This is a genomic window from Methylobacterium sp. 285MFTsu5.1 (assembly GCF_000383455.1).
Taxonomy (GTDB): Bacteria; Pseudomonadota; Alphaproteobacteria; order Rhizobiales; family Beijerinckiaceae; genus Methylobacterium.
This window is the reverse complement of record NZ_KB911286.1, coordinates 57455-111523: the sequence shown is the minus strand read 5'-3', so window position 1 is coordinate 111523 and position 54069 is coordinate 57455. Positions and strand designations below refer to the sequence as shown.

Genomic DNA, 54069 nt, shown 5'->3' with positions numbered 1-54069 from the left:
TCCCCCGGGCCGGCGCCGCCGGCCTCCGCCAGGAGCGTCGCCTCGGCGGCGCGTAGGGCCTCGTCCAGCGTGTCGAGGATCCGGACACGCGGGTCGGCGGTGAGGCCGTTGCGGGTGATCAGCAGGCGCGCGACCGGATCCACGTGGACCAGCAGCACCTCGAAGCGCCGCTGCTCGGCGAGCTGGCCGACCTTGCGGAACGCGATCAGCGCCGAGCTGTCGAGTCCCACGGTCTCGCGGAAATCCAGGATCAGCACGCGCAGATCCCCGGCCTCCGCGGCGGCCCGGCGGAAGATCGCCTGCGCGTTGAGGAAGAACAGGTAGCCCTGCAGGGTGTAGATCCGGGTCCGGTCGCCGGCCGCCTCGAGCCGCGCGGCGGCGTCGGGGCCGCGGATCACGCTGCTGCGCCGGTCCGCCCCGGAGAGCGACCGGCGGATCGCGCCGATCTGCCCGTACTGGACCCCGAAGATCAGGATCGCCAGCAGGACGCCGACGAGGAAGCCCGTGGTGGCCCCGAAATACGCGGTGGCGGTGCACACGACCAGCGCGATGGCGATCTCCCAGCCCGGCAGGGTCCGGCTGGCGACGCCGAGGTTGAACAGGAGCCCGATGCCGATGGCGATCAGGGCGCCGCCGGCCAGCGGGCGGGGCAGCAGCGCCAGGGGGCTCGCGCCGACGATGAGGAGCGCCGCCATGACCGCGAGGGTCAGCCACCAGCCGAGCCAGTGGCCGCCGCCGATGTTGTGCAGCAGCAGCGTCGAGGTCCGGCCGAAGCCCATCGCGGAGCTGCCGAACACGCTGCCGACCAAGTTGGTGGCGCCCGAGGCGACGAACATCCGGTCGATGTCGAGGTCGCGCCGGATCTCCAGCTCGACGCTCACCACGTAGAGGATCTGGATGATCACCGCCACGACGACCAGGGTGGCGATCTTGGGCCAGATCGGCAGGAGCAGGTGCGGATCGAAGGCCGTCAGGCTGCCGATGGCGGGCGGCCGCAGCAGCGTGCCCGTCGGCAGCGGCTCGATCAGCCATCCCGATGCCTGCCCGGCGGCGACGCTGGTGCCCGTCCAGGCCAGCCCGAGATGGACCACCGCGAGGCTCGACAGGATCACCGTCGGGTAGGTCCCCCAGTGTCGAACGATCCGGGGGAGGTAGAAGGCGCAGAACCCGATCACGAGGGTCAGGGCGATGCGCGCGAGCGCCCCGGCATCGATCCGGCCCGGATCGAGGTTCGCCGGATCGACGGCGTGGAGCAGGGCCGCGAGCGGGTCGTCGACATGGCCGCCGATCTGCATGCCGCTGCGCAGGAACAGCAGGCCGACGCCGCCGAGGAAGCCGGCGAGCACCGGGTAGGGCAGGAGCTGCACCAGCAGGGAGGCCCGCAGGGTGCCGAGCAACGCGAAGATCACGCCGGTGGCGAAGGTCGAGACGCCGCAGGCGACGAGCACGAGCTGGCCGACCGTCTCCGGATCGGTGACGCCCGCGGCCTCGAGCTGCCCGGCGACCGCCGCGGCGATCGCCGCCTGCACGATCGCGGCCGCGCCGATGAAGGACAGCGAGATCCGCGCGGTGCGGCGCAGCGCGATGAAGACGAGGCTGCCCAGCACGTAGGCCGCGAGCAGCGCCGACAGGCCGGCCGCGCGGCTCTCCACCAGCGGCCCCGAGAAGATGAGCTGGGAGTAGCTGATGAGGTCGAGGAGCAGCACCATCACGGTGACGGCCGCCGCCGCTCCGATGCGGGCCCCGCGCAGGATCGCCGCGCGGCCGCCGGCCGGGGATGCGGTCCCGGCGGACGTCAGGTCGGTTGTCGTCATCGGCACGGTACCCGCGTCTCGAAATCCCGATGGGCGCGGAGATCGCAGATCCCAGGGCAGATCCCGTGCGATCACGTGCACGGATCGTCGCCGAATCGCAGGACCTGACCTTGGCCACGCCAGTTCTCAACCGATGGCAGGTGCCGGCTTAAATTATCGTGCAGGCCGCTTCTGCGCGGCAGCATTGTGGGATCGCCGCGGTGGATCGCGCGGCGGATCGGCCGATCCGCCGCGCCGTCGGGGGCTCCCGGGTCGCGGCCGCCGCGACGGGCCTTCGGCCCTCAGCGCGCCTCGCTGACGCGCTTGGTCGCCCGCTGCTCCTTCTTGTAGGCGGTGATCGCCGCCGAGCAGTTCGGGGAGAGCTTCTTCAGGTTGGCCTTGAAGCAGGCCTCGACCTCCGGGCCACCCGGCGCGTAGGCGCTGCAGAAATCCATGTAGTCGCCGGTGCAGTACTGCTTGAGGGCTTCCCGGGCTGGGGATTGCTCCGCGAAGGCCGCGGCGGGGCCGAGGCACAGACCGATGGCCAGGAGGGCCGTCTTGGTCGAAGTCATCGAAATCCTACGCTCGTCCAGGCCGCGCGAGCGGGTCGCGCGGCGATGGGCGGTGCGGATGGGCGCCAAGGATGGCATGACCATGACGCCCGGGCTGCCCGAACGCAGATCAGCCATGCCCCGTGCCGGCGGGGCCGCCGGTCAGTGCGCGCTGACGCGGCGGGTCGGAACGAGGTCGTTGGCGATGATCTCGCCGAACGGGCCGTCGTTGCGGGCATTGCCGGCCGGCCGCCCAGTCGTGGCGCGCAGCGGCAGCTTCGGGAAGACCAGCTCGGCGAACCGGTAGGCCTCCTCCAGGTGCGGGTAGCCCGAGAGGATGAAGCGGTCGATCCCGAGATCGATGTACTCCTTCATCCGGTCGGCGACCTGGTCGGCCGAGCCGACCAGCGCCGTCCCGGCGCCGCCGCGGACGAGGCCGACGCCGGCCCAGAGGTTCGGCGCCACCACGAGCTTGTCGCGGCTGCCGCCGTGGAGCGCCATCATGCGGCTCTGGCCGACGGAATCCTGCCGCTTCAGGGTCTCCTGCGCCTTGGCGATGGTGGCGTCGTCGAGCTTCGAGATCAGCTGCTCGGCGGCCTCCCAGGCCGCGGCCTCGGTCTCGCGGGCGATGACGTGCAGGCGGATGCCGTACGAGAAGGTCTTGCCCTTCGCCTCGGCGGCCTCCCGGGCGGCGGCGATCTTCTCGGCGACCTGGGCCGGGGGTTCGCCCCAGGTCAGGTAGACGTCGCAATGCTCGGCCGCGACCGCCATGCCGGCCGCCGACGAGCCGCCGAAATAGAGCGGCGGATAGGGCTTCTGCACCGGCGGGAAGATCAGCCGGCCGTTCTCGGTGCGCAGGTGATCGCCCCGGAAGGTCACGGTCTCGCCCGCGAGCAGGCCGCGCCAGATCGTCAGGAACTCGTCGGTGACGGCGTAGCGTTCGTCGTGGGACAGGAACACGCCGTCGCCGGCGAGTTCCACCGGGTCGCCGCCGGTGACGACGTTGATCAGGAGGCGCCCGTCCGAGATCCGGTCGAGGGTCGCGGTCATGCGGGCCGCCGCGGAGGGCTCCATCAGGCCCGGCCGCACCGCCACGAGGAAGCGCAGCTGCTTGGTCAGCGGCGCCAGCGCCGAGGCGACGATCCAAGAATCCTCGCAGGAGCGTCCGGTGGGCAGCAGCACGCCGTAATAGCCGAGCTCGTCCGCCCCCTGCGCGATCTGCCGGAGATAGCTGAGCGAGACGTCCCGGGCCCCCTCCCGCGCGCCGAGATAGCGGCCGTCGCCGTGGGTCGGCAGGAACCAGAGGACGTCGGCGCGTCCGTCATTGGCTGCTGTCATCGGAATCTCCTGTGCGGCCCGGTGGCCGGATGCGGAAAAGCCGGACCCGACTGCGCGGATCCGGTGATCGTCGAGAGCTAGGGCGGGCCGCCGCTTCCGGGAAACGGCGGCCCGCGTTCAGGCGGTCGGCTGCGATCCGAGCAGGTGATCGAGGATGCGGCCCTCGAGGCGGGCGAGGTCCGGATCCCCGCGCCGGCGCGGCCGCGGCACGTCGACCCGCAGGTCGAGGGCGATCCGTCCGGCCTCGACCACGAGGATGCGGTCGGCCAGCGCCACGGCCTCGGTGACGTCGTGCGTGACGAGGAGCGCGGTGAACCCCTGCGCCCGCCAGATCCGCTCGATCAGGTCCTGCATGCCGATCCGGGTCAGGGCGTCGAGGGCGCCCAGCGGCTCGTCGAGGGCGAGCAGGCCCGGCCGGCTCACCAGCGCCCGGGCCAGGGCCACGCGCTGGCGCTGGCCGCCCGACAGGGTGGCGGGCCACTGCCCGGCCTTGTCGGCGAGGCCGACCTCGGCGAGCGCCGCCAGTGCCCGCTCCCGGCGCTCGGCCCGGGAGCCGTGCCCCGACAGGCCGACCGCGACGTTGTCGACGACCCGCGCCCAGGGCAGCAGCCGCGGCTCCTGGAACATGATCCGCTTCGGCGGCTCGGACCGGCGGGGGGAGCGCTCCGGCCCCTCCAGGTCGATCCGCCCGCCCGTGGGCGTGTCGAGCCCGAGGATGAGGCGCAGCAGGGTGCTCTTGCCGCAGCCGGAGCGGCCGACCACCGCGGTGAACCCGCCGGCCGGCAGGAACAGGTTCAGGCCCTCGATGACGGCGGTGCCGTCGAAGCTCTTGTCCAGGTCGCGGACGGTGACGGCGATCCCGCGGGCCGGCGGCGAGGGGGGCGAATCCGCGGGCAGATCCGCGGGCAGATCCGCTTGCCTGTGCCCCGGGGCGGGGCCGGGCGCCGGGCGCGGGTCCGTGCCCGGGTCGGGAAGCGCCTCGCGGCGGACGGCGTCGAGCAGCATCAGGCGCTCCTGTAGGCGGGATTCCAGGCGAGGCAGGCGCGCTCGAGCTGGCGGGTCAGGGCGTCGGCGAACTTGCCGAGGGCGGCGTAGATCAGGATCGCCAGCACGACGACGTCGACCAGCATGAACTCCCGGGCCTGCATGGCCATGTAGCCGAGCCCCGACGAAGCCGAGATCGTCTCGGCGACGATCAGCGTCAGCCACATGATGCCCAGCGCGTAGCGCAGGCCCACGAAGATCGACGGCAGGGCGCCGGGCAGCACCACGCGGGTGAACAGCTCGGTGCGGGACATGCCGTAGACCCGGCCCATCTCCACGAGGCCCGGATCCACCGAGCGGATGCCGTGCAGGGTGTTGGCGTAGATCGGGAAGAACACGCCGAGCGCCACGAGGAACAGCTTGGCCTCCTCGCCGATGCCGAACCACAGGATCACCAGCGGGATCAGCGACAGGTGGGGCACGTTGCGCACCATCTGCACCGAGGTGTCGGTGAGCCGCTCCGACAGGCGCGACAGGCCGTTGGCGAGGCCGAGCCCGAAGCCGATGCCGCCGCCGATCACGAAGCCCGCCAGCGCCCGCAGGGTGCTGACGCCGAGATTGGTCCAGAGCTCCCCGGTCCGCCCGGCCTCCCAGCCGGCCCGGACCACGTCGAGGGGCGCCGGCATGAAGCGGTTGGAGACGAGGCCGGCCGAGACCGCGGCCTGCCAGCCGAGCAGGATGGCGGCCGGCAGCAGCCAGGGCACCGCGGAGTCGCGCAGGCGATCGAGCTTCGAGGGGCGCATCAGCGGTTCTCCGTCCGCTTCTCGGACTTGAGGGCGTCCGCGGGCCCGGGCGGCGTCCAGACCGCGTCGGCGACCCGGACGGGCTTCGGCAGGAGCCCGAGACGGTGGAAGCTGTCGGCGACCTTCTGCTGGTCGGCGATCGCGGCCGCGTCGAGGGGCGCGACGCCGTAGGACAGGCGGCCGAGCGCCACGGCGAGGACCGGCGCGGGGATGCCCACCGAGGGCGCCAGTTCCGCCGCCACGGCGTCGGCATGGCCCTCGGCCCAGGCGTCGATCTCCCCGATCGCCTGCAGCACGGCCGAGACGATCGCGGGACTGGTGTCGGTGAAGCCGCGCCGGGACAGGTAGAACTGGCGGTTGGGGGCGAGCGCGTGCCCGTCGACCCCGCGCCCGTCGACCAGGACCCGGGCGCCCGTGGCGCGCTCGGCGGCGGCCTGGAACGGGTCCCAGATCACCCAGGCATCGACGGAGCCGCGCACGAAGGCGGCGTTGGCGTCGGCCGGCGCGAGGTAGGCGAGCGTCACCGCGTCGTAGGGGACGCCCGCCTGCTCCAGAGCGCGCACCAGCAGGTAGTGGACGTTCGATCCCTTGTTGAGGGCGACGGTCTTGCCGCGCAGGTCGGCGACGCTGCGGATCGGGCTGTCCTTGGGCACGAGGATCGCCTCGCCCCGCGGCGCCGGCGGCTCGGCGGCCACGTAGCGCAGCTCCGGGCTCGCCGCCTGGGCGAAGATCGGCGGCGCCTCGCCGGCCGAGCCGAAATCGATCGCCCCGGCATTCAGCGCCTCCAGGAGCGGCGGGCCGGACGGGAACTCGGACCACGCCACCGCGGTGCCGAGGGGCTGGAGGGCCTTCTCCAGGGTGCCGCGGGCCTTCAGCAGCACGAGGGACCCGTATTTCTGGTAGCCGATCCGGATGCTGCCGGCCGCGCGGGCGGGCCGCAGCAGCGCGGCCGCCGCGAGGCCGAGGCCGGCGGACAGGAGGAGGCGGCGATTCGGGGCGCCGGCGGATGACAGGGACAGCGCGCGGGGCGATCGGTCGGTCATGGCTCTCTGCGGTCGGTCTCAGCCGTTGCGGGCGGGGGGCGTCCAGACCGCGTCGGCGATGCGGATCGGCTTGGGGATCAGCTTCAGGGCGTGGAAGCGGTCGGCGACCCGCTGCTGCTCGGCGGCGACGCGGTCGGTCATCGGTCCGATCACGTAGTCGGTCCGGTCCACCGCCCGCCGCGTCGCGGCCAGCGGCACGCCGGTGCCCTGCGACAGGAGTTCCGCCACCGCGCCGCGATTCTGCGTGCACCAGGCCGCCACCTCGCCCAGGGCGTCGATCGCCGCGGTGAGGACCGGGGCCCGGCTCTCCGCGAAGGGCCGGCTCGCCAGGAAGAAGTTGTTCTGCGGGGTGACGTCGGTGGCGCGCACCAGCACGCGCACGCCCTCCCCCTGCTCGGCGATGGCGAAGTACGGGTCCCAGATCGTCCAGGCGTCGATGCTGCCCCGGGCGAAGGCGGCCGCGGCATCCGCGGGCGCCAGCGTCACCGGCTCGATGTCGGCGTAGCTCAGGCCGGCCTTCTCCAGCGCCGCGATGGTCAGGTTGTGGGAGCTCGACGCCTTGGCGAAGGCGACGCGCTTGCCCTTGAGCTCGGCGAGGCTGCGGATCTCCGAGCCCTTCGGCAGCAGGATCCCGGCGCCGGAGCCGCCGGCCTCCTGGGCGGCCGCGTAGACGAGGTTAGAGCGCGCGGCCTGGGCGAAGATCGGCGGGGCGTCGCCGGTCTGGCCGAGATCGATCCCGTCCAGCGACAGGGCCTCCAGAAGCGGCGGCCCGAAGGAGAACTCGACCCAGCGCACCGCGTATCCGAGGGGCTCCAGGCGCTTCTCGATGATCTTCTGCTGCTTGGCGACGACCAGGATGCCGTTCTTCTGGTAGCCGATCCGCAGCACGCCGGGCTCGGCCGCCCGGGCGCCCGGGACGAGAGCCGGCGCGAGGGCCGGTGCTAGGGGCAGGGCCGCGAGGGCGGCCAGCAGGGCGCGACGGTCGAGCATCGGCCGGCTCACTCGGCGGCGGCGAGGGTGAGTGGCGCCGCGGCCGCCCGGTGCACGAGCAGCGCGGCGAGCTGCCCGCCGGCCTCGCGGGCGCGGGCGCGCACCCCGGCCTCCGTCAGCGCGCCGTCGCTGAAATCGGGATCGGAGGCGTAGACCGCGGTCGGGATCTGGAGCGCCCCGAAGAAGCCGAAGAGCGGCCGGAACGCGTGCTCGACCACGAGGGCGTGGCGCGCGCCGCCGCCCGTGGCCACGATCGCCACGGGCTTCCCGGCGAGCGCCCCCGGATCGACCAGGTCGAACAGGTGCTTGAACAGGCCGGTATAGGCGCCCTTGTAGACCGGCGAGCCGACGATCAGCCCGTCCGCCTCCTCGATGGCCGCGAGCACGCCGCGCGCGGCCGGCGCGAGCTGGTCGCGGGTCCAGGCGGCGCCGAGGCCGGTCCCGGCATCGACGAAGTCGAGGATCTCCGCGTCGAGAGAGGCCTGGGCGCTGGCCTCGCGGAGCACGGCATCCACCAGCGTGCGGGTCTTCGAGGGCCGCTGCACGTTGGCGCTCAGCCCGACGAGTCTCGGTCGTGTCATTCCGGATGCCTTGCTGTGAGACGGGATGACGGACCGCACCGTCTCCGAAGAGCGGAGGTTGCGCGGCCGGACATCCGAACAGGCCGCTAGAATTGATGGCTGCGACTTCCGCCGTCAATGAAACGGCGTTCCCAATTGCCCGGTGAAGGAAAAACGTTCTCCCCGAAACCGGGCGTCCAATATGGAATTTCATCTCGATCGCCGCGCGGGATGGGCGCGAGATATTGCGTGTCGGCGGTTCATCGGCGCGAGAGACGGGGTTTTATTCTCTCAACGCGCCCGGCGGGAGAAGCGTGTTCTCGATACGTGGGCGGACTCGGAACCGAATCGCTAGGCCCGGGATCCGGGGCAGCGGGGGAGGCCGACGCGACCGGAACGCCACCCGCGCTGACACCCTCGCGGTCGCCAGCGTCGTCGTCGTCGACCCGCCCTGCGGCTCCGGATCGACAGGCGGTGCCTACTTGCGGACGAGGAGGTGCTGCACGGTGCCGTCGTCGCCGTACTTGGTCCACATCTGCGCGCAGGCCTCCTCCGGACGCTCCCGGAGCTGCGCCAGTTCCGCGTCGAGGTCGTGCTGCAGGGCGACCGAGCGCTTCTTCGTGAAGAAGTCCGCGTGGTTCAGATGGTTCTCGCGCGAGAACTGACGGAAACGCTCCGTGTCGATCCGGACGGCCGGACAGTTTCTCGCGGCCAGATCGGCCTCGATCCCCGGGCGGAGTGCCGGAACGTCCTTCTGCAAGGACGAGCGACGGGCTTCGGCCCAGGTACCGAACACGGCCCAGGCCAGTGCGGCCGCCACGAGAGGAGCAAATCTATTCATCGCAAGACGTATCGCTGTGCTGCGACATCCTAAATCTCGCACCTGCGATAAGTTCGATCAGAACCGCAGAAGGCAAGACACTTCTGTGTGAAAGCGCACACCCCGCGACCAGCGCGGCGCCGGGTCCGGAACCCTGACCGCCTCAGTACGCCGGGACGACGCGCGTCTCGGGCAGCGGCGCCCGCATGGTGAAGTGCAGCCCGGCCGGCTGGAAATCGAAGGCGATGTCCGCCTGGCACTGGACCTTCAGGACACGCTGCAGCAGCGTCGAGCCGAAGCCCTTCCGCGTCGGCACCGCCGTGGCCGGACCACCCCGCTCGGTCCAGTCGAGGTGGAGCATGCGAGCGGCCGGCGTCTGCTCGATATCCCACCGGATCGCGATCCGGCCCTCCGGGACCGACAGGGCACCGTGCTTGGCCGCGTTGGTCGTCAGCTCGTGGATGGCCATGCCGGTCGGGACCGCGAGGTCGCCCATCAGGTCGATCGCGGGGCCGTCCAGCTGGATGCGGGCGCCCTCGACGTCGTTGTAGGGCCCGAGCTCGTTCATCAGCATCTCGCGCAGGGGCGCCTGCTGCCAGTAATCCTCGGTCAGGAGATTGTGGGTCTTGGCCAGCGAGATCACCCGCGCAGAGAACGACGCGTAGAACGCGTCGACGCTGGTCGCTGACCGGGCCGAGGCCCCGAGCAGCGCCTGCACGGTGGCCAGCGTGTTCTTCACCCGGTGATGCAGCTCGCGGATCAGGAGCGCCTGCCGCTCGGTCGTGCGCTCGCGCTCCTCGAGATGGGCGCGCGCCTCGAGCTGCCGGCGCTTGGCGCGGTGGGCGGAGCGGGCCGCCATGACCAGCGTCGCCGGGTGGAACGGGCGTTCCAGCACGCTGACGTTGCCGAGCATATCGGTCAGCTGCGCGTTGGGCTCGGCGCCCCGCAGCCGCAGGAGGATGAACGGGAAATCGGACCAGGGCGGCTGCGCGGCGATCCAGTCCGCCAGGGCCTGGCGGTTCGAGGACAGCAGCGCTTCCTCGGTGAGGACCGCGCAGGCGGCCGCGTCGAGCCGGGAGACCACGTCCGCGAGGCTGGCGCACACCTGTGCCGCGATCCGCGCCTCGCCGAGGATCGCCGCGGCGACGGCGGCGTCGCGGCCACCCGGCGCGAAGATGAGAACCGGCAGTTCAGCCTCGGTCATCAGCCGCGCGGGTTGGCAGGAGCGACGACCGCTCACCCTCGAATGTCGGAACGCCGGTCATGATACCTCGGAACGCGCTGAGCGGTTCGCCAACGCGGATCCCGCCGGAGTCGATCCGCAATTCGCGGATCGTGTCCTCGTGGCTGCCGGTCCGCTTCTTCACGACCGAGATCGCGCGCCTCAGCCGCCCGTCGGCCTCGAAGGTGCGGAACAGCAGGATCGTGTCGCTGAGGTAGGTGAGGTCGACATTCGCGCCCATCGCCCCGATCATGCCGTGCTGGGCCAGGACGAGGAGCGAGAGCACGCCCTGTTGATTCAGGTAGGTGAGCAGCTCGTGCATCTGCAGGAGCAGGTAATTCTCCTCCGGCATGGCGTTGTGATAGCCGGTCAGGGAGTCGATCACGACCGTCGTCACACCCCGGTGCTCGACCGCGTTCTGGACGATGTCGGCGAGTTCGCCGGGCGAGACCTCGGCCGGGTCGATCTGCTCGACGATGAGCGATCCGGCGGCGATCGCGTCGTCGATCGGCATGGCGAGACCGCGGGCCCGGCGACTGAGGACGCCGGTGGTCTCGTCGAAGCTGAGGATCAGCGCGCGCTCGCCGCGGGCGATCGCCGCGGTGACGCAGGTGAGCGCCACCGTCGACTTGCCGACGCCGGACGGTCCGATCAGCATCGTGCTGGTGCCCCGGTCGAGGCCGCCGCCGAGCAGCTGGTCCAGTTCGGGGCTGCCCGTGCCGCACTGGTCGTCAGGGAAGGTGCCGAGATGCTCGGCCGCGACGAGGCGCGGGAACACCGTGAGCCCGCCGCGCCGGATGACGTAGTCGTGGAAACCGCCCCGGAACGGCGTGCCGCGCATCTTGATCACGCGCAGGCGCCGCCGCTCGCCGCCGTACAGGGGCGCGAGCTGCTCCAGCCGGATCACGGCGTGGCTGAGGCTGTGCAGGTTCAGGTCGTCCGTCTCGGCGGTGAGATCGTCGAGGAGCAGCGCCGTGGTGTTCTGGATGAGCAGGAAGCTGCGCAGGGCATGGACCTGCCTGCGGTAGCGCAGCGATCCCTGCGAGAGCAGCCGGATCTCCGAGAGGCTGTCGAACACCACGCGCTGCGGCTTGAGCCGCTCGATCTCGGCGATCGCCATCCGGACGGTCTCGCCGAGCTCGAGGTCGGACGAGTGGACGAGGCTCTGCTGCTGCCCGGGGTCGAGGCTGAGTTCCGGCGCGACGAGCTCGCAGATCTCGATGCCGTCGAGGGACCAGCCGTGGCGCTCCGCGACGTTCAGGAGCTCGCGCCGGCTCTCCGAGAGCGTGATGTACAGGCAGCGCTTGCCCCGGCGTACGCCGTCGAGGAGGAACTGCATCGCCAGCGTGGTCTTTCCGGAGCCGGGCCGCCCCTCGATGAGGTGCGAGCGCTGGGACGCGTAGCCGCCGGCCAGGATGTGGTTGAGGCCGGTCACCCCGGTGGAGACCGGCGCCGCGTCTTGATCGATCACTGCCATGTCGAGGTCTCTGCCGTCGTCCCACGGGCGGGCGGCCCGTCGACCGCGCGACGGAACGCGGAGCCCGGTCTCGTACACGAAGCCGCGCGCGGCGCGAAACGCCGCCGCGCGGCCGGCACGGCGCGCCTGCCCGACGGGCGCGCGGCGCGGACGTCGGCCTCGGCGAGACGATCCGGGACCCGGCGTGCGCGGGCTCTGCGGCCGCGGGACGGTCCCTCCCCCGGCCGGCTCGGAAGGCCCGGCGCCCGCAGGGAGCGGGCGCCGGGGCGGTCAGGGCGTCACTGGCTGCCCGGGCCCTTCGCGAGGCCGGCCAGGGTGAACAGGTCCACCGACAGCTTCGCGCCGATCACGAAGGCGTCCGGGATCGGCTTCGGGCGGAACGGGAAGCGGGTCTGGTCCGGGTCGATCACGTATTGCAGGTTCGGCATCAGCCGCACCGCCGGGGTGAGCTGGATCCCGTAACTCAGCTCGAGGATGGTCTGCAGGGACTCGACGGTCCGGGTGCCGAGCCCCAGCGACGCGCGCGCCGCCCGGATGTTGGCCGTGCCCAGCCGCGAGAGCTTCTCCATGGCGAAGACGAGGCCGAGGGTGTCGTAGGGCCGGCCCGGGAAGGTGCCGGTCAGCACGGCGCCGCCCTCCAGGAAGTAATCCTGGGTCTGCCGTCCGCCGATCCCGCCGATCGCGACGCCGAACACCGACAGGCCCTGGACGCCGTTCGGATCCGGCCGCCAGACCATCTGGTCGAAGCGGGCGTAGACCGCCGATCGCCCGAACCGGGTCAGCGGATCGAGGCCGCTGAAGACCTGCGCGGCGCCCCGCCGGTCGAGCACGGGATCCGTGTAGTCCGACCGGTCGAACACGGCGCCGATGCTGTAGTTGCGCGGCAGCGGGTCGTTGCCGAAATTGGTCGAGTAGCCGACCTCCACCGGCACCAGGACTCCGGTGGCGCCGTTGGTCGACCAGTCGACGCCGTTCCGGGTCGGCAGCTGGTCGCGCGGGTTCACCTCGTAGATGCCGGCGTGCAGGAATACCGTGTCGGTGACCCAGGCCTTGGCATGGCCGCCCCAGGTCGCGATCGGCCAGTAGGTGAAGTTCGTCAGCTTGAAGATGGACTTGGGCGCGCCGCAGGTCGCGTTGTTCTGGAAGTTGCAGTAGAGCGGCGAGGCCAGGAAGTTGGGGTTGGCAAGCAGGCGGCCGACCTCGATGTCGAGGCGGTTGTCGAGCAGCTTCTGCTGGTAGGACAGCAGCGTCAGGTGGGCGGTCTGGCCGCCGCCGTAGATCTCCTGCACGCTGCCGTTGAAGCCGATGTCATCCTGCGCCAGGCTCCGGCCGTGGCGCTGGGTGACGACGGTGTGGACCGAGCCGCCGTCGATGCCGGCGAGGCGGCCGAGATCGGCGTCGAGGCCGAACGCGATCTGGCCCGCATAGGCCGATCCCTGCCGGATGCCGCCGGACGGGTTGGCGGCGAACTCGCCCGTGTAGTTCAGGACCATGCTGATCCCGTTGCCGAGATCGAGGGTGCCCGGCGGCAGGCTGGGCGGCGTCGCGCTGCTGCCCTGCACGTCGAGGCTGGCGGCGGCGCTGCTGGCGCCCGAGAAGCTCCGCGCCTCCCGGATGACCCGCCGCCGGGCGCGGTTCGCCCGGTACCGGGCCTTCTGCGCCGGGCTCGCCTTCGGTCCCGGATTCACCGGGGCCGGTCCCCCGTCCGGGGCCGTCGCCTCGACCTGCGCGACCGCCGGGCCCGCGCCCGCCGTGATCGACGCGGCGCAGAACGCCAGCGCGGCCCATCGTCAATGCTTTGCCCGATGCTTGCCCCGATGCTTGCCCCGATGCTTTCCCATGTGTGACTCCCCCTTAACCGCGCGGCCTTGCCTGGCTCTGTCGCGTTCGTGTCCCGCTGGGGGCCTCCCGGTCAGTCCGTGAAGGCCTCCACCGCGCGGCGCTCGCCGCGCATGAAGGCGTCGGCGGCGTGGATCAGCGGATTCAGGTCGACGTCGCTGGTGCCGGAGCGGACCAGGGCGGCGAAGCGGTCGTAGAGGCCGCGGTACTCCGCCTCGGGCGGGAGCGGCCGGTCGCGGCCGGCGATCGACAGGGCCGCCCCGCCCCGCGACAGCACCAGGGGGCCGTCGTCGGTCTCGACCCGGATGTCCCAGGTCTGCGGCCCGGTCTGGCGCCAGTCGAACCGGGCGCGGATCGGGGTGCCGGCGGCGTCCGCGAAGTGCAGGTCGGCGTCGATCGGCGCCTGCCGGTTCTCCGGCACCGACAGGGTCGCGCCGGTGAGGTAGAACGGCGGCAGGATGTGGGTGGCGATCGACAGGGCGTTGATCCCCGGATCGAACACGCCCATCCCGCCCGCGTCCCAGATCCAGTCCTGGCCCGGGTGCCAGTGCCGGACATCCTCCAGCCAGTCGATCGCCACCGACCGGATCCTGCGGCCCGACAGCCACCGGCGGGCGGGCTCCACCCCCGGCGCGTAGCGGGAGTGCCAGCTCGCGAACAGGCTCACGCCCCGGTCCCGCGCGGCCGCGACCAGGAGTCCGACCTCGGCCAGCGTCGTGCCCGGGGGCTTCTCAAGGAAGACGTGGCGGCCGGCCGCGATCGCCGCCAGGGCCGCCGCGCACCGCGCCTGCGGCGGCTGGCACAGGGCGACGGCTTCGAGGTCGCCGTGCGCCGCCAGCATCGCCTCCAGGCTGCCGTAGCTCGGCACCCCGTCGAGGCCGCCGTGCCGGCTCGCCACCGCCACGAGCGCGTAGTCCGGCGAGGCGGCGATGGCCGGCAGGTGCTGGTCGCGGGCGATCTTGCCGACGCCCACGAGGCCGATGCGGATCGGGGCCGCCATGTCAGAGCACCCGCACGGACGGCGCGTCCGCCGGCGCGATCGCCAGCGGGTTGCGCAGGGGCAGCGTGAACGGCGCCGCCGCGATCTCGAACACGTCGCCCGGCCGGGTCGCGACGCCGTCGCTGAACGACAGGGTCGCGGTCCCGAAGAAGTGGACGTGCACGTCGCCGGGGCGCCGAAACGGCGCGTACTTGAAGTGGTGCAGCTCCAGGTTGGCGATGCTGTGGGACATGTTGGCCTCCCCGGACAGGAACGGCTTCTCCCAGAGCACGGCTCCGTCGCGCAGGATGCGGCTCGTGCCGCGCACGTCCGGCGGCAGGGCCCCGAGCCACAGCTCCGGGCCGATGGCGGCCGGGCGGAGCTTGGAATGGGCGAGCCACAGGTAGTTGCCGCGCTCGGTCACGTGGTCGGAGAACTCGTTCGCCAGGGCGAAGCCGAGGCGCACCGGCGTTCCGTCGGCGTCGATCAGGTAGATCCCGGCGATCTCCGGCTCCTCGCCGCCGTCGCGGGCGAAGGCCGGCGAGATCAGCGGCTCGCCGCAGGCGACGAGGCCGGAACCGTCGCCCTTGTAGAACCACTCGGGCTGCGCGCCGGTCTCGCCCGGCGCCGGCTTCCCGCCCTCGACGCCCATCCGGAACCTGCGCATCGAATCGGTCGGCGCCGGGTCGGTCGCGGCCGCGCGGTGCATCGCGTCGCGGCCCTCGGCGGAGCCGAGATGCGACAGGCCGGTGCCGCTCAGCAGGAGGTGGGCGGGATCGGCGTGGTCGACGGGTGGCAGTAGCCGGACCGCGTTAAGATCGACGGGCGCGCCGAGCCCCGCGCGCTCCGCCGTCGCCGCCAGATCGTCCCCCGCGGTGAGGGCCCTCCGCGCTAGGGCGAGCACGCTGTCGGCGCCGAGCACCCGCCGCGCCCGGCCGTCGGCGAGCAGCGCGACGCCCCGGCGCCCGTCGGCGGCGCAAAATTGTAGGAGTGATCGTCCCATCTGTGTCCTCCCGGGGACGCCCGCTTCGGGGCGTCCTGAACGCGCGGCCGTCGAGGGTCGCGCGGTGGCCCGTCAGCGGCCCGGTTGCGGGGCGCGAGCGCCGTCGATCCGGCGCGCCAGTTCCCGGTGGCGGGCCGGGCGCAGGAACCGCTCGGTCGTCAGCGGCCCGACCGCGCCGTTGCGGCCGCCCGAGGTCGCCGGGAACGGGCCACCCTGCACCATCGCTGGGGCGATCCCCGCGCCGACCCGGACGCTGCCGCGGACCGTGACGGATCCTGTCGATTAACTACTCATACAATTAGGCTAGAGCAGTTCGCCTTCGGCCGCAAGCGCGGCCGCGACTTCGGTGCGGCGGGCGTTCCTCTTTGCGCTCCTACAACTTCAGGATACGATCACGCCGTTCCTGCCCCGACCCGGTGGCCCGGACCGGAGGTGGACGCGGTGAGGCAGGAGCGGGGCTCGGAGAACGTGACGCTGCCCCTCGCCTCGGGGTCGCGCCGCATCCACGGCTCGGTCGCCCGCGATCTGGGCGCGGCGATCCTCGGCGGCCGCTACGCGCCCGGGGACGTGCTGCCCGGCGAGATCGAATTCTCTGAGAAATTGAACGTCTCGCGCACCGCTTATCGCGAGGCGATCCGCATCCTGAGCGCGAAGGGGCTCGTGGAGAGCCGCCCGCGCACCGGCACCCGCGTCAGCCAGCGCAGCCGCTGGAACCTGCTCGATCCCGACATCCTGGCCTGGGCCTTCGAGTCGGAGCCGAGCGAGTCCTTCATCCGCGACCTGTTCGAGCTGCGGATGATCGTGGAGCCGGCCGCGGCCGCGCTCGCGGCCGAGCGGCGCTCCGGCCTCGACATCGCCCGGATGGGCCACGCCCTGGAGGAGATGGGCCGCCACGGCCTCGCCACCGAGGCCGGGCGGGCGGCCGACCAGGCCTTCCACAACACGATCCTGGAAGCGGCCCGCAACGGCGCGCTGATCGCCCTGTCGAGCTCCATCGCCGCCGCGGTCACGTGGACGACGATCTTCAAGCACCGCTGCCAGGGCCTGCCCCGGGACCCGATGCCGGATCACCGCGCCCTCTACGACGCGATCGTGGCGGGCGACCCGGACGCCGCCCGCGCGACGATGACCGAGCTAGTCCGCCTCGCCCTCGCCGACACCGAGCTGGCGATGCGGCCCTGACGGTGCCGGCGGCGGGGCGCCGCCGGCGCGGGCATCGCCCGAGTGGCCCGAGTGGCCCGAGTGGCCCGAGTGGCCCGAGTGGCCCGAGTGGCCCGAGTGGCCCGAGTGGCCTCAGTGGTTGTCGCGCGGCACGCCCCGCGTCTGCGCGATGCGCTGGAACGCCTCGGCGCCCTCGAGGATGGCCCCGGTGTGCATCTGCCCCACCGCGGCGCGCTGCATCGCCTGCCAGGGGGTCTGCGAGGCCGGATAGGCGTAGCCGCCCGCCGCCTCCAGGGCCGCGCGCCGCCGCGCGATCTCGTCGGCGTCGACCAGCATGTCGGCGGTGCCGCGGCGCAGGTCGATCCGCACCCGGTCACCGGTGCGCAGGAGGGCGAGGCCGCCGCCGGCCGCTGCCTCGGGCGATGCGTTGAGGATCGACGGCGAGCCGGAGGTGCCGGACTGGCGCCCGTCGCCGAGGCAGGGCAGCGCGTGCACGCCGGCCCGGATCAGCTGCGCGGGCGGGCGCATGTTCACCACCTCGGCCGCCCCCGGGTAGCCCACGGGCCCGGCCCCACGCATGACCAGCAGGGTCTCCTCGGTGATGCCGAGGCTCGGGTCGTCGATCCGGGCGTGGTAATCCTCCGGCCCGTCGAACACCACGACGGGGCCCTCAAAGGCGTCCGGATCCTCCGGGTTCGACAGGTAGCGGCTGCGGAACTCCGCGCCGATGACGCTGGTCTTCATCACCGCGGCGTCGAACAGGTTGCCGCGCAGGACCAGGAAGCCCGCCGCCTCCTTGAGCGGCCGGTCGATCGGCCGGATCACGTCCTCGTCCTCGATCGCGGCGCCGCGGCAATTGTCGCCGAGGGTGCGCCCGTTCACGGTGAGGGCGCCCTCGCGGATCAGGCCGCGGCGCATGAGCTGCGCCACCACCGCGGGCAAGCTGCCGGCGCGGTAGTAATCCTCGCCGAGATAGGCGCCCGCCGGCTGCAGGTTGACGAGGAGCGGCACGTCGAGGCCGTGGGTCTGCCAGTCCGCGATGTCGAGCGCGACCCCCATGTGGCGGGCGATCGCCGCGAGGTGGATCGGCGCGTTGGTCGAGCCGCCGATCGCGGAATTGACCGCGATGGCGTTGAGGAAGGCGTCGCGGGTCAGGATGTCGGAGGGCTTCAGGTCCTCGGCCACCATGGCGACGACGCGCTTCCCGGTCAGGTAGGCGGCCTCCTGCCGGTCGCGGTAGGGCGCCGGGATCGCGGCCGAGCCGGGCAGCATCATGCCGAGCGCCTCGGCCAGCGTGTTCATCGTCGTGGCGGTGCCCATCGTGTTGCAGAAGCCCGTCGAGGGCGCCGACGAGGTCACCAGCTTGATGAAGCCGTCGTGGTCGATCTCGCCGGCCGCCAGCATCTCGCGGGCCTTCCAGACGATCGTGCCGGATCCGGTGCGCTGGCCCTTGAACCAGCCGTTGAGCATCGGACCCACCGACAGGGCAATGGCCGGGATGTTCACGGTGGCGGCCGCCATCAGGCAGGCTGGGGTGGTCTTGTCGCAGCCCGTGGTCAGCACGACCCCGTCGAGGGGGTAGCCGTAGAGCAGTTCCACGAGCCCGAGATAGGCGAGGTTGCGGTCGAGGCCGGCGGTCGGCCGCTTGCCGGTCTCCTGGATCGGGTGGACGGGAAACTCCAGGACGATCCCGCCCGCCTCGCGGATGCCCTCGCGGATCCGCTCCGCGAGGACGAGGTGGTGGCGATTGCACGGGGATAGGTCCGAGCCGGTCTGGGCGATGCCGATGATCGGCTTGCCCGAGCGCAGCTCCTCCAGGCTGAGGCCGAAGTTCAGGTAGCGTTCCAGGTAGAGCGCGGTCATGTCGATATTGTCGGGGTTGTCGAACCACGCGCGCGAGCGCAGGGGCCGTGCAATCGGTCGGTCGGTCATTTCTGGGTCCGGTGGGCGGGGCTGGTCGAGAAGCGGTAGGTGATCACGTTCCGGTAGGTCTTGCCGGGATCGAGCCGGGCCGAGCCGAAGGCCGGCTGGTTCGGCGTGTCGGGGAAGAGCTCCGGCTCCAGCGCCAGGGCGTCCGACTGGCGGTAGGCGAGGCCGGATTTACCGACCGCGGTCGCGTTGAGGAAGTTGCCGGCGTAGAACTGGAGGCCGGGCTGGTTGCTCGCCACGTCGAGGACGCGGCCCGAGTCCGGATCCTCGACCCGCGCCACGGGGTGCGGCTCGGCCGTGGGCGCGTCGGTCCCGACCCAGTTGTGGTCGTAGCCGCGCCCGCGCACGATCTGCGCGTCCCGCCCGTCGCGGATCCGCGCGCCGATCACCGCGGGCTCGCGGAAGTCGAAGGGCGTCCCGGCCACCGGCAGGTGTTCCCCGGTCGGGATCAGGGTGGGGTCGACCGGCGTGAAGCGCTCCGCCGGGATGGTCAGAATCTGGTCGAGGATCGAGCGGCCCGAGCCCTCGCCCGCGAGGTTGAAGAAGCTGTGGTTGGTCAGATTGACGATCGTCGGCTTGTCGGTCGTCGCCTCGTAGGTGACCGTGAGGGTGTTCGTGTCGTCCAGCGCGTAGGTGGCGGTCGCCGTCAGCGTGCCGGGATAGCCCTCCTCGCCGTCCGGGCTGACGTAGCGCAGGGTGACCGAGGGGGCCGCGCCGCCCTTGACCGCGATGATCGTCCAGAGCCGCTTGTCGAAGCCGGCCGCGCCGCCGTGCAGGGTGTTCGGGCCGTCGTTGGTGGCCAGCGTGTAGGTCCGGCCGTCGAGGGTGAAGCGCCCGGCGCGGATGCGGTTGGCGTAGCGCCCGACGCTCGCGCCGAAATAGTTGCCCTTGGCCAGATAGGAGGCGAGGTCGTTGTAGCCGAGCACGACGTCCGCGGCCTTGCCGGAGCGGTCCGGCACGTCGAGGCTCCGCAGGAGCGCCCCCCACGACAGGATCCGCGCCGTGACGCCCTTGCCGTTCGTCAGCGTCACCTCCTCCACCGTCCGGCCGTCCGGCAGCGTGCCGAACACCGCCCGGGTCGGCTCGGCCGCCCGGGCCGGTGCCGGCGTCAGGCCCGGCAGGGCCGCACAGGCGCACAGCGCCAGGGATCCCACTCCACGCATAGCGCTCTCCCCCTTCGTGATTCCGCCCGCCGCGTCGGTCGTGCGCCGGACCGCGACGGGACTCGCCGTTGACGTCCGCGAACCCGGTATATACTCAGACAAATAAAAGGAACAACACGGGACCCCGACAAGGCGGTCCGAGAGGCAGAGGACAACGCCGGATGGCAGGACCGATCGCGACCGCGGGGACCGCGGCGGCCCGGACGGGGGCGGAGGCCGCGCGCGACCGGGGCGGCTACCGCCCGGCCCTGTCGCTGCTGGCGAGCCTGTTCTTCATGTGGGGCTTCATCACGGTCATCAACAACACGCTGCTGCCGCACCTGCGCAGCGTGTTCGACCTCGACTACACGCAGACCACGCTGATCGAGTCCGTTTGGTTCATCGCCTACTTCGTCGCCTCGATCCCAGCGGCCAAGCTGATCGAGCGCGTCGGCTATCAGCGCGCCCTGGTGACGGGGCTCGGCATCATGGCGCTGGGCACGCTCGGGATGATCCTGGCCGCCCACCGGGTCTCCTACGCGATCACGCTCACGGCCCTGTTCGTGATCGCCAGCGGCATCACCCTCCTGCAGGTCGCCGCGAACCCCTACGTGGCAGTGGTCGGCCCGGCCGAGAGCGCCCCGACGCGGCTCAACCTCGTGCAGGCGTTCAACTCCCTCGGGACGACCCTGGCGCCGCTGTTCGGGGGCTACCTGATCCTCGGCCGCTCGGCCTCGGGCAACGCCGCCGCCGGGGCCACCCTGACCCCGGCCGAGCGCCTGGCCGACGCGCAGTCGGTGCAGCTGCCCTACCTGATCGTGGCGGTGGTGCTCGTCGTCCTCGCCGTGATCATCGCCCGCTTCCCGCTGCCCGCCATCAGCGGTTCCGGCGGCGCCACCGCCCGGGCCGCCAGGGCCGAGCGCGCCGGCCTGTCGCTCTGGCGCCACCGCAACCTCGTGCTCGGCGTGCCGGCGATCTTCATCTACCTGATCGCCGAGATCGGGGTGTCGAACCTGTTCATCAACTTCGTTTCGCAGCCCGAGATCGGCGACCTGACCCACGCCCAGGCCTCGCGCTACCTGTTCCTGCTCTGGGGCGGCATGATGGTCGGCCGCTTCGTCGGCAGCTACCTGATGCAGCGGCGCCCGGCCGAGACCGTGCTGGCTGGCGCGGCGATCGGCGCCTGCGCGGTGATGCTGGTGGCGACCTTCGCGACCAGCCACCTCGCCCTGTGGGCGCTGATCTCGGTCGGCCTGTTCCACGCGATCATGTTCCCGACGATCTTCACCCTGGGCATCCGCGGCCTCGGTCCGCTCACCGAGGAGGGCGCCGGGCTGCTGATCATGGCGATTGCGGGCGGGTCGCTGGTGGTGGTGCAGGGCTGGGCGGCGGACCGGTACGGGCTGCAGCATTCCTTCCTGATCACCGCCGCCTGCGAGCTCTACGTCCTGTTCTACGCGCTCTGGGGCTGCAGGACCGGCGCCGCAGCGCGGCCGGCCGGCGCCTGAGCGTCGGCCAGATCGGGGAGCCCGCCATGGACCCGCGGATCCGCATCCTCGACCGGCCCCGGCGCGACCGGATCGGCGAGGGCCCGGTCTGGGTTCCGGAGCGGGGCGTGCTGTTCTGGGTCGACATCGAGGCGCCGGCCCTGAACTGGCTCGACCTCGCCGACGGCGCCGTGGGCACGCGCCCGTTCCCGGAACCGCTCGGCTGGATCATCCCCCGCGCGGGCCGGCGCGACTTCGTCGTCGGGCTGAAGAGCGGCTTCGCGACCTACGACCTGGAGGCCGACCGCCTCGCGCCGATCGGCGACCCCGAGCCCGACGATCCCGACAACCGCCTGAACGACGCCAAGGTCGATCTCGCCGGCCGGATCTGGGCCGGGAGCATGCACCAGGCCGAGACCGCGGTGTCGGGCGCCCTGCACCGGCTCGACCCGGACCTGACGTGGCGGCGGATGGATACCAGCTACGGCGTCGCCAACGGGCCGACCTTCAGCCGCGATGGCCGGATCCTCTATCACAGCGACAGCGCCGCCCGGACGGTCTACGCCTTCGACCTCGCCGCCGACGGGGCGCTGACGGGCAAGCGGCCCTTCCTCCGCTTCCCCGACGATTGGGGCTGGCCCGACGGCATGACCACGGACGAAGAGGGCTGCCTGTGGATCGCCCACTGGGGCGGCGGCCGGCTCAGCCGCTTTGATCCCGCGGGGCGCCTGCTGCGCGCGATCCCCCTGCCCGCCCCCAACATCACGAGCTGCGCCTTCGCGGGTCCCGGCCTCGACCGGCTGTTCGTCACCTCGGCGGCGCGGGGGGCGGAGCACGTGCCGGAGGCCGGCGCGCTGTTCGAGCTCGACGTCGGCGTCGCCGGCCTGCCGCCCCGCGCCTTCGCGGGCTGACCGACCTGGCGCCGAGGACGTTGAGTCCCCTGCGCAGATCTTTCCTCCAGCGCGGCGGGTCCTCCGGCGTCCGAGCTGCCGCGGCGGGCGGTCGCGGGTCGGCAGTCGCGGGCAGGCGGTCGCGGGATCGTGCGTCGGCGTCCTCCGGATGGGGGATGCGGTCGCCCTGTGGCGGGTCTACGGTCGGGCCTTCTCCGAGACGAGATCGCCTTCAAGCCCGCCCGGCCAAGCCGCGGCGGGCTTCTTGTCGGGCGCTACCGCCGGATCGGCAGCCGGTGGCGGGCGTGCCCGGCGGCGTCGCGCACGACCAAGCTCCAGGACCGGTCGGGATCGGCGGCGCAGACCTCGTCGGCCATCTCGGCGATGACGCTGCGCGCCTCGGCCATGGCCTCGGCCAGGCTGCTGACCTCCACGCCGTCGTCGTCCCGGATCGTCTCCTCGCCGCTCTCGAGGTCGAAGTAGAAGCGCTCGGACACCGACCTCCCCCCTGCTGCAGCCCCGCGGCGATCGTCCGGATATCTCTACGTAGTGCGATACACGACTGGGAAAGGTCTTCGGTCGGATAAACCTTAATGCATCTAAAACATGGAGTTTGCTCGGATCTGCGCCGTCCGCCCGAGATTCCGCTCACGTTATCAAGTACAAGAAACCCCAGCGTCCCCCCGCCGTCGTCCGACGGCCCGGAGCGGCGGCGCGCCTGAGCCGGGGCCCCGTGACATGTCGACCTCCGCCAACCCGCCCGACCCGTGCGCCGAGACGGCCGCGCTCCGCAAGGACAAGCTGCGCGCGCACATCAGGAGCGTGCTGTCGACGATCCGGTCCCATCATACGGGCCGCGGGGCGCCATCGATCCGGGCCACGGGCTACGTCCTTGGAGGGTGGTTCTGCGGCTCGGCCGCGGCAACGATCCCGCTTTTTACGTAGCAACGGTCCGTCCAAGGGATGTGTTTCTCGAGGCGCCGCGATCCGGCGCTTCGAACGGCGTCCCATGGCAGAGAACACCCAGCTTCGATCCCATATCCGCGGCGTGCTGCTCAGATTGGTGCGGCGCCTGCGCGATCGGGCCGGCTGACGGGGTCCTGTTCGAGGCCGGTGGGACAATTGCGAGACAACTGCGAGACAACCGCGAGGAGGCCGGTGCGCCGCGCGGCGCACCGACCCCGCCGTCCGGCCGCTCACCCCGGCTGAGCGCCCATCATCGCCTGCATCCGATCGAGCCGGGCGATGTGCAGGTTGATCAGCGGCAGGGCGCCGCGGGCGATCGCGCGCAGGCCGGGATCCTCGCCCGACTGGGCGTAGGCGCCGTGGATGCCCAGCGCCTCCTGATGGCCCTCGAGCGAGGCGTTCACGAAGGTGGCGTCGTATTGCGGCCCCGGCGGCATGGCGCTGAGCTGCGCCATGATCTGCGCCTTCTGCGCGTCGGTGGTCATGCCCTGGGCCGGAGCCGGTCCGCCGAGCACGCCGCCGACGACACCGCCGGCGACGCTGCCCGCCGCATTCACGGCCGTGCCGGCCACCGCCACCGGCGCCGCGACGAGGCCGCCGATCAGGCCACCCGGGCCCGCCGCAACCGGGCCCGGGATCGGGGCGCCGCCCGTGTAGGCGCTGATCTTGCGGGCGAGGTTCACCTGTTCGACCACCTCCGCGCGGGCGAACTTCTTGACGGCGGGATTGGTGGTCTTCGCGTGGGCGTCGCGGGCCGTGTTCTCCAGGAACAGGCCGCCGCCGGTGGCCATCTGGAGATAGGCGCCGGTCGGAATCGCGCCGGCCGGCGTGACCTGCGCGAGGGCTGTGCGGGTGACCGCCAGGGCCGCGGTGGCGCCCAGCATCGTGGTGAGGAGAGCGCGTCTGTGCATGCGACGGTGCATCATGGGAGTGGCATCCGGATTGGGTGAGGCACCCGACGCCCCGATCATCGCTTGAGGTGCTGCCCGGCGAACCGCACAGGGGGGACAAGGTTCCTGCCCGGCGGGCCGTCCGAACGGCGGGATCGGGGCACCGAGAAACCGCAGGATGGATCGGATTTCGCGCGCGAATGACCGGTCCTGCGCAGCCTTTGCGCGGGAATACGCCGTCTTCGCCGCCCGGCCCGCGGCTTTATCTCCGATCGATACAGATCTAGATTGGCGCACCGAACGAGGCGGCGCCGCGCGGGGGGCGCGGCCATCCGGACCGGCTCTCGAGGTGACGATGGGCCAGACGACGATCAAGGATGTCGCCCGACGGGCCGGCGTGAGCTTCCAGACGGTCTCGCTGGTCCTGAACCACCCGCAGAAGGTCGCCCGGACCACGCGCGAGACCATCGAGACGGCCATGCGCGACCTGGACTTCGTGCCCAGCCTCGCCGCCCGGTCCCTGCGCAAGAAGCCCAGTCGCAGCATCGCCTGCGTGTTCGCTCCGGCGCCGGAGCCCGCCGCCGACGGGGGCCGCCCGGGGGAGACGGCCGATCACGGCCACGTCCTCCGGACCTTCGGCACCGTCACCGACCGGCAGGGCTACACCCTGGTCCACCGCTGCCGCCGCGCCGACGACCCGGACGGCCCGGGCCGGATCGCCGGCCTCGTCAGCGAGGCCCGGGTCGACGGCCTCGTGGTCTTCGCCGAGGATCGGGACGACCCACTGATCGGCCTGCTCCAGGCCAAGCGATGCCCGTTCGTGGTGTTCGGTCTGGAGGTGCCCGGCACGCACTACGTCGCGCTGGCGGAGCGCGACGCGGTCCACGGGGCCGTCCGCCACCTGATCGCGGCGGGGAGCCGGTCGATCTGCCTGCTCGCGGGCGACGCGCGCCGGCCCGCCGCCGCCACCGAGCGGTTCCGCGGCTACCGGGACGCCCTCGCGGAGGCGGGGCTGCCCCTGCGCGACGCCCTCGTGGTCACCTGCGACGGGACCGCCGCGGGCGGCTACCGGGCCGCGCGGGCTCTCCTGGAGGCCGGACCCGGCGCCCGGCCGGACGCCGTCGTGGCCGCCAGCGACCGGGTGGCGTTCGGCGCGCTGCGGGCGCTGCACGAGGGCGGCGTGCGGGTCCCCGCGGAGATCCGCGTCGTCGGCTTCGACAATCTCAGCCAGGGGGCCTACGCGGTCCCGAGCCTGACCTCAGTCGATGTCCCGGTGCTCGACATGGTCCGGTCCGCCTTCGCGACGCTGGTCGAACTGATCGAGGGGACGCGGGCGCCGGACGACCTCGCCCAGACGCTGTTCCCCGCGCGCCTCGTCGTGCGCGAGTCGAGCGCGCCGGCGGCACCCTAGCGAGGCCAGCTCTCACTCCGCCGCGAGGACGCCCGCGCCGGATTCGCCGCGTCCGAACTGCGCCGCGTGCAGGCGGCTGTAGGGGCCCCCGGCGGCGAGCAGAGCCGCGTGCCGGCCCTCCTCGACGACCCCGCCCTCCCCCAGGACCACGATGCGGTCGGCGTCCCGGATGGTGGCGAGGCGGTGGGCGATCACCAGGGTCGTGCGCCCGCGGGCGAGCTCGGCGAGCGCCCGCTGGATCTCCCGCTCGGTCTCGGTGTCGAGCGCCGAGGTCGCCTCGTCGAGGATTAGGATCGGCGGGTTCTTGAGGAAGACCCGTGCGATGGCGATGCGCTGCTTCTGGCCGCCCGACAGGCGCACGCCGCGCTCGCCCACCACGGTGTCGAGGCCCTCCGGCAGGCTGTCGATCAGCCCGCCGAGACGGGCGCGCCGCGCGGCGGCGTCGATCTCGGCCTCGGCGGCGTCGAGGCGGCCGTAGGCGATGTTCTCCCGGATCGTGCCGGCGAACAGGAACACGTCCTGCTGAACGATGCCGATCTGGCGGCGCAGACTCGCCAGGGTAATGTCGCGGATGTCGATCCCGTCGACGGTGATGCGGCCCGCCTCGACCTCGTAGAAGCGCGGCAGCAGGGCGCAGAGAGTGGTCTTGCCGACCCCCGAAGGACCCACGAACGCCACCGTCTCGCCGGCCGCCACCGCGAGGTCGAGGCCGGCGAAGACCGGGCGGCCGGGCCCGTAGCCGAAGCCCACCCCTTCGAAACGGATGTCGCCGCGCAGGGCGCCGACCGCGCGCGCGCCGGGCCGGTCGGTGATGTCGGGCTCGGTGGCCAGCAGCTCCTGGTAGCGGCGGAAGCCCGCGACCCCCTTCGGATACGTCTCGACCACGGCGCCGATCTTCTCCAGCGGCCGGTAGAACACGCCCACCAGCAGCAGGAAGCCCACGAAGCCCCCGGGCGTCAGGTCGCCCCGAACCACGAAGGCGGCGCCGCCGAGCAGCACCGCGATCTGGACGAGGCGCAGGCCCAGGTAGTTGATCGACAGGCCGGCCGCCATCAGCCGGTAGGCCTCGAGCTTGGTGTCCCGGTAGCGGGCGTTGTCGAGGGCGAACAGGGCGCGCTCGTGGGGCTCGTTGGCGAAGGCCTGCACCACCCGCATCCCGCCGACATTCTCCTCGATCCGTGCGTTGAAGGCGCCGACCCGGCCGTACTGGGCCTGCCAGTTGCGGGTCATGCGGCCGCCGTAGCGGATCGACACGAAGGCGATTAGCGGCAGGATCGCCGCGGTGATCAGCGCCAGCGGCGCGTGGACGTAGAGCATCAGCGCGAAGGCGCCGAACAGCGTCATCACGGCGATGAACAGGTCCTCGGGCCCGTGATGGGCGACCTCGCCGATCTCCTCCAGGTCCTTGGTCACCCGGGCCACGAGGTGGCCGGTCTTCTGGCCGTCGTAGAAGCGGAAGGAGAGTTTCTGCAGGTGGTCGAAGGCCCGCGCCCGCATCGTGGTCTCGATGTTGATGCCGAGCACGTGGCCCCAGTAGGTGACGACCACCATCAGGCCGGCATTGGCGACGTAGACCAGCGCCAGCGCGGCCGCGGCGAGCAGGATCAGGCCCCAGTCCTGCCGGGGCAGCAGGCTGTCGATGAAGCCCTTCACGGCGATGGGAAAGCCGAGCTCCAGCAGGCCCGACAGCACCGCGCAGCCGAAATCGACCAGGAACAGCGTCCGGTACGGCCGGTAATAGGCGAGGAAGGCCTTCAGCATCGCGCGGCTCGGATCAACGTTGGGCGGCGCACTCGACGGGGCAGAGCGCGCCGCAGGACGGCACCCCCGGCAGGCGGTGGCGCAGGCAGCAGACGCGCCGCCGCCGGCAGCCCGAAGGTCCCGGGCAGAGCGCCTGCGCAAGAGGACTCTCGAGCGGGCTCCTAGCGCAGCCGGGGCCGGCGCGCCATCCGAGGCAGGCCGCGACGTCGTCACAGGCGGCGGCGCGGGCGGTAGGGCAGGTGGTGGTACAGGCGCTCGCGCAGGCGGTGTCGGCCCCCTCCCCGTCCCCAGCCAGCCCGGCGAGCGGGTCCCCGAGTTCCCGGGCGACGTAGTCGAGGATCACCGCGGCGTTGCCCCAGAGGACCCTGGGGGCGATCCCGCACCGGGCGTGGCAGAGTTCGACGAACGGGCGCAGATGCGCCTCCACCAGCCCGGTCAGGCCGGGCGCCGGGTAGGCCGCGCAGGCCGACCCGTCCGCGGGCAGGCGGAAGCGGCGCGGCCGGCCGGCCGCGTCGAGCTCGAGGCTGACCGCGTCGAAGGCGAGCGGCAGCGGCCGGCCGAGGCACACCAGGGCGGTCAGCGCCGGCGTCGCCAGGGCCGCGAGGTAGAACTGGCTCCAGTAGGAGACCCGGACCCGCGGGTCGGCGGTCCGGAACTCCGCGCCGAACCCGGCCCCGAAGGCGGCCAGCGTCGCGTCGAACACGGCCTCGTCGCGCAGGGCGCCGAGGGGAAGCGCCCCCGGGCCGCCGGGGCCCTCGGCGACCCCGTCCCGGTAGGCCGCGAGCGTGTCGGGAACCTGGGCGGCGACCTCGGCGATCATCGCGCCGCCCCGTCGTCGCGCAGGGTCCGGTCCACCGTGACGGCGAGCCACGCCACCGCGGCGGCGTAGAGCGGCAGGGTGGCGGCGAAGTAGCCCGGCCAGCCGATCCAGCCGGCGAGCGCCGGGGCCGCCACCCGCAGCGGCATCGCGGCGAAGAAGGCGGCGCCGAACAGGAGCGCGTAGTCGGTGGCGGGCTTCGGCCCCTGGGCCCAGCGGTAGATCATGTTGAAGACCGGCACGCCCAGGAACCCGCCCGCGACGAAGCCCAGCACAGCGGCGGCGATGCCGAGATCCGGCACCCGGCCTGCGCAGGCGACGACCATCAGGCCCCCGGAGGCCAGGACGCCGAGGGCCCCCACGGCGATCAGCCGGACCGTGCCGAACCGCGCGGCCAGCCATCCGGCCGCCAGCGCCATGACGAGGTTCACGGCCGGGAGCACGGCACCGGTGAGCGTGCCGACCTGCCCGAGCGGGACGCCGAGATCGAGGAGCACCAGGGTGTTGGGCCCGCCCACGAGGTAGGAGGCGGCGAAGTAGGCACCGAGCACCAGCACGCGACCGCCCAGGCGGCGCAGCCGCGCCAGGGAACCCGACCAGCGTTCCGGGCCCGCACCGGCCGCGGTGCCCGGACCGGCGCTCCGGGTCTCGCGCAGGCGCGACTCCCGGTAGCCCAGGATCGGCAGCAGGCAGAGGGCGTCGAGGGCAGCGCAGGCCAGGACCGCCCCGCGCCAGCCCAGGCTGTCGTAGGAGCCGACCAGCACGCCGACCCCCAGGATCCCGCCGAGGGAGGCGCCGCACAGCTTGGCCGAGGCCACGAAGGCGCGCCGCTCCGCCGGCACGGTCTCGACCACCAGGGCCTCGAGGGCGATGTCCATGGTCGCCACGCAGGCGCAGGCGGCGATCGCCAGGGCGAGCAGCGTCGGGAGCGGCCAAGCCTCGCCGAGGCTCAGGACGACCAGCAGGAGCACCGAGGCGGCCTGCGCGGCCGCGATCCAGCCGATCCGGTGGCCGAGGATCGGCAGGCGGAGCCGGTCGAGCAGGGGCGCCCACAGGAAGGTGAGCCCGACCGGCAGGTTGATGAGCTGCAGCAGCCCGACCTCGGCCAGCTCCACGCCCCGCGCCCGCAGGATCAGCGGCGCCCCGCCGGACAGGAAGCCGAGCGTCGCCCCGAAGGTCACGTACAGGCAGAAGAACGGCGCCAGCGGCCGCAGGGCCGCCAAGGTGTCGACGACCCGGGTGCCGATGGCGGGTCCGGCGGAACCGGTCATCGCCCCCCGCACGCCGTACCTCGACCGGTGCCGCGATCCGGGCCGGTCCGGAGACCGCAGTTTATAATCACACTAATCTATTGATTTACCTCGGTTTTCGCTGTTTAGAGAGGCCTGTGCCGGGGATCAAGCCGGCGGGTTTTCGCGGCGCACCGTCGCGCGCCGCCCCGCCGGATTCGGCGTTAACCTTTCGTCAACCATGCCCCCGACAGAGTCCCCGGCGGAGGGCTGAGCCATGACCCGACGCCGGGACTTCGACGCGCTGAGCGAGGCGCAGATCGCCGCGGACCGCACGCAGGGACGCTGGGTCGAGCCGAGGGCGGGCTTCCGGCCGGCCGGGCCGCGAGCCGTGTCCGATCTCCTCGACACGATCCAGCACGTGGCCGAGGCCGCGACCGGCGAGCGCAGCTTCCTGCACCTTCGGCCGGAGGCCGGTCGGCCCCGCGGGCGCTGAGACGAGCCGGCCCACGGTCCCGCCGCCCCGACCGCGCGGCGCACTGGCAAGGGCCGACCGGTTCTGCAACAACGCCGACATGAGACGGCGTCCGGCCCTCGAATCCGCCCCCGCGCGCGCCGATCGCATCCGCCCGATCCGGCGCCGCCCCATGGGCGTGGACGCGGCGGCCGGGCGGCTGGTCGGCCATGGCGGCCTGCCCGGCGGCCGCGACGGCCGGATCCGAGGGTCCAGGTCATCACCGGCTCCGCCGAGAACGCGACCTTCGCCGCCGGCGGCCTCGATTCGGGGATGCGGATGATCACCGAGCCGTGCTCCGTGGAGACCCTGGCCGCGCGGGCGCCCGCGCCGATCGCCGGTCGCGACTGACCGCCGATGCCGCCGCGCTCCCGTTTCCCCATCTCGCTCCCGCGCTCGCTCCCGCGCGCTCTGCCACTGTCGCTGACGACCCGCATCCTGCTGCTCGTCCTGCTCGCCCTCGCCCCGGCGCTGGCGATCCAGGGCTACAACGAGGTCGCCCTGCGGGCGAGTCGCGACGCGGCCGTGCGGGCCGATGCCCGCGCCACCGCGCGGGACGTCGCGGAGGATTTCGCCCAGATCTCCGAGCGGATGCAGCAGGCCCTCGACTTGATCTCCGAGGACGCCACCGTGCAGGTGCGGGAGCCGGCGGCCTGCACCGCCTACCTGCGGCGGGCGGCCGCGCGGCTGCCGCACGTGCTGCTGATCGCCCTCACCGATCCCGACGGGGCCGTGATCTGCGACAGCGCCGGCGCGCCCGCGGGCTCCTACTCGAGCCGCGGCCGGGCCTATCACCGCCGCGCCCTGGAGCGGGGCGGCTACGCGGTGGGCGGCTACGCGGTCGGCTTCCAGACGAGGCGGCCGTCGATCCACTTCGCCCGGGCCGTCCATGTCGGCGAGTCGGCGGGGGCCCCGGCGGGCGTCCTGCTCGCCGCCGTCGACCTCGACTGGCTCTCCGATCACTTGGAGCAGGCGCTCCATCAGCCGGAGACGGCGATCACCGTGACGGACCGGGACGGCCTGATCATCGCCCGCCGCCCGGACGAGGCGGCCTGGATCGGCAGGCCGATCCCGCCCGACCGGGCCGCCATGCTGGAAGCCCAGGGCAGCGACGTCCGCGTCGCCGCCGGCCTCGACGGCCGGACGCGGATCATCGCCACTGCGATGCCGGACGGCCCGCTGGCCGGGGTGCGCGTCGTCGTCGGGCGCGACTACGCCACTGCCTTCGCGGATATCGACGCCGCCACCCGCCGCGGGCTGGTCCTGATCGCCCTGGGGGCGGCGCTGGCGCTCGCCGCCGCCCTCGTGGCCGGGCGGGTGTTCATCCGCCGCCCGGTCGACCGGCTCCTGCGCGCCGCGGCGGCGTGGCAGGCCGGCGACCTCGCCGCCCGCACTGGCCTGCGCGGGGCCGCGGAGTTCGACCGGCTCGGCAGCAAGCTCGACGCCATGGCCGGCACCCTCCAGCGCAGCACCGCCGAGCTGCGCGCGGAGATCCAGCGCGGGCGCGCCCTGCAGGCGCAGCAGGGCACGATGCTGCACGAGCTGAACCACCGGGTGAAGAACACCCTGGCCACCGTCCAAGCCCTCGCCCGGCAGTCCCGCGGCTCCGCGGAGGTCCTGGAGGCGCGGATCCTGGCCTTGTCGAAGACCCACGACCTGCTGACCCGCGAGGACTGGAGCGGGGCCCCCCTGCGCGAGGTGCTGGAGAGCGAGCTCGGACCCTACCGGACCGGCGACGACCAGATCCGCCTGGACGGGCCGGACGTGTCGCTGAGCCCCCGCGAGGTGCTGGCCCTCGGCATGACGGTCCACGAGCTGACCACCAACGCGGCCAAGTACGGCGCCCTCTCGGTCCGCGAGGGCCGCGTCCGGGTGGCGTGGTCGCTCGCCGCCGGCGCGGCCGGGGAGCGGCGCCTGCGGCTCAGCTGGGAGGGGCGCGGCGGCCCGCCGGTGCGGGCGCCGACCCGGGTGGGCTTCGGGACGCGGCTGATCGCCGGCGGCGTGCGGCGGGAACTCGCCGGCACCGTCGACCTCGCCTTCGAGGCCGAGGGCCTGCGCTGCCGCCTCGACGTCCCGCTCGATCCGGGTCTCGGCACCATGCTGGCGCCGACGGGCTAGGTGCGGCCCGGCTCGGGTAGATTCAGTCTTTAGAGCAAAGCTTTGAGCAAGGATCCTGGCAGATCGGTCGAACGCGCCCGTCCGCACGCCGCACGTCGCGCGCGGTCGAGCCGCGCTCAGATCGCACGCGAGCATTCCTCTGAATCACATTGATAGCTTTGATTTTTCCGGTCCCGGTATCACGCGCCGGCGCGCGTCACCTCGCGGACGTCGCGCTTTACCTGCCGCCACGTCCGCCAGGGCTCGAGGTTCGAGAGCGCCATCCGGCGAGCGCCCATCCAGCCGAGGCCGAGCGCGATGACGAGGAACGGCGCGGCGACGATCAGCGCGGCCGGCGCCTCGGCACCGAACGGCACGGCCAGCAGCTTCACCACGGCGTCGAGGCCGAGGAAGAAGGTGACGATCAGCAGCACCGGGATCGTGCCGACGATGGCGATCAGCGACACGATCGCCCGGAAATTGCCGTCGACCTCCGTCCGCGCCAGCGTGAGCAGCGCCTCGACATGCGCCGTGCCCTCGCGCAGGGCCGCGATCAGCAGGGCGAGGGTTCCGTCCGGGGTCTGACGCATGGATACGAGAATCCTCGGGGCCGTCACCGGCCGGCTCTCGCCAACGGGGCCGCAGCCCGAAGCGTTCCGCGCCGGTGGCTCACAGCATCAGGAGCAGGGCGCCGAGGATCAGTACGGTCGCCAGGCCTGCCAGGAGGACGGCCCGGCCGGCATCGGCGCCGTCGTCCGGGATCGGCTCCGGGGCGTCCGGCGCGGCGGATGCGGGCGCCGCGAAGGCCGCGCCCTGCCCCGCCTCCGCGGCCCGGACCGGCGGCGTGCCGGGCTGCGGCGCCGGGAGGGCGACCGAGACCGGGATCGCCCGGTCCGTCGGGGGGCCGAAGGCCTCCGGCTCGACGCTCACGCCCGCCGCCTCCAGCTCCAGCATCACGAGGACCAGGGCGTCGACGTCCATCCGCTCGACGGGCAGCGCGGCGCGCAGATCGTCGGCGGTGAGGAGGCCCCGGGCGCGGCCGAGGGCGACCAGCCGGTCGAGCGTCGCGCGATCCAGAGCCTGCGTCATGTCCCGCCTCCGCGGCCGCGTCCCGACTGTCCATCGAGAACGCGCCGGGGTGGCGCCGGTTACCGGCGGCCGCAAGCGTTCCGGCGCTAGGCCCCGACGGCGGGAGCGGCCGCTGGGATCGCGCCGGGCTCCGGCCGCGCGCCGCCCGGTCCCGGCCGGAACCGGAGCATCGGCCGCTCGATCAGGTACCAGCTCAGAAGGCCGAGCGGGATGGCGGCCGCGAGGGCGAGGGCGGCGACCGCCCAGGGCGAGATGCCGGGGATCCGCGCGACCAGCAGGTTCTGCACCGGCCACGCGTAGAGGTAGAGCCCGTAGGACGGGTCGATCTGGGCGGTGGCGCGGCTGAGGGCGGTGGGGCGCACCGCGAAGGCGAACCAGAAGATCAGGTAGCCGCCGAGGATCGCGAAGGCCGGCTCGGCCAGCGGCCGGCTGAACATCAGCGGCAGGAGCAGAAGGGCGGCGCGGGCCGCGCCGCGCCGCGTGTAGGCGATCCGGTCGGCGAACAGCCGGAAGGCGCCGCCGCAGCAGAACACGAAGGTGAGGCGGATCATCTCCGACAGGGATCCGAGGGTGTCGCCCGGATGCCCGACGGGCAGGAAGAGCCAGCGCAGGGCGAGGAGGCTGCCGAGCCCCCCGAGCAGGCCGAGATAGCGCCCGCGGCGGCGCAGGGCGCGGGCGGTGCCGACGAGGCCGAGCAGCAGGTAGCAGCCGAACTCGCACGGAATGGTCCACATCGAGCCGTTGAGCAGCGGGTAGGGCAACTCGGCGAAGGCGCCCGGGACCACCGGCATCAGCAGCAGCGACAGCCGCAGCAGCGTCTCGAGTGGCGAGGCGGCCGCGAGGTTGCCGCCGCCGAGGGGCGCGACGACGGCGATGCAGAGCAGGGACGCGACCACGAAGGCCGGGTAGATCCGCAGCGCCCGCCGCGCGAGATAGTCGCCGAAGGAGCGCTTGGCGCGGTAGCTCGCGGTGATCAGGTAGCCGCTCACGAGGAAGAAGCCGTCGACGGCGATCTCCCCCAGGGACAGGGTTCCGAAGACCTGCGTCAGCAACTCCCGGGACCGGTTCCCGTCCACGAGTTCGGGGGCGTGCGCGAGGATCACGAGGCCCGCGAACAGGAGGCGCAGGGACCCGAAATTGTTCGCCCGCGGATCCCGGCCGCCCGTCGTCTCCGCCACCCCTGCCCGCTCCGCGACGCCTCTGCCCGCCGCCCAGGGGCCGGGAAACGGCGCGCGAAGGCAAGGACGCTGGGGCAACACGCGCCGGAGATCTGGCCGCGTCGCCCGCGTCCGCACGCGACGGTGCGGGCGCCGTTGCGCTCCCGGCGCGGTTGGGCTAGGGAATGGCCACGGCCAGCACCCGTAGCTCAGCTGGATAGAGCGTTGCCCTCCGAAGGCAAAGGTCACACGTTCGAATCGTGTCGGGTGCGCCAATCTTCTCAATGACCTAGGGGGCTAAGCCCTGCGGTTGAGAAATTGCCGCGGAAGCGCTGCGGAAGCATCGTGCGTTCTTCTGAGCCGGTGCTGTCCCAAATCGCGTTACCGCAAATGTGATCGCTAGGCGGCTGAACGGCCCTTAGCCTTCCTCGTCGGCCGAGACCGCTCTTTCGAGGCGGCGAGTATCCGAGCGACACCCTCCGCGGCTGCTCGATCCGAAAGCGTAGGCTGCCGCGACGCCTCGATCGCTCAAGCCGCACGCTCCTCTGGGCTCGGATCCTCAACCGATCATCTCGGGTTCTCAGGGGCCGAGGATGGCGTCCACGGTCGCCAGCGCACGCAGCTGGGCGAGATGCGTATCGGCGGCGGCAGGAGGCCCCGTCGGACGTAATCGTCCACGGTGCTCTCGCTCATCATGAGTTCGGCGGCGAGCGCGCGGCGCGAGGTAGGTGGCAGTCGGCATACGGCCGTTTTAGGGTAGATGCTCCGGCGGCAAGCCGTTGTCGCGGCCCGAGGCCGCGTGTGAGGCCGGAACGTCACCCGGTGGCGCTCCGCGGCGGCAGCTCCCGCTTCCGCACGATCCGAGCCCGATCCCGCAGGGTGACCTCGTTCGTCGGCCATTCCAGGCAGGCGGCCTCGAATGCGGCGATCGCCGCGGTCAGCGGGTAGATCGTGGCGAGGTGCAACTCGAGCTTGCCGCCGATCCGGTCCCAGATCTCGATCGTGTAGGGGGTGCCCGGCGGCACCGGCGGGATTTGCTTGAGCGCTGGCGGCAGCGTGATCGCCGCGAGGCACAGGTGCTCGTACTTACGCGCGGGCGGCGCCCCGGGCGCGCGCTGGTAGCGGCACGAGGCTGTCAGGTGCCGGAGCAGGTCGAGCGTCGAGGTGTCGGCCCCATAGCGGTCAATCAGGCTGGCGACGGTGTAGCGGCCCGAGCGCTTGCAGGCCGCGCAGTCGACGAAGACCCGACCGGGCCCCGCATCCCCCAGGCGCCCCATTCTGGTGGCCCTCCGCTCGCGAACGAATACGGAACAAGCCTGAGGCGGCGATGCGCTTCAACCGACGGCGGCCGCGGCGCGAGGAATCGTGGTGGAGCGGTGTGGACGACGTTCGGAAAGCAAAGACCGGTCAGGGGTTTCGGCTGACCCGTGCGGCGCCCGAGACCGGTGGGCTATTCTCGTGCAGCCAGCGATCGAGCGAAAGCCAGGAGGCGACGGCGAGCGGAAGATCGATTGCGGGGCTTGCTGACATACCGGCGGGTAACGGGGCGAGATAAGAGCAAGGCGCCCTATCGTACTATCAACAAGGGGCACGCACAGGAAAAGCGCCTGCTGGTGATCCCAGCGGGCGCCTGATGCATTGAGCAGTTAGTATCTGCGCACTAATTCGGCTTCACTCGCCTCTTAAGACGGTATTCATGAAAATTTAACCACGCCTCGATAGCTTCGAAATTTTCATGACTAAACTTTTCTGGGAAGCTGAGCGTGGCGACACCTTCAGGAATGTTGCAGGTATCAGCTCGAGAGCGTCAGAGGCTGTTCAAAAGCGGCGCACGAAATCTCCGAGCTCGAGGCTCATCCCAGCTTGGAAACCGATGTGCCAGGCCCGGACTTCAGCGGGCAGCATGCCGGCTTTCAGATGCTCCTGGGCCACGATGATGCCGACCTCCTCGACCCGGCGCACGAGGCCCTGAACGCTACCTGTCTGCGGGCTCAGCGTCTTGATCATCTCGCTCGCTGCGAGCCGGCCAGCTTTTTCGCCTCGGGTGGTGGGAGCGAGCGGCTCGCTATGCGGCGGCATGGGATACGATTGCCTCACCTGCGGGAGCCGATACGCAACGCGGCCCGGCGACAGAATGGTCGGCCTTGGTTTCTGTGTCGTGCGGATGCCGGCGGGCGAGCCGTCCCGCGCCAGGATTCCAGGCACGAAAAAGCCCGCGCCGGCGGACCGGGCGGGCTTCTTAGGCTCGGCACCGACAAGGGAGTAATCCCGCCAAACCTGAAACTGAGAGTGGGTTAGGAGCAGGGAAAGACAAGCCCCCCAACGGTAGTGACGCTGGAAGCGAGGACCCGACGCCCGCCCAGGCAAATCGAACTACCCATCTTTGAAAGCGTTCACGCCCCGCAACAACGGAGAGCACGACATGAAGGTGATCTCAGCGACCGTCCTTGGCCTGGCGCTAGTCAGCGGAACCGCTCCGGCCTTCGCACAGCCATACGGCGGGCGCGACTACGGCTACGATCGCGGCGACTACGGACCCCGCGACCGAGGCTACGGAGATCGGGGCTACGGCGATCGTGACCGCCGCGACTACGATCGGGACTATGACCGAGGCTCGCGGGGCGGGCGTGGCGACTACGCGTTCAACGAGGAGGAGTATCTGCGCTGCAATCCGGATGTGCGCCGGGCGGTCATAGGCCGGGCGATCAAGTCCGGTCTGGAACACTACCGCAAGGTCGGGATGGCCGAGGGCCGGAAGTTGACCTGCAATTAGAGCGCATCTGAAGAGCAGAGCAGAGTGCGAAATAGCCCCGCGCGGCGGTGCCGGCGGGGCCGAAGGTGGTGAGTCTCGGTAACGGGATAGCAGCGTAGCGGGCGCCGTGACATCACCCGTTCGGGGGAGGCTACCGACACGAAAAAGCCGCCGCGGCCGGAGCCGGGCGGTTCGAGGTCATCGCATCGGGGATGCTGGGTAGACCCGCGCGCGGGCTGGCGGCTTCCCACCGCTCTCGCGCTAGGCAGATTCACTCCGCGGCGACAGCAGCCTTCTTCGCCTTGCGAGCGCGGACAGGCTTCTCGGCCGGCGCGACCGCAGGCTCGGCCGCCTTCTTCCGTCCCCGGGCCTTGGGCGCCTCCGCAACTTTCTCGTCGGTGGCGGCAGCCTTCGGGGCTGCGTTTCTGCGCAGGTTTCCGAGGCCGGTGTTCTTCGCCAGGGCCGAGCGCATCTCGGAGTAGCTCGGGGCGGTCATGGGGTAGTCGACCGGCAGGCCCCACTTCGCCCGATATTCGTTCGGGGTAAGGCCCACTCCTTTGAGGTGCCGCTTCAGAGTCTTGTACGACTTGCCATCCTCGAAGCTGATCAGCGCGTCGTTGCTGATCGACTTCCGGATCTGGCTCGGAGTGGCGCGGTCGACCTTAGCCTCGGCCGGAGCGGCGGGGTTGTTCAAGCCGTTGAGCGCGCCGTGGATCGCGGACAGAAGCGCCGGCATTTCGGACGTAGGCACAGAGTTTTTCGAGACGTAAGCGGACACGATATCGGCCGTGAGCTCGATTAGGTTGCTCTGATCCAGAGCCGATGTTGATGTAATGTCGTCCATTGAAGCCTCCTGCGTATGTGGCTGAGACTCACGCAGCAACAACGACGCCTAGTCAAGGCGTATCTATGCTGGGACGGCGGAGAACGTTGGATATATGGCGGCTTCCAGGATAGTTGCTGAACATGTCTGCGAGAGATCGAGGCCCTCAGGTCCAGTGGCTCATGTCTTCCTTGGCGCCAGGCTCAGTCACCCCCAAGTCGGCACCCAGGCCGCCACGGGCCTTGATCCTCATGGAAGTGGCTCGCAGGCCCGCCTGCCGCAGCCCCGTCACCTCGATCTGAGCGTGGAAGCCGGACTGGCCAAAGCGCTCGATGTGCCGGCCCAACTCGGCCACGTGCTCACGGAGTTCGGACATTCCGCGGCCGCCACCGCCACCGATCCCACCAGCTGACGCCGCCGGGACGATTGACCGGATCGACCCGTCCGGCATCTTCATCGTGCCGTCGCCGAGATCGAGGCCTTCCTTGCCGTCCAGGCCTTTGACCAGCTTCGGCTCGAGCGCCGTCGCGTCCTTGGCCACACCGGCGCCCAATCGCCACGCGCCAGGGCACAACGCAGCGCCGGATTGAATGGAGCCCAATCCTGGGGCCACCCCTGCTCCGAAGGAGCGCCAGCGCGACGCGCGTCTGCTCCTCCATGCGAGCCGGCTTCGAGCGGATCTGGAAGCGAATTTCGTCACCCATGTCTCAGAGCCTCGTCCTCAGGGCTTCAGCGGCGGTGGCGAGCAGGTCGGCCTCGCTGTCGCGGCGGCCAGTCTCGGCGACGTCGCCCAAGCGATCGATGCAGCGGTCCATGAGGGCCGTGCACAGGCCGAGCTGCCAGTGAGCGAGCCGACCGGATGCGTTGGGCGTCTCGGTACCGTCGGGACCGTTCGTGATGCTGCAGGGTCGGCATGTCATTGCTGCGGCGCCCGAGTTCCCGGCCACCATCTGATCGCTCAGGCTTGGCCGGTCTCACTCATCGCTCCCGCAACCTGCATGGAGCCCCGCCGCGTGGCGCGCTCCTCCGCCGGATCCTCGCCCTTCGCCACTTGGCCCAGCAGCCCCTTCGCCTCACGGCGGGCTTCGTCAGCCGTCAGGGCGCCGTGCAGCCCTATCGTGAAGCGCCTCGACCGCCCGCTGGCGCGGTACTACGCGAGGTAGCTGCGCCGGCCGGATGCGAAGATGCGCACCCCGAAGCCCGGGAGCTCATCGCACCAGAAGAAGTAGTCCCAGCCTTGCGACTCGGCCGCCTCGACCACGCGCTTGCTGAGCTTGGGCATGCCCTCCCCTCCGGTTCTGCCGAAGCACTGCGGAAGCACGCGGAAGCAAACCGAGCCCATCCGGCGGAGACGAGAGAAATGCCCGGCGCGCCAATTTCACAAGGGGCAGCAGCGGTTTGGCAATAACGAGTAAACTCTAGCAATCACGGGAAAACATGTTAGGCTAATCCTCCGAAGGCAAAGGTCACACGTTCGAATCGTGTCGGGTGCGCCAATATTATCAATGGCTTAGCAGGCGTCAGCGCTGATCTTGGAATGGTCGGTATCACCAAGGTGTCACCGCTGCGATCCCAAAGCGCGTCACTTCTCTGCTCGCTTCTGCTCCTCTCGCCGGTATGACGATAGCTAGCCCCGTGCAGGATGCCTCCGTGAAAGCGGAACTCGCTCCGACCGGTATGCTCCGAGTCGGTCTCGTTGAGGCGCCGTCCGCTGGCCTAATCTTCGTCAGCCGTGTCGCCGACGGAGCGCTCGACGGCGTGACAGCCGATCTGAGCGCGGATCTCGCCCGGCAGGTCGGCCTGCCGCTGGCCGTCACGCTGTTCCCGAACTCGGGCGCCGCGGCCGCCGCCCTCGAGGCCGCGGCGATCGATGTCAGCTTCATGCCGGTCGACGTGGCCCGGCGGCAGGTGATCGATTTCGGGCCGGGCTACTACGACCTGGAGAGCACCTATCTGGTCAGCGTCGGGTCGGGCATCACCGACGTGGCGCAGGTGGATCGGCCGGGTCTCCGGGTCGTGGCGATCGACGGCACGACGACGTTCCGCGCCTCCGCCCGCACGCTGACCCGGACGCAACCCCTCCCCGTCCCGTCCGTGGCCGAGGCGGTCGCGCGCATGCGCGCCGGGCAGGCGGACGCCATTGCCCTCTCGCGCGACACGCTGCGGCCGGTGGTCCTGCAGGTTCCAGGTTCCCGGATCGTCGCGGGCGGCTTCCAGCAGACGCAGGTCGCCGTCGCCGTGCCTAAGGGGCGCCCCGCCGCCCTCGCCTGCGTTACGGCGTGGCTGGACGAGGCGAAGCGCACCGGTATCGTCCGGCGGATCTTCGACGCCCGCGGCTTCCGCGACGACGCGGTCGCGCATTAACTGGTGCTCCGGTCGCGTCGCGTGTGGTAGCGCGACGTTCGAGAGGGAGCGAATTGAGGATTGCCGTATGGCAGACAACCACAGCAAAGAGCGTATTCAGGCTGAGGCAGCTTTTGCGAAGATGCAGGACCGGTTTGGCAGCAAGGCCTTTGATGAGCCGGCAGTCAGTGCGGCGGACCAGAACACCGCACGCCTGAAGGCCGCGCGCCTTGAACGGGACGCCGCCAAAGCTGAGGCAAAAAAGCCGTGATGCACGACGCCATAGGCGAATCCCTTACCGAGCACCTGAAGGCGAAGGGCTACCTGAAGTGAGCGACACTGACGCCCAGCCCGATGGGATCCAAGAAATCCTTCGGCTCGCGACGGCGCTGGCAGAGCAGTTCCTGCAGTCTGAGGCGGAGGAGTCCGCCCGTCCGGAGAGGCTCAAGGCCCTCATCAGCGCCGCCCAATTTCTCCACGACCATGATGTGGCTTGGCCGACCGCCTTGCGTGAGGCCGTGGGCAAGGCCGTAGAGCGAATGGAAGCGGTCAGTGGACGATGAGGACCGAGAATTCGAGCACTCTCCGCTGTCGGGCTCTTTCAGTCGCGATGGTGCGATCGTCGACGTCGAGATCTACCGCTACGCCGACACGCAGGACCCCTGGCAGTTAGTGGTGATCGATCTGTCGTCTGGCGGCTGCACCGCTTGGCAGGAGACCTTCACGACGGATCGTGAGGCTTACGAGGCCTTCACCGCGACGGTCGAAGCGGACGGCATGGCATCTTTCGCGGGCGTCGTGCCGACCGTGCGGCACTGACCCCATCCCTGCTTCGTGGCAGCGGCCGGAGTTGCGCATGCTAAGCCGCAACGGCTATCCGGGCCTAGGGGGCTGTAGCTCAATGGTTAGAGCCGACCCCTCATAACGGTCTGGTTGCAGGTTCGAGTCCTGCCGGGCCCACCACGTCAGAGCAGCTGGCGTGACCTTCATTAAGGAGATCGGCGAGGGGCCCGGATTGCGGCTCCGGAAGGCGACATCCACCGCAACCGAGAGCCTTTCGGCTACTGACGTAGGCGAAACGCGCCCTAGGTTTTTCGCCTGTAGGTTGAGAGGAGCGTCGATGTCCGAGAATCCCAGCCACGTTCAAGGCTATCGGGAGACGAAGGCGGCGAAGGCTGCAGAGAGGCACAACCAAGCCAACGAGGTCTGGGCGGAGGTTGAGGCAGAGCGACAAGCGTTCGACGAGCGGACGGCAAAGCTGCGAGCGATGCGGCTCGCCCCAGAGAACGCCGAATCTTGATGTCGAAGGGCCACCTGAGATGAGGCGCCTACTCCTCGCCGGCCTCTTCGCAGCCGTCACCGGAGCGAGCGGTGCATATGCGCAGGCGACGCTGCGCGTTATCGACACCGCGCCGAACGACGTGCTGAACGTCCGCGAGTTTCCAACCTCGGACGCGCGGATCGTAGGCGTGATTCCACCCGACGGGCGCGGCATCGTCCCGACTGGCGAGCGCAATGGCAACTGGGTGTTCGTCCGTTACCGGAGGGTCGAGGGCTGGGTTTCGCGGCGGTTCGTGTATCTCGGGGCGCCGCCGGTCCGGCGAGGCGGGAGCCTGGATCCGGACGTCAGCGAATAGCAACGCGGGGCTTCCGAGTACCTGAGCTCATTCCAGCCGCTCTCGGCCGGCTGTTCACGCCCATAGCGCAGCACGCGACCCGTCAGCAACGGGCAGAGCAGGTCCAACAGGAGCTCGACGCCGAGTAGGCGAGTTTGAGGAGCTGACGGCCTCGCGGTCAGCGAGCTACACCGGAACGTCACCCGGTGGCGCTCCGCGATAGAGGCCTTAATTTAGTTTACACGTCATTAAGCATGTCGACCGATGGTGCCGTGACGTCGGAAGGACTTGCGATGAGCCGGGGCGAGCCCCTGCGGGAGCCGAAGGCTTTGGTGGGACCCATTCTCAATATGGCCACCGCCCATCATGCCGCCGGGCGCCTGCACGAAGCCGATCAGCATTACAGGCGATGCCTTGATCTCGATCCGGGACACGCAGCGGCGCATTACAATCTTGGCCTCATCGCCACGCTCTTGAGCGATCATGCCCGTGCGGTCCTTCATCACACCGCGGCGCTTCGCTCGGCACCTGAGCAGGCCTCTCGCTGGGTGGCACTAATCGGGGCGCTCCTCGCCTGCGACCGGGTGACAGACGCCCGTAGCATCCTCGATCACTTTCTGGTGCACGGCTTCTCACCCCAGATCGTGTCCGAGCACTGCCAGCCGCTGGTTAAGGTGCTCGACGCGAACGCTCGCCTCGCCTTCGCCGCTGGGCGGCTCGAGGACGCCGAGTGCCTCCTCGAACTCTTAATCTCTATCGACAAAGATAATGGTGACGCGGTGCATCTTGCCGGGCTCACCGCCTTGCGCACCGGGCGTGCACAGCACGCCATCGATTTGATCACCATCGCGATCTACCGCGACAGCGGCAACGCCACGTACTTCGCCGATCTCGGTCTCGCCTTCCAGGCAATCGGCAACCTGGTCGCTGCTGGCTCGGCCTTCGAGAAGGCGCTCGAACTCGACCCTGCCTTGGATGACACCCGCGCCAATCTCGCCATCGTGTATCAGGACACTGAACGCCAGCAGGACGCCGCTGACTGTTGGCGCGATCTGATCGCTCGGGTTCCCGGCTCGGCCGAGTTTCACAACAATCTCGGCGCGGTGCTACACCGCCTTGGGCGCACCGAAGAGGCGATCGCCAATTTGGAGAAGGCGCTAGAAATCAATCCCGCCGCCGCTTTCGCGCTTTGCAACCTTGCACATGCGCAGCTCTTTGCCGAGCATAGTTCGGTGGAAAGCTTCTCGGAGAAGGCTAAGACCTACGGCCGCTGCCATGCTGACGCACTGCTGCGCATCCGGCCCTTCGCCAATGATCGCAATCTGGATCGGCGCCTGCGCATTGGCTTCGTCTCGGCGGATTTTCGCGATCACCCGGTGGTGCGGTTCCTCGAACCCTTCCTCCACTATGCCGATCGGGAACGCTTTGACCTCCTCGCTTATAGCAACACCAGTCGCGAAGACGCGGTGACGGAGACGCTGAAGGCCCGTTTCGACTCTTGGCGCCGAATCGATGTTCTCGACGACGAGGCCGTGGCGAACCTCATCGAGGCCGATCGCACCGACATTCTCATAGACCTAGCCGGCCATAGCGGCGGCAACCGCTTAATGGTTTTCGCGCGCAAGCCTGCGCCAGTTCAGGTGACTTGGATCGGACTGCCAGTCACCACGGGGCTGGCCGCCATAGACTACCGCCTTACCGACGCTGTCTATGATCCGATCGGCGAGACCGAGCACCTGCATTCCGAGGTTCTCTGGCGGATGCCTGGCACTGGCACCTGCTACCGGCCGTTCCTACCGGCGCCGGATGTCGCCGAGACAGCGCCCGTCACAAGAAACCGGCACGTCACCTTCGGCTGCTTCAACCGCTTCGAGAAGATGACCGACGCCGCAATCAAGGCCTGGGCCGCGATCCTAGCAGCGGTGCCCAACGCCCGGCTGAAGCTGATCGTAACCGATATCGACGATCCAAGGACGCGCGGGCCAGTGGAAGCACGTCTCGCGACCTGCGGCCTGCCACTCGACCGCGTCGACTTCGCGCCCCGCAATGCTGCCAATCGCTATGCGATGCACGGCAGTGTCGACATCGCGCTGGATGCGTTCCCCTTCAACGGCAACGTCACGACATTCGACACTCTTTACATGGGCGTCCCTGTAGTGACGCTTGCCGGACCCCAGACAATCTCGCGGGTGGGCGCCGCCATTCTCGGGATCCTAGGGCTGCCGGATCTCATCGCCCGCGATGTCGACAGCTATGTCGCCATCGCCTGCCGTCTCGCCAGCGATCCGGACGAACTTCTCAAATTGCGCAGCGGCCTGCGCGAGCGCTTGGTCGCCAGCCCCCACATGGATCACGCCGGCCATGCCAGGGAGGTTGGTCTGGCCCTTAGCGAGATGTGGCGGCTTTGGTGCGCCGAGACAGCGCCCAGCGCGGTGGCCTCTCCCGCCTCACGATGACCCGCGCGCGGTCCCGAAGGGTGACCTCGTGCGTCGGCCATTCCAGGCAGGCTGCATCGAACGCCGCCTCGGCCATCGACAGCGGGTAGATCGTCGCGAGGTGCGGCTCGACATTGCCGCTGGTCTCTCGCCAGATCTCGACCGTGTAGGGCACACCCGGCGGCACGGGCGGGATCTGCTTGGCGGCCGGCGGCAGCGTGATCGCGGCCAGACACAGGTGCTCGTACTTCCGCGTAAGCGGCGCCCCGGGCGCGCGCTGATAGCGGCACGCGGCCGTCAGGTGCCGGAGCAGGTCGAGCGTCGAGATGTCGGCCCCGTAGCGACCGATCAGGCTGACCACGGTATAGCGGCCCGAGCGCTTGCAGGTGGCGCGGTCGACGTACACCCGACTAGGCCCTGCATCCCCCAGGTGCCCCATTCTGGTGGCCCCCCCCCCCCCCCCCCCGCTCGCGAACGAAAACGGAACAAGCTCAGGCGCCCGCGCGCTTCGACCAGCCGCCGAGCCGCGCGCGATCGTAGTGGAGCAGTGTGGACGACGTTCGGAAAGCCGAGACCCGTCAGGCGATTCGGCTGACCCAAGCCGCGAACTCCCAGACCGGCGGCCTCCCAGACTTGTGCGTCTCTGACTACAAAGAATCAGAGGAAGGATGAATCAGGCCGAACGCTTCAGCTCAGTTTGATCATCGTTCGTAACACTAGTAGCAGGTTGCTGTTGCGGTTTGAGGCTCTGCATAGGGGTGACAGAAGATGTGCGGCTGCTCGATGATGATGAGCGCCGCAGAGCGAACAACAAGGCAGCGCTTACAACACATGCTACGGCTGCCCCGACCGGTGCCACAAAGATCGAAATCGCTCCCAGCGACGGCCATATAGCCACAATCGAAAGTCCTGCGCCTACGAAGGCCGATAGAACGAGGAAGATGAGGTTCACAAGCGCACCTTTCCGCGATAGGCGGCCCGACGTGTCGCCCTCGGGTTCGAAGAACCGGGAGGTTGTATGACGATCTCAATGGCCGATATGCGGCAACTTCTGAGCGAAAACCGGTAACGGTCAGCCGGCGCGCCAAGCGTGCTCGCGGCGGCATCAGCTGGGGGAGTGACTCAGCGAAGGTACGACGGCGGCAGGCAATCTCAAAGCAGTAGAAGCGTCGGACGCGTAGGCGCAGCGTCATGGGCTGCCCGATGCTCGGCAGATCGGCCGGACGGCGTTCATAGCGGCTGTGAACGACAGAGCTGGTCGTATCACAGGTTGGACACTGCCCGTGCGCACGCCGCACTTGGGCGAAGACGACCGTCGGTCCGGATGACGCGCCCGATGGTACAGCCCGGCAGGGATGAGGACAGGATCAAACGCTTGGTGAACCAGCCCGTGCCATCCTCGTCACCGCGACCGTTCCAGGCAAAGTGCGGGAGAACCGCAAAGCCGAAGGAAGATCATACAGTACCGAGCCAACCATGCACTTCGAAATCCGCGTGGCCGGCCGCCACCTCTAGACTTGGGTGCTGCTCGACGCCTCCCACATGACGGTGAACGAATCGGACTGGACCTTCCCGTCCGAGGCACAGGCTTTAGCTGCCGCGCTGGCCTTCTCGAAGCAGATGACCCGGGCCTGGAAGACGCTGACCGCGCCGATGTCGGACGGCCTGCTATGATGTGCTGCCGCGGATCCGCGATAGCGCCGCTCAGCCTAATCCCGGCTGCGCGCCATTCCTCGGCGGCGATTAGAAGGTCGCGGTAGGCAACGGCCCGTGGTCTGACAGGCTTGATTTGATCTGGATAACAATTGAAGATATGGAAAACAATAATTAACAATCATTTAAAAGTTTTTGAGCTTGATATAGATAGACTTCATGACGGTGTGCAGCCGCTCCGTTGCTGGGCGTCGACTTAGCTACATCAGTCAAAATTTTCTTGAATTTAGATCGATTGAGTCCGCGCCAGGTAATGCTGGAGACCAGTGTCGATATGACGATTTCTAACGCATGTGACCGCTCTGTCTGGTTAGCCAATTGACGTTCAAGCAACTGTTCCCTCTGGCGCGCCGCAGCCAAAATAATTTCGATTTGATTCCAGGCGTCCATATCCCTCTCGCACGATCTAAGATCACGTAGGATCGGTGATGTTGCCGAACTTTGGCTTTTTCGGCGAGCCGTGACTTCAGCAAAAGCGAACATAGCAGAAACAAGGTCGGGATTGGCGGTCCAAAAATCTGAATTGATGTACGAGTACGCTCGCTCCCGTAGAGCAAACAATTTGCCGCCAGTGAAACCCTCGATTCGATCTCCCCACCGAGCTATTAAGGTGCTCTCTATGCTAAGAAATTCCTCTATATCATAACCTATAGTCATATTTTCCATGAATCTATATGCTCTTTCCGCCACTAACGTGCGTAAGAATTTAGATTCTTGTGCCTGGATTGCATCTATGCCAACGAAACCAAATGCATTCCACAGACGGATCATCTCACATTCGATGTATTCGAAAGATTTGTTGTTGTCTGTTAGCTCGCCAGGGGGACTCGTCAAGCCGAGTAAATCGGAGGCGAACTGTTGTGTCACATCAGGAATTTGATCGTACAAGAAAATCTTAATCGCGTTTCTTCCAAAAACAGATGCCCAGTTACTCAACAATAAATCTGGAACCAGTAGATGTAGCCTGCCAGGAAGCGCAATTGCATCTTGAATAAACCTAGTAAAATATTCGACCCCGCCATGTTTAATTAATTCTTGCCACCATGAAGGAAGAAGAGACAAGATATTCCTCTGGTAATAAACAATAGTAAATTCGGCAGATGGAAGAGCCGCGCGAATCTTTTGCAACGAGGCGACTGGAAGAAAGCAAAGCTCTTCACTCGAGAGAACACAGGTTTTCTCAAGGCCCGAAAGAATCTCCAGCAGGCCGCCAAGTTTGGAATGATAAGGGTCAGACGCTGTCCGAGCAAACTCGTGCTGCCCCGTCTGATTGGCATGAGCGAAGGGGTAAACAAAACTTGCGCCACTCTGCAAAGAGCGTGCGTAGAGCATGTTTTGGATCGATGTGGTTCCCGTTTTATGCGGGCCGATATGTATTATAAAATTTTGAGTCATAGTTAGATATTGCGCATTAGCTCCGGATTTTTAGGCAAAATTTGATCATAAAGTGGCTGTTCTGATACTGCGCTCAGCTGTAAGAGCATGTCGATTAATGGCCGTGCTGTATCGGCAATGGGCTGACCCACGGTTGCGAGCGTTAAGTCAGGCTTCGTCGGCTCTTCATAGGGCGCTGTGATGCCGGTAAAATTCGGGATTGTGCCGGCGCGCGCTCGAAAATATAATCCTTTTGGATCTCGTTCCTCACAAATTGGTAGAGGCGTATCTATAAAAACTTCAATAAATGCGACGTCTCCAGCGATAGCCCTTGCGGCCTTCCGTTCCGCTGAGAAGGGGGATATAAGCGAGACAATTGTTACAAGACCAGCATCAGCTACCAGTTTTGCTGTTTCGGCCACACGGCGGACGTTCTCAGCTCTGTCGCGGTCGGTAAATCCCAAGTCACTATTCAATCCATGACGTAGATTATCGCCGTCCAGCACCATTGTTGCGCGTCCTGAAGCGGTCAGGGCTTGATCCACGACGTTTGCGATCGTTGATTTCCCTGCGCCTGAAAGGCCAGTAAGCCAAGCAATGACTGGTCGCTGACCAAGAGCCTTCCATCGTTGCTCCCGTGGCTGCAGGTGCTGCCAAGTCAGGTTCCGATCCGACGTTGGGCCTCGTGATCGGTTCATGCTTCGCTCCTAAGTTGTCCCCCAGGTATGGATACACAAAAACGTGATCGGTTGTGTTGCTACAACGTCACGTTGATGCGCTTCGTAGCGGCGGAGGGTAATTACCCAGGCCTTTGATGGCAGGGGTCAGGCGCCGACGGTTTTGAGGATGAAGCCGAATGGATTGGCACCGCTCAGGCGCGCGGTGTCGACAACGGTGCGGATGGCGGCCTCGCCCTCAGCTGGCCACATGTCGCGATAGCCGTTGGTCGCTTTCCGCTGGACGACAGCCGGACGCAGGAGCCGCTCGGAGCTGTTGTTAGTCGGCTCGACCTTTCCGGGATAGGCGAGGAAGACGAGGGGCTGATCGCGGGAGCGGCTGAGCTTGGCCTGCAACTCGCGGGTCAGGTCACGGACGCAACACGGGTGCAATGCGCTTCATATACGGCCTTCCGTCATTCGCATGAGGAAAGCGATAATCCTTAGCGCTAGAACGCGCTCGGATGTCTGGGTGGAGGCCTTCTCCGATGAGGCTTAATCTCGATTTTCCCGGTAGCTGGATCGTTAATCCCGGGTATGTGGCGCAGCGTATCGGCGTGAGCGCAACGACGCTGAAGCGTTCCGTCATCGAGGGAAACGCCAGGGTCTTGATCGTCCCCGGAAGCTGGGCGGACGCGAGGGGCGCGCGCGTCACTGTTCATCACTACGACGGTGGGTGGCAGGGCACGTTCGATCAGAGCGGACAGCTCGTGGCTGAGCATGTCTGGTAACTGCGGCCGCACCAACCGGAGGCACGGCGAGTTGTATCTCCTACTGGCAGGAGACGCCCATGAGCGCGCACACCTATCCGGACGTGAACACCAGTTCTGCAAGCGGAGCGGCTGCCAACAAGTTGACTCACCGACTTGGCGTAGACGTCAACAGCGGTGATCAGCTTCCCAGCCCATACCTCCTCGGCATCGCGCTTTCGGGTGCAGCCGTGGCGTGCCTGCTGATCCGGCTAGTGATCGGGTGAGCGGCACGACCTGCCCATGAGGCACACCCTCGGCCAGCAAGGCGACTGGGTCGTTGATCCGTGTGAGTTGGCCCCACGCCTCGGTGTGGATGCCGATTACCTGAAGCGCATGGAGCGGCAGGGACACGTCGATGCCCGGATCAAGATCGACGATGACAGCGGCACGGGCCAGACACGTGTGACCGTCCGCCTGCTGAACCGAGGCTGGAGAGGCACCTTCCATGGAGGCGGCGCCCTCATTTGCGAAGAGATGTGGTGAGGCCTTGCAGTTGCAGCCGGCCCTTCGGCACTGCATAGCTCGGCCATGACAGCTGACGTACCGCACCCCTACTCGGTGACCATCGAGCCCCTGAGAAAACCGGAGGGTCATTTCGGTTGGGCATTGCGCCGAAGTGGTAAACTAATCGAGCGCTCGGACAGGGCGTTCACCACCGAGGTTAAGGCTTTCGAGAACGCTTTGAGGGCGATTGAGATAGACACGAAGCCGAGCAGTGGCGGCCGCCGCTAGGTGAGCGGACGCGCCGGATATTCCGGACAAGCGTCTCGTTTGTCCGGCGTCCGGTCGCGGTACTCATCCTGGCAACTCAATCAGCCAGAGGTGGTTGACGCCGTTGAGAGCGACCGGGACAATCAGGCTGCGGCCGAGGCGTGCTTCGACGGCTCGCTTAAACACCTTGCTGGCGGCCTCCGTCCGCTTGGCCTCATCGTCGCCGTCGGCCAGGTAGATGACGAAGAATGCCGTCCTGGCGGCCTGCAGCGGGACGGCACGAACCTTGGAGCCCTCATTGCCGAACGGCCACGCGCAGATGCCATCGTCGGTGACGCTCGTCCGAAGTGCTTGTCGGAACACCTCTGACGATGTCGGCCAGCGCTCCTTGCTGGCCGCGACGGCTACCGCGGAGGTGCCGTCCGTCTGCCACTTCACGACACAGGTAGTGATCGGCTCGCGGTCGTAGATCTCGCCGACTGTGACGACCTCCAGATCAAAAGAGATCTCGTACCCGCAACGGGTGCCCCGCACCTTCCGGATTGCCACGCGCGTGTTGTTGATGGCGCCGCCCTTATAGCGATCGGCGAGTACGGCGAGAGCCTCATCAGCCAATCAATCGGTCGTCGCCCGTTTGTTGTGAGGAGAGAATTTTTAAGCCGCAGATTAGAAGCGGCGCAGGCCTTCCCGACTCAGACGGTGATGTCCACCACACGCTCCTGCGATGCGAGAAGTTTCGGGTCATTCTTTTGCCTTTGGATGCCTGCGTCGTCCGGCGGGGGCGCCGGCATTGAGACGGTATGCAGCCCCGCTTTGTGCTCGATCGCAGCTTCCGCCCTTGCCGACTGGATCATCTCTGTCGCCTTCACCAGTCCGATGGCATTTATAGTGGTGGTGATTGTCATGGCTCTGATCTCCTTATTGGGGATCAAAGCACGTATTTGGTATTTGAATTACTTTTCTAATGTGTTCAATTTGCCGTTCTATCAGCGGTCCATTCTAGGCAGCCCTCATCCTTCTGTCTTGTCGGGCTAGTCCTGCTTGGCACCTCCGTTGATGCCTGTGCTATGCTCACCGCTGACGGAGCCGCTGCCGTGCCCCTGCGGGTTGAGGCGAGGGCGATCCGACGTGAGATCTTCGGGCTTCGTCCCTTTGGTTTGGTCGGATATGAGGTTCCTTCTTACCGACGAACCTAAGACACGAGAAGAGTTCGCTCGTACCAGTGTGCGGGCTATGCGCCATCGGGCACGGCCAACTGCGCTGGAGCGTTCCAGATGTCTGGATGCAAGTTTTCCGAGGACGCGCGGGTTCGCCTCTCCTCAGCGGTCCGGCCGACTACGTCCGACCGCTTCCGCCAATGCAGGGAAGCCGCCGATGAGTTCGGCACCGCTGATCCAGTAGCAATGCCCGAACATGATGTTCAGCCAAGATGTAAAGCGAGCCCGTCTCGTCCAATGAATCCGCGCAGCAGCTTCGGGATCAATCTCCAGCCGGTAGTAGCTGCTCATCCAGAATTGCAGAGGCTTGATGGCGCGGATCGTCTTCCACGGGATCCAATCCGTCGAGAGGCGTCGGTCATAAATCCCTTGAGGACCAATGGAGACGACCACGTCGGGCTGGAACAGCTTCAGGCCCCACACAAGTGCGCCAAGGCCGAAGATCACTACGCCAACGCGCATCTCATAATCCCGGAAGCTTCCAGGAATTATGGTATCAGTGCCGACATTAGGCTGAATCAGAGCCAGCCAAAGGGCCACTGCGACGAACATACACGATCCCATAAAGCGCGTAAAAATGCGCGAATTGGATCGGTAGAGATCGATTGTGCTCATTGGAATACTCCCTCACTTGAGTATTCGGCCTACGCCTCGCTACGGGCTTCCGAGGTGCGGCGGAGCACCGATGCGACCGCTGCAAGCGGTGCCAGTCACTCCGTCCACCAACTCAGTTGCGCAGGCTTGCATTGTGGAGGTTGACGATGACCTCAGATCCCGGCCGCACCGCCTACTACGCGCGCTTCGCATACGCCCGGCCACGCGAGTTCGACTCGTGGGACAGCCTGACACCGGAGGTGCGTGCCATCTGGGCACAGGTGGAGGTCGCGGTCCTCACCGGCGCTAGCTCTGGCATTCACCCCGGCCAAGCTCGGGAGGTCGCCGACGATCCGGATCGGCCCTCCACCATCTCAACGGCGGCCATAGTCCCGTCCGTGGTGGCTGGTGAGACCTTCGTGGTTATCCAAGACGAGCACGTGCAACTGCTTCAGCGCATTGACCGCGGCCCGTTCTTCGTGCCGCTCCTCGAGCTCGCATACGTGAAGCTCATCCCATGGAACGGTGACACGCTCATCCCGCGTCTGGTGAGCTGCGGCTGGGCTGAGATGGCGCCGCGCGAGTCGCGCGCAGTCCGAATCACCGACGCTGGCCGGCAGGCATTGGCCGATCTCGACGAAGCTAGGCTGAAGGAGCAGGGAGGGGGCAGTGCCGCGTGAGCAGTTGGCCAGCGCCGCCGACTTGGTGCGCGTATTCGGCTTCACCGAACGGCACTGAATCCGCCAGGCTGCGGCCGGGCGAAACGCTGATGCTCGACAGCCGTTCGGCGCGCAGTCATCGTAGGTGTTCGACCAACGTGCCGTGCGTCAGTGGTGGGATGCTTCGACGAGGACGGTGCCGGAATGACCGACACCTACCTCCGCGGTAAGACGTGGTGGGTCCAAGTCCACGCTAGGACACGGGAAACGAGCGCGACCACGCCGAGATCGTTGCCCCAGGAATTCGCCTTGGCTGCGCCTGAATGGGGCGCCGAATGAGGCTTAGAGGTTCACCTTTCTGCCCACCTGAGATCCGGGGGACCTCCACCGAGGCTGCGTGAAAGGGCCCCGACTTGGCTCAGGCCAGCGTCGGAACCGGGCCGGTGAAGCCCGTGGCCGGCTTGTCGGCGTCGAAGTGATTGGCCAGCGCCACCACGAAGGCGAAGTTGGCGATGGCGGCGAAGGGGAGAAGGGCAACAGCGGTGAGGAGGGTCATCGGCGGCGTCCTTTTGTGCGGTGCGTGAGAAGGTATATCGCACTGCACGCGACTTCTTGGTATGCCACATGCCTCACGCCAGATATGCGGCGCATGCATGAAGGTGTCGGGAATAAGATCGACCCTTGCAACGATCGGGCTGTAGATCCTCGGCCCGCAGGCGAGCGGAGTGCGGGTCGTCGACGTGCGCGCCGCCGCCTGTTCGAGATGCCGAGTTCTCATCCTCTGCATCGAACCCCAACGCGCGGCAGTTGAGCCGCCGCACAATCGCAGCTGAGACATTCGGGCATTTCAACTGCGCTCTCGGAGAGCCGAATGTGCCGGATGGCCGACGAATGGCCACGTTGCGGCCGCAACGCCTCGGACACGTCGCGCTGTTCGGCGGATTGACTCTGGAGAGACGGGGCGCGGGCCGATCCAGTCCGGCACGCGGACTGCTCGCCGCAAGCCGAAAGGGAGGCCGTGTGGACGGATCCGGGGAAGTGGAAAAGCGCGACCTCAAAGCCCCTGGTGATCGCGCTCGTCGTCGTGGAACGCGTCTCCGCGGGTCCATCGCGGGCAACTGGATCTGGCAGGCCGGCAGCCGGCCGCATACTGCCCCGCAGCAGAGCGACGGATCGGCGACGGCTCTCCCGACGTGAGCGGGTGATCCGGGCCGCAGGTCCGGCGGACACTGTCGTCTTGGTCGAGGCGGAATCTTGGGCGGGTAGAGCGCCAGTATCGAGGCAGCGCTTAAAGAAAAGCTCCAGCGATGCGGGCAATCGAGACGGTCCGTGACACCCGGCCTTCAGCCGGGATCAGGTATTCGAGCGGTGCCGACGGAGATCGGCTCAGCCAAGACCTGGAGATCGGTTGATGCTCAAGTCCCTCGCCGCCGCGGCACTGCTCGCCGTCGGCATCGCCGCGCCGGCCTCGGCGCTGCCCGTCGCGGGTTCTCCGCTCCCCGCCGCGCAGGACGGGCTGATCCAGCACGTCTACGGCGGCTGCGGGCCCTATGGCCATCGCGGCCCTTATGGCGGGTGCCGCGCCGGCGGCCAGTGGGGCGGCTATGTCGGTCGGGCCTGTCCGCGCGGCTTCCACCTCGGTCGCGGCGGGCGGCGCTGCTGGCCGAACCGGTACTGGTAGCGGCGCTCCCGCTGTTCGGGGCGATCGGCTGACCGCCGTGGCGCACCGTGACGGAACGCAGGAACACCCTGGGAGCGTGCGCTCCCAGGGTGTTGCCGACCTCGCGGCCAGTTTGATCGGGCTGGGGATGCGAAGGCCAACCGGAAGGCTGCTCTTCGGCGGCGGAGGGCGATGAGGCGGACCTGCCCCCCTCGCCCGCCGCCGCGTCTCCCGGCACGGAGGCCGGGAGCGGCGCGACCCGATCTCAGTAGGAGCCGAACTTGTAGTTCAGGCCGGCGCGGACGACGGCGAACTCGGTCTTGGCGGCGGCGCCGTTGAGGTAGGCGGTGCCGTTCGGGGGCAGGAGGTTGCCGTAGAACACGCCGCCGGCCGAGTTCTTCTGGCGGTCGAGGCTGACGTACAGGCCTTCGACCTTCAGCGTGACGGCCGAGGAGCGGAAGAAGTTCAGGAACGAGTCGGTGGGCAGGGCGTACTCGACGCCGCCGCCGGCGGCCCAGCCGGTGCGGAAGCTGTCGCGGAAGCGGTTGCCGGAGAAGTTCTGGTCGTCCTGGCCCGAGCCGTAGGCGAAGCCGCCGGTGCCGTACACGAGGGTGCGGTCGAAGGCGTAGCCGAGGCGGCCGCGCACGGTGCCGAAGTAGTCCAGGCCGTTGCCGCTGGTGGCGACGAAGGCGGGCGGGTTGGAGAAGGCGACGCCGGGGAAGCCCAGGAAGCTGTAGTTCTGGGTGGCGTTGGCGCGGCGGG

At 69.2% G+C, this 54069-nt stretch carries 56 protein-coding genes, 2 tRNA genes and 4 pseudogenes (1 of these 62 running past the window's edge); 22 read left to right on the top strand and 40 right to left on the bottom strand.

Annotated elements, in window-relative coordinates; genetic code table 11:
- The 15 genes from H288_RS0122230 to H288_RS35170 form a co-directional block, all read right to left on the bottom strand.
- A protein-coding gene (locus tag H288_RS0122230; RefSeq protein ID WP_020094785.1) for a cyclic nucleotide-binding domain-containing protein crosses the window boundary here: on the bottom strand, positions 1–1814 show its 5' portion. 442 nt of this gene lie to the left of the window's left edge; 1814 of the gene's 2256 nt are visible here — the first part of the coding sequence; its start codon is at positions 1812–1814; the stop codon falls past the left edge of the window.
- 281 nt (positions 1815–2095) lie between these two features.
- The gene (locus H288_RS0122225; protein WP_012318328.1) at positions 2096–2365 is read right to left on the bottom strand and encodes a hypothetical protein; all 270 of its coding nucleotides are present in this window, start codon (positions 2363–2365) and stop codon (positions 2096–2098) included.
- Between the two features lie 141 nt (positions 2366–2506).
- Positions 2507–3682, bottom strand: coding sequence for an FMNH2-dependent alkanesulfonate monooxygenase (gene ssuD / locus H288_RS0122220; protein ID WP_020094784.1), 1176 nt, complete (start codon positions 3680–3682; stop codon positions 2507–2509).
- Between the two features lie 117 nt (positions 3683–3799).
- Complete coding sequence (locus H288_RS0122215) at positions 3800–4687, bottom strand: ATP-binding cassette domain-containing protein (RefSeq protein ID WP_020094783.1); 888 nt, start codon at positions 4685–4687, stop codon at positions 3800–3802.
- Positions 4687–5469, bottom strand: a complete 783-nt coding sequence (gene ssuC / locus H288_RS0122210; protein ID WP_020094782.1) for an aliphatic sulfonate ABC transporter permease SsuC — start codon at positions 5467–5469, stop codon at positions 4687–4689. Before ssuC ends, H288_RS0122215 begins: the two co-directional genes overlap by 1 nt.
- Positions 5469–6512 carry a sulfonate ABC transporter substrate-binding protein gene (locus H288_RS0122205; RefSeq protein ID WP_020094781.1) on the bottom strand — a complete coding sequence of 348 codons (1044 nt, stop codon included), beginning with the start codon at positions 6510–6512 and terminating at the stop codon, positions 5469–5471. The genes ssuC and H288_RS0122205 overlap by 1 nt, the downstream gene beginning before the upstream one ends.
- Before the next feature lie 18 nt (positions 6513–6530).
- A complete protein-coding gene (locus H288_RS0122200; protein ID WP_020094780.1) occupies positions 6531–7502 on the bottom strand; it encodes an aliphatic sulfonate ABC transporter substrate-binding protein in 972 nt (323 codons plus the stop codon).
- A gap of 8 nt (positions 7503–7510) precedes the next feature.
- A complete protein-coding gene (msuE, locus tag H288_RS0122195; RefSeq protein ID WP_026605196.1) occupies positions 7511–8083 on the bottom strand; it encodes an FMN reductase in 573 nt (190 codons plus the stop codon).
- A gap of 457 nt (positions 8084–8540) precedes the next feature.
- Positions 8541–8903 carry a hypothetical protein gene (locus H288_RS0122190; protein WP_043712951.1) on the bottom strand — a complete coding sequence of 121 codons (363 nt, stop codon included), beginning with the start codon at positions 8901–8903 and terminating at the stop codon, positions 8541–8543.
- A 142-nt stretch (positions 8904–9045) separates the two neighbouring features.
- Positions 9046–10086, bottom strand: a complete 1041-nt coding sequence (locus H288_RS0122185) for a sensor histidine kinase (RefSeq protein ID WP_020094777.1) — start codon at positions 10084–10086, stop codon at positions 9046–9048.
- Positions 10073–11581 (bottom strand): ATPase domain-containing protein, encoded by a 1509-nt coding sequence (locus tag H288_RS0122180; protein ID WP_020094776.1) that lies wholly within the window; start codon positions 11579–11581, stop codon positions 10073–10075. Before H288_RS0122180 ends, H288_RS0122185 begins: the two co-directional genes overlap by 14 nt.
- A 278-nt stretch (positions 11582–11859) precedes the next feature.
- Entirely contained in the window at positions 11860–13359 is a 1500-nt protein-coding gene (locus H288_RS0122175) for a carbohydrate porin (RefSeq protein WP_026605195.1), read from the bottom strand.
- Positions 13360–13493: 134 nt separating this feature from the next.
- Positions 13494–14420, bottom strand: coding sequence for a Gfo/Idh/MocA family oxidoreductase (locus tag H288_RS0122170; protein WP_020094774.1), 927 nt, complete (start codon positions 14418–14420; stop codon positions 13494–13496).
- Between the two features lies 1 nt (position 14421).
- Entirely contained in the window at positions 14422–15402 is a 981-nt protein-coding gene (gene araD1 / locus H288_RS0122165; RefSeq protein ID WP_020094773.1) for an AraD1 family protein, read from the bottom strand.
- Between the two features lie 72 nt (positions 15403–15474).
- Positions 15475–15624 (bottom strand): hypothetical protein, encoded by a 150-nt coding sequence (locus tag H288_RS35170; protein WP_020094772.1) that lies wholly within the window; start codon positions 15622–15624, stop codon positions 15475–15477.
- A 210-nt stretch (positions 15625–15834) separates the two neighbouring features.
- Here H288_RS35170 and H288_RS0122155 point away from each other — a divergent pair, with 210 nt between their 5' ends.
- Positions 15835–16584: a FadR/GntR family transcriptional regulator gene (locus tag H288_RS0122155; RefSeq protein WP_020094771.1), complete on the top strand. Its 750-nt coding sequence runs from the start codon at positions 15835–15837 to the stop codon at positions 16582–16584.
- Positions 16585–16695: 111 nt separating this feature from the next.
- On the opposite strand, the gene H288_RS0122150 is transcribed toward H288_RS0122155, so the two are convergent.
- Together H288_RS0122150 and H288_RS0122145 are read right to left on the bottom strand one after the other, a co-directional pair.
- A complete protein-coding gene (locus tag H288_RS0122150; RefSeq protein WP_020094770.1) occupies positions 16696–18495 on the bottom strand; it encodes an IlvD/Edd family dehydratase in 1800 nt (599 codons plus the stop codon).
- Entirely contained in the window at positions 18492–19655 is a 1164-nt protein-coding gene (locus H288_RS0122145) for an aldose epimerase family protein (protein WP_026605193.1), read from the bottom strand. Before H288_RS0122145 ends, H288_RS0122150 begins: the two co-directional genes overlap by 4 nt.
- A gap of 161 nt (positions 19656–19816) precedes the next feature.
- Here H288_RS0122145 and H288_RS0122140 point away from each other — a divergent pair, with 161 nt between their 5' ends.
- Complete coding sequence (locus H288_RS0122140) at positions 19817–21142, top strand: sugar MFS transporter (RefSeq protein WP_020094768.1); 1326 nt, start codon at positions 19817–19819, stop codon at positions 21140–21142.
- Positions 21143–21168: 26 nt separating this feature from the next.
- On the top strand, positions 21169–22032 hold the full coding sequence (locus H288_RS0122135) for an SMP-30/gluconolactonase/LRE family protein (protein ID WP_020094767.1): 864 nt from the start codon (positions 21169–21171) through the stop codon (positions 22030–22032).
- Positions 22033–22286: 254 nt separating this feature from the next.
- Here the strand turns inward: H288_RS0122135 and H288_RS0122130 are convergent, their stop codons facing one another.
- The gene (locus tag H288_RS0122130; protein ID WP_020094766.1) at positions 22287–22508 is read right to left on the bottom strand and encodes a hypothetical protein; all 222 of its coding nucleotides are present in this window, start codon (positions 22506–22508) and stop codon (positions 22287–22289) included.
- A gap of 699 nt (positions 22509–23207) precedes the next feature.
- Complete coding sequence (locus H288_RS0122120) at positions 23208–23888, bottom strand: DUF4142 domain-containing protein (protein ID WP_026605192.1); 681 nt, start codon at positions 23886–23888, stop codon at positions 23208–23210.
- Between the two features lie 334 nt (positions 23889–24222).
- Here H288_RS0122120 and H288_RS0122115 point away from each other — a divergent pair, with 334 nt between their 5' ends.
- Positions 24223–25278: a LacI family DNA-binding transcriptional regulator gene (locus tag H288_RS0122115; protein ID WP_020094763.1), complete on the top strand. Its 1056-nt coding sequence runs from the start codon at positions 24223–24225 to the stop codon at positions 25276–25278.
- A gap of 12 nt (positions 25279–25290) precedes the next feature.
- On the opposite strand, the gene H288_RS0122110 is transcribed toward H288_RS0122115, so the two are convergent.
- The 3 genes from H288_RS0122110 to H288_RS0122100 are packed head-to-tail and all read right to left on the bottom strand — an operon-like array spanning position 25291 to position 29127.
- A complete protein-coding gene (locus tag H288_RS0122110) occupies positions 25291–27039 on the bottom strand; it encodes an ABC transporter ATP-binding protein (protein WP_020094762.1) in 1749 nt (582 codons plus the stop codon).
- 13 nt (positions 27040–27052) lie between these two features.
- Positions 27053–27859, bottom strand: coding sequence for a siderophore-iron reductase FhuF (fhuF, locus tag H288_RS0122105; RefSeq protein WP_020094761.1), 807 nt, complete (start codon positions 27857–27859; stop codon positions 27053–27055).
- Positions 27856–29127 carry an MFS transporter gene (locus H288_RS0122100; RefSeq protein ID WP_020094760.1) on the bottom strand — a complete coding sequence of 424 codons (1272 nt, stop codon included), beginning with the start codon at positions 29125–29127 and terminating at the stop codon, positions 27856–27858. Before H288_RS0122100 ends, fhuF begins: the two co-directional genes overlap by 4 nt.
- Before the next feature lie 235 nt (positions 29128–29362).
- Here H288_RS0122100 and H288_RS0122095 point away from each other — a divergent pair, with 235 nt between their 5' ends.
- Both H288_RS0122095 and H288_RS0122090 read left to right on the top strand, forming a co-directional pair.
- Positions 29363–29581, top strand: coding sequence for a hypothetical protein (locus H288_RS0122095; RefSeq protein WP_020094759.1), 219 nt, complete (start codon positions 29363–29365; stop codon positions 29579–29581).
- Positions 29582–29956: 375 nt separating this feature from the next.
- Positions 29957–31717, top strand: a complete 1761-nt coding sequence (locus H288_RS0122090) for an HWE histidine kinase domain-containing protein (protein WP_020094758.1) — start codon at positions 29957–29959, stop codon at positions 31715–31717.
- A 179-nt stretch (positions 31718–31896) separates the two neighbouring features.
- On the opposite strand, the gene H288_RS0122085 is transcribed toward H288_RS0122090, so the two are convergent.
- From H288_RS0122085 to H288_RS0122075, 3 genes are all read right to left on the bottom strand, one after another.
- Positions 31897–32286, bottom strand: coding sequence for a phage holin family protein (locus tag H288_RS0122085; RefSeq protein ID WP_012318288.1), 390 nt, complete (start codon positions 32284–32286; stop codon positions 31897–31899).
- A gap of 79 nt (positions 32287–32365) precedes the next feature.
- A complete protein-coding gene (locus H288_RS0122080; protein WP_020094757.1) occupies positions 32366–32785 on the bottom strand; it encodes an RNA polymerase sigma factor region1.1 domain-containing protein in 420 nt (139 codons plus the stop codon).
- Positions 32786–32871: 86 nt separating this feature from the next.
- On the bottom strand, positions 32872–33963 hold the full coding sequence (locus H288_RS0122075) for an acyltransferase family protein (RefSeq protein WP_020094756.1): 1092 nt from the start codon (positions 33961–33963) through the stop codon (positions 32872–32874).
- Positions 33964–34140: 177 nt separating this feature from the next.
- On the opposite strand from H288_RS0122075, the gene H288_RS0122070 reads away from it, so the two are divergent.
- Positions 34141–34217 (top strand) — tRNA-Arg (locus H288_RS0122070).
- 540 nt (positions 34218–34757) lie between these two features.
- Here H288_RS0122070 and H288_RS0122065 read toward each other — a convergent pair.
- Together H288_RS0122065 and H288_RS0122060 are read right to left on the bottom strand one after the other, a co-directional pair.
- Entirely contained in the window at positions 34758–35219 is a 462-nt protein-coding gene (locus H288_RS0122065) for a hypothetical protein (protein ID WP_020094755.1), read from the bottom strand.
- Between the two features lie 541 nt (positions 35220–35760).
- Positions 35761–35949: a hypothetical protein gene (locus H288_RS0122060; protein ID WP_020094754.1), complete on the bottom strand. Its 189-nt coding sequence runs from the start codon at positions 35947–35949 to the stop codon at positions 35761–35763.
- Between the two features lie 415 nt (positions 35950–36364).
- On the opposite strand from H288_RS0122060, the gene H288_RS0122055 reads away from it, so the two are divergent.
- On the top strand, positions 36365–36715 hold the full coding sequence (locus tag H288_RS0122055; RefSeq protein WP_020094753.1) for a hypothetical protein: 351 nt from the start codon (positions 36365–36367) through the stop codon (positions 36713–36715).
- 250 nt (positions 36716–36965) lie between these two features.
- Here H288_RS0122055 and H288_RS0122050 read toward each other — a convergent pair whose 3' ends face one another.
- The 3 genes and pseudogenes from H288_RS0122050 to H288_RS34095 all read right to left on the bottom strand — a co-directional run.
- Complete coding sequence (locus H288_RS0122050; protein WP_026605190.1) at positions 36966–37538, bottom strand: MucR family transcriptional regulator; 573 nt, start codon at positions 37536–37538, stop codon at positions 36966–36968.
- A gap of 145 nt (positions 37539–37683) precedes the next feature.
- Positions 37684–38058, bottom strand: a complete 375-nt coding sequence (locus tag H288_RS0122045; RefSeq protein WP_020094751.1) for a hypothetical protein — start codon at positions 38056–38058, stop codon at positions 37684–37686.
- Positions 38059–38535: 477 nt separating this feature from the next.
- Positions 38536–38799: pseudogene (locus tag H288_RS34095) on the bottom strand (Arm DNA-binding domain-containing protein); the annotation flags it as partial.
- A gap of 335 nt (positions 38800–39134) precedes the next feature.
- On the opposite strand from H288_RS34095, the gene H288_RS0122030 reads away from it, so the two are divergent.
- The 8 genes from H288_RS0122030 (at position 39135) to H288_RS32665 (ending at position 43932) form a co-directional block, all read left to right on the top strand.
- A complete protein-coding gene (locus H288_RS0122030) occupies positions 39135–39881 on the top strand; it encodes a transporter substrate-binding domain-containing protein (RefSeq protein WP_042669446.1) in 747 nt (248 codons plus the stop codon).
- Positions 39882–39948: 67 nt separating this feature from the next.
- Positions 39949–40131, top strand: a complete 183-nt coding sequence (locus tag H288_RS34815; RefSeq protein WP_100253048.1) for a hypothetical protein — start codon at positions 39949–39951, stop codon at positions 40129–40131.
- 58 nt (positions 40132–40189) lie between these two features.
- Positions 40190–40423, top strand: coding sequence for a hypothetical protein (locus tag H288_RS0122025; RefSeq protein ID WP_020094747.1), 234 nt, complete (start codon positions 40190–40192; stop codon positions 40421–40423).
- Complete coding sequence (locus tag H288_RS0122020; protein ID WP_020094746.1) at positions 40413–40679, top strand: hypothetical protein; 267 nt, start codon at positions 40413–40415, stop codon at positions 40677–40679. Before H288_RS0122025 ends, H288_RS0122020 begins: the two co-directional genes overlap by 11 nt.
- Before the next feature lie 68 nt (positions 40680–40747).
- A tRNA-Ile gene (locus tag H288_RS0122015) sits at positions 40748–40823 on the top strand.
- Between the two features lie 157 nt (positions 40824–40980).
- Positions 40981–41160, top strand: coding sequence for a hypothetical protein (locus H288_RS35165; protein ID WP_139237929.1), 180 nt, complete (start codon positions 40981–40983; stop codon positions 41158–41160).
- A gap of 19 nt (positions 41161–41179) precedes the next feature.
- Entirely contained in the window at positions 41180–41497 is a 318-nt protein-coding gene (locus H288_RS0122010) for an SH3 domain-containing protein (RefSeq protein ID WP_020094745.1), read from the top strand.
- A gap of 233 nt (positions 41498–41730) precedes the next feature.
- On the top strand, positions 41731–43932 hold the full coding sequence (locus H288_RS32665; RefSeq protein ID WP_081636514.1) for a glycosyltransferase family 41 protein: 2202 nt from the start codon (positions 41731–41733) through the stop codon (positions 43930–43932).
- Here the strand turns inward: H288_RS32665 and H288_RS32660 are convergent.
- Together H288_RS32660 and H288_RS34090 are read right to left on the bottom strand one after the other, a co-directional pair.
- Positions 43862–44317, bottom strand: a complete 456-nt coding sequence (locus H288_RS32660; protein ID WP_020094742.1) for a hypothetical protein — start codon at positions 44315–44317, stop codon at positions 43862–43864. The genes H288_RS32665 and H288_RS32660 overlap by 71 nt on opposite strands.
- 667 nt (positions 44318–44984) lie before the next feature.
- Positions 44985–45282, bottom strand: a pseudogene (locus H288_RS34090) (transposase family protein); the annotation flags it as partial.
- A gap of 171 nt (positions 45283–45453) precedes the next feature.
- On the opposite strand from H288_RS34090, the gene H288_RS36270 reads away from it, so the two are divergent.
- On the top strand, positions 45454–45585 hold the full coding sequence (locus H288_RS36270) for a hypothetical protein (RefSeq protein WP_280806663.1): 132 nt from the start codon (positions 45454–45456) through the stop codon (positions 45583–45585).
- 153 nt (positions 45586–45738) lie between these two features.
- Here H288_RS36270 and H288_RS35160 read toward each other — a convergent pair whose 3' ends face one another.
- The 3 genes and pseudogenes from H288_RS35160 to H288_RS0121990 all read right to left on the bottom strand — a co-directional run.
- Positions 45739–46956 carry a hypothetical protein gene (locus H288_RS35160; protein ID WP_158684220.1) on the bottom strand — a complete coding sequence of 406 codons (1218 nt, stop codon included), beginning with the start codon at positions 46954–46956 and terminating at the stop codon, positions 45739–45741.
- Between the two features lie 65 nt (positions 46957–47021).
- On the bottom strand, positions 47022–47696 hold the full coding sequence (cysC, locus tag H288_RS34085) for an adenylyl-sulfate kinase (RefSeq protein ID WP_081636513.1): 675 nt from the start codon (positions 47694–47696) through the stop codon (positions 47022–47024).
- Positions 47697–47822: 126 nt separating this feature from the next.
- Positions 47823–48086, bottom strand: a pseudogene (locus tag H288_RS0121990) (transposase); the annotation flags it as partial.
- Between the two features lie 418 nt (positions 48087–48504).
- Between H288_RS0121990 and H288_RS34080 the strand changes: the two are divergent.
- Genes H288_RS34080 through H288_RS36005 form a run of 3 tightly spaced genes read left to right on the top strand, consistent with a single transcriptional unit; the run spans position 48505 to position 49198 of the window.
- Entirely contained in the window at positions 48505–48690 is a 186-nt protein-coding gene (locus H288_RS34080) for a hypothetical protein (RefSeq protein WP_081636512.1), read from the top strand.
- Between the two features lie 16 nt (positions 48691–48706).
- On the top strand, positions 48707–48949 hold the full coding sequence (locus H288_RS0121980) for a DUF6522 family protein (protein ID WP_020094738.1): 243 nt from the start codon (positions 48707–48709) through the stop codon (positions 48947–48949).
- A 45-nt stretch (positions 48950–48994) separates the two neighbouring features.
- The gene (locus tag H288_RS36005) at positions 48995–49198 is read left to right on the top strand and encodes a hypothetical protein (RefSeq protein WP_081636511.1); all 204 of its coding nucleotides are present in this window, start codon (positions 48995–48997) and stop codon (positions 49196–49198) included.
- A 63-nt stretch (positions 49199–49261) separates the two neighbouring features.
- On the opposite strand, the gene H288_RS32650 is transcribed toward H288_RS36005, so the two are convergent.
- The 3 genes from H288_RS32650 to H288_RS0121965 all read right to left on the bottom strand — a co-directional run bounded on the left by H288_RS32650 (position 49262) and on the right by H288_RS0121965 (position 51009).
- Entirely contained in the window at positions 49262–49792 is a 531-nt protein-coding gene (locus H288_RS32650; protein ID WP_020094737.1) for a hypothetical protein, read from the bottom strand.
- Between the two features lie 77 nt (positions 49793–49869).
- Positions 49870–50082, bottom strand: a complete 213-nt coding sequence (locus H288_RS0121970) for a hypothetical protein (protein ID WP_020094736.1) — start codon at positions 50080–50082, stop codon at positions 49870–49872.
- 414 nt (positions 50083–50496) lie between these two features.
- A complete protein-coding gene (locus tag H288_RS0121965; RefSeq protein ID WP_245274538.1) occupies positions 50497–51009 on the bottom strand; it encodes a hypothetical protein in 513 nt (170 codons plus the stop codon).
- A gap of 146 nt (positions 51010–51155) precedes the next feature.
- Between H288_RS0121965 and H288_RS0121960 the strand changes: the two genes are divergently transcribed.
- Positions 51156–51668 (top strand): hypothetical protein, encoded by a 513-nt coding sequence (locus H288_RS0121960; RefSeq protein ID WP_020094734.1) that lies wholly within the window; start codon positions 51156–51158, stop codon positions 51666–51668.
- A 397-nt stretch (positions 51669–52065) separates the two neighbouring features.
- On the opposite strand, the gene H288_RS35705 is transcribed toward H288_RS0121960, so the two are convergent.
- A complete protein-coding gene (locus H288_RS35705; RefSeq protein WP_020094733.1) occupies positions 52066–52203 on the bottom strand; it encodes a hypothetical protein in 138 nt (45 codons plus the stop codon).
- A gap of 855 nt (positions 52204–53058) precedes the next feature.
- Here H288_RS35705 and H288_RS0121950 point away from each other — a divergent pair.
- A complete protein-coding gene (locus H288_RS0121950) occupies positions 53059–53328 on the top strand; it encodes a hypothetical protein (protein ID WP_020094732.1) in 270 nt (89 codons plus the stop codon).
- Between the two features lie 244 nt (positions 53329–53572).
- On the opposite strand, the pseudogene H288_RS32645 reads toward H288_RS0121950, so the two are convergent.
- Positions 53573–54069, bottom strand: a pseudogene (locus H288_RS32645) (porin family protein); the annotation flags it as partial.

What these genes read in the sequence shown, in the direction of transcription:
- H288_RS0122225 (WP_012318328.1), bottom strand. Translation starts at nt 2,365, where the DNA reads ATGACTTCGACCAAGACGGCCCTCCTGGCCATCGGTCTGTGCCTCGGC.
- ssuD (WP_020094784.1), bottom strand. Translation starts at nt 3,682, where the DNA reads ATGACAGCAGCCAATGACGGACGCGCCGACGTCCTCTGGTTCCTGCCG.
- H288_RS0122215 (WP_020094783.1), bottom strand. Translation starts at nt 4,687, where the DNA reads ATGCTGCTCGACGCCGTCCGCCGCGAGGCGCTTCCCGACCCGGGCACG.
- ssuC (WP_020094782.1), bottom strand. Translation starts at nt 5,469, where the DNA reads ATGCGCCCCTCGAAGCTCGATCGCCTGCGCGACTCCGCGGTGCCCTGG.
- H288_RS0122205 (WP_020094781.1), bottom strand. Translation starts at nt 6,512, where the DNA reads ATGACCGACCGATCGCCCCGCGCGCTGTCCCTGTCATCCGCCGGCGCC.
- H288_RS0122200 (WP_020094780.1), bottom strand. Translation starts at nt 7,502, where the DNA reads ATGCTCGACCGTCGCGCCCTGCTGGCCGCCCTCGCGGCCCTGCCCCTA.
- msuE (WP_026605196.1), bottom strand. Translation starts at nt 8,083, where the DNA reads ATGACACGACCGAGACTCGTCGGGCTGAGCGCCAACGTGCAGCGGCCC.
- H288_RS0122190 (WP_043712951.1), bottom strand. Translation starts at nt 8,903, where the DNA reads ATGAATAGATTTGCTCCTCTCGTGGCGGCCGCACTGGCCTGGGCCGTG.
- H288_RS0122185 (WP_020094777.1), bottom strand. Translation starts at nt 10,086, where the DNA reads ATGACCGAGGCTGAACTGCCGGTTCTCATCTTCGCGCCGGGTGGCCGC.
- H288_RS0122180 (WP_020094776.1), bottom strand. Translation starts at nt 11,581, where the DNA reads ATGGCAGTGATCGATCAAGACGCGGCGCCGGTCTCCACCGGGGTGACC.
- H288_RS0122170 (WP_020094774.1), bottom strand. Translation starts at nt 14,420, where the DNA reads ATGGCGGCCCCGATCCGCATCGGCCTCGTGGGCGTCGGCAAGATCGCC.
- araD1 (WP_020094773.1), bottom strand. Translation starts at nt 15,402, where the DNA reads ATGGGACGATCACTCCTACAATTTTGCGCCGCCGACGGGCGCCGGGGC.
- H288_RS35170 (WP_020094772.1), bottom strand. Translation starts at nt 15,624, where the DNA reads ATGGTGCAGGGTGGCCCGTTCCCGGCGACCTCGGGCGGCCGCAACGGC.
- H288_RS0122150 (WP_020094770.1), bottom strand. Translation starts at nt 18,495, where the DNA reads ATGACCGACCGACCGATTGCACGGCCCCTGCGCTCGCGCGCGTGGTTC.
- H288_RS0122145 (WP_026605193.1), bottom strand. Translation starts at nt 19,655, where the DNA reads ATGCGTGGAGTGGGATCCCTGGCGCTGTGCGCCTGTGCGGCCCTGCCG.
- H288_RS0122140 (WP_020094768.1), top strand. Translation starts at nt 19,817, where the DNA reads ATGGCAGGACCGATCGCGACCGCGGGGACCGCGGCGGCCCGGACGGGG.
- H288_RS0122135 (WP_020094767.1), top strand. Translation starts at nt 21,169, where the DNA reads ATGGACCCGCGGATCCGCATCCTCGACCGGCCCCGGCGCGACCGGATC.
- H288_RS0122120 (WP_026605192.1), bottom strand. Translation starts at nt 23,888, where the DNA reads ATGCACAGACGCGCTCTCCTCACCACGATGCTGGGCGCCACCGCGGCC.
- H288_RS0122115 (WP_020094763.1), top strand. Translation starts at nt 24,223, where the DNA reads ATGGGCCAGACGACGATCAAGGATGTCGCCCGACGGGCCGGCGTGAGC.
- H288_RS0122110 (WP_020094762.1), bottom strand. Translation starts at nt 27,039, where the DNA reads ATGCTGAAGGCCTTCCTCGCCTATTACCGGCCGTACCGGACGCTGTTC.
- fhuF (WP_020094761.1), bottom strand. Translation starts at nt 27,859, where the DNA reads ATGATCGCCGAGGTCGCCGCCCAGGTTCCCGACACGCTCGCGGCCTAC.
- H288_RS0122100 (WP_020094760.1), bottom strand. Translation starts at nt 29,127, where the DNA reads ATGACCGGTTCCGCCGGACCCGCCATCGGCACCCGGGTCGTCGACACC.
- H288_RS0122095 (WP_020094759.1), top strand. Translation starts at nt 29,363, where the DNA reads ATGACCCGACGCCGGGACTTCGACGCGCTGAGCGAGGCGCAGATCGCC.
- H288_RS0122090 (WP_020094758.1), top strand. Translation starts at nt 29,957, where the DNA reads ATGCCGCCGCGCTCCCGTTTCCCCATCTCGCTCCCGCGCTCGCTCCCG.
- H288_RS0122085 (WP_012318288.1), bottom strand. Translation starts at nt 32,286, where the DNA reads ATGCGTCAGACCCCGGACGGAACCCTCGCCCTGCTGATCGCGGCCCTG.
- H288_RS0122080 (WP_020094757.1), bottom strand. Translation starts at nt 32,785, where the DNA reads ATGACGCAGGCTCTGGATCGCGCGACGCTCGACCGGCTGGTCGCCCTC.
- H288_RS0122065 (WP_020094755.1), bottom strand. Translation starts at nt 35,219, where the DNA reads ATGGGGCGCCTGGGGGATGCGGGGCCCGGTCGGGTCTTCGTCGACTGC.
- H288_RS0122060 (WP_020094754.1), bottom strand. Translation starts at nt 35,949, where the DNA reads ATGATCAAGACGCTGAGCCCGCAGACAGGTAGCGTTCAGGGCCTCGTG.
- H288_RS0122055 (WP_020094753.1), top strand. Translation starts at nt 36,365, where the DNA reads ATGAAGGTGATCTCAGCGACCGTCCTTGGCCTGGCGCTAGTCAGCGGA.
- H288_RS0122050 (WP_026605190.1), bottom strand. Translation starts at nt 37,538, where the DNA reads ATGGACGACATTACATCAACATCGGCTCTGGATCAGAGCAACCTAATC.
- H288_RS0122030 (WP_042669446.1), top strand. Translation starts at nt 39,135, where the DNA reads ATGACGATAGCTAGCCCCGTGCAGGATGCCTCCGTGAAAGCGGAACTC.
- H288_RS34815 (WP_100253048.1), top strand. Translation starts at nt 39,949, where the DNA reads ATGGCAGACAACCACAGCAAAGAGCGTATTCAGGCTGAGGCAGCTTTT.
- H288_RS35165 (WP_139237929.1), top strand. Translation starts at nt 40,981, where the DNA reads ATGTCCGAGAATCCCAGCCACGTTCAAGGCTATCGGGAGACGAAGGCG.
- H288_RS0122010 (WP_020094745.1), top strand. Translation starts at nt 41,180, where the DNA reads ATGAGGCGCCTACTCCTCGCCGGCCTCTTCGCAGCCGTCACCGGAGCG.
- H288_RS32665 (WP_081636514.1), top strand. Translation starts at nt 41,731, where the DNA reads ATGTCGACCGATGGTGCCGTGACGTCGGAAGGACTTGCGATGAGCCGG.
- H288_RS36270 (WP_280806663.1), top strand. Translation starts at nt 45,454, where the DNA reads ATGACGGTGAACGAATCGGACTGGACCTTCCCGTCCGAGGCACAGGCT.
- H288_RS35160 (WP_158684220.1), bottom strand. Translation starts at nt 46,956, where the DNA reads ATGCTCTACGCACGCTCTTTGCAGAGTGGCGCAAGTTTTGTTTACCCC.
- cysC (WP_081636513.1), bottom strand. Translation starts at nt 47,696, where the DNA reads ATGAACCGATCACGAGGCCCAACGTCGGATCGGAACCTGACTTGGCAG.
- H288_RS34080 (WP_081636512.1), top strand. Translation starts at nt 48,505, where the DNA reads ATGAGCGCGCACACCTATCCGGACGTGAACACCAGTTCTGCAAGCGGA.
- H288_RS0121980 (WP_020094738.1), top strand. Translation starts at nt 48,707, where the DNA reads ATGAGGCACACCCTCGGCCAGCAAGGCGACTGGGTCGTTGATCCGTGT.
- H288_RS36005 (WP_081636511.1), top strand. Translation starts at nt 48,995, where the DNA reads ATGACAGCTGACGTACCGCACCCCTACTCGGTGACCATCGAGCCCCTG.
- H288_RS0121970 (WP_020094736.1), bottom strand. Translation starts at nt 50,082, where the DNA reads ATGACAATCACCACCACTATAAATGCCATCGGACTGGTGAAGGCGACA.
- H288_RS0121965 (WP_245274538.1), bottom strand. Translation starts at nt 51,009, where the DNA reads ATGAGCACAATCGATCTCTACCGATCCAATTCGCGCATTTTTACGCGC.
- H288_RS0121960 (WP_020094734.1), top strand. Translation starts at nt 51,156, where the DNA reads ATGACCTCAGATCCCGGCCGCACCGCCTACTACGCGCGCTTCGCATAC.
- H288_RS35705 (WP_020094733.1), bottom strand. Translation starts at nt 52,203, where the DNA reads ATGACCCTCCTCACCGCTGTTGCCCTTCTCCCCTTCGCCGCCATCGCC.
- H288_RS0121950 (WP_020094732.1), top strand. Translation starts at nt 53,059, where the DNA reads ATGCTCAAGTCCCTCGCCGCCGCGGCACTGCTCGCCGTCGGCATCGCC.